Here is a 57671-nt window from a genome sequence, read left to right as displayed (position 1 = left end):
AGCTTAGATATTGATGTTGTCGGTAACACGGATCTTAAAGGTGCCACCATTGCAGCTCTAGACGATGAGGGCAAAGACAGTGGTCAGCTTAACCTATCCACAGGCTCCTTCACTTATGCAGACCTTTCGAACACCAGTTACAACCAAAATAGAAGCATGGGGTTAAACACGAGTGTCGGAGTAAATGACGGTGAACTGGATTCAACCAATAATTCAACGTCTGTTCAATACAAGAATACGTCGGGTTACAGCAAATCCAAGACACTGGCGACAATTGGTCAAGGTAATTTGACTATTGTGGACTCAGAAAACTCCGACGACACCTCACGCCTAAATCGCGACATTGAACATACAGATAAAGACTTGTTTAGTGTTGACCGTCAGCAGGGGGATATCGATGTTACGGTTGATCATCGGTTGTTGACCGAAGATGGGCGAAAAGCGATAACGGAAGATGTCGAGAGAACAAAAAGGTTAGGTCAAGCTGTTGGAGATGTGGCAACCAAAGACTCCATCGTTCTAACTGATACCTTGGATCATATTGATGACGTGCAAAAAGATCTGGATGTCCAGAAGAACCTTGCGCTCTCTGATGGTGGTAAATCTGTTGATATTCTAGAGAATAAACAGAACTACAGCGTTGAAGAGTATGACCAAGCGTTAAATCAGTATGCTCAGGCTTATGCAAGCGTTTATGGCGTGACGATTGAAAGTGCCAAAGCGGTTGCGACTGAAAAATTCCAAGGGATGACGTACTCTAACTCGGCGCAGGGCAAAGCAACCGATTCCAGAGTTTATATAGATTATAACAATAATGATGGTGCAACAGGTGTTGCTGAAACCATGGGGCATGAAGCCGCTCACGTACGGATAGATCAAGGGCAAACCCGACTCCGTGAAGGTGAATTGGCCGAAGAGTACGCAGATACCTTTGGTGAATATTCAGCTGATGGTATAGAGTTTTCCGCTGGTAGTTATACCAATGTACAGTTGAATAATCCTAAGACTGAGAATGGTCAAATAAGTAGTCAGGATAAAATTCAACTGCTTAAAAATACCACTGATATGTATCAGGATATAAATCGTGATGCGCAGGGTGATGGAGTTGTTAATTACCGTCAGCTCTATGCTGATGAAGCCCGAGTAATTGCGGGTCATGCTGAAGATTATGCGACCGAATATGGTTTGACAGTCGAGGAAGCAAAAGCTGAGTTAATGCAGCAAGCATTGCTTCAGGTTGATAAAGGTTGGTCTGAGCAAGAGCATATCTCAGAGAATCCAAGAGCTAGAGCAGCTTTAGAATCACTGGCAGCCTCTCAAACTGATCCCGCATCGGAGTCTGTGGGGGATCGTACTTTCCTTGATGTGGTCTTTGATACTGAAACCAGTGAGTACTTTAAACCAAACGATGAAGCGACCTTCAACGATAGCACCATTAATGCAGGAGAAGTGGTTACTATTGACGCTGGCTTGGCCACGGGTGAGCAAGGGTTTTACACCAAGTACGCAACAGAAAACGGTGAAAAACCGCTTGAAGTTGGTATTGGTGATGCTGCGGAGCAAGTGGTAGATAATGGCTCTAAGATTGTTGATGCTGTTAAAGAGGATCCTATTGGTTTCGCCGAGCAATTTGCGGATGGTGTTGTTGATGCTGTAGAAAACTTCGTTGAGAACCCAGAGCAACTGATCTTTAGCGACAGCAATGGCACACCACAAGAGCAGCAACATGTTGCTGAGCTGATGGGTGATCAGGATGCAGCCATAGATGCTGCGGCAGAGCGATTGATTGAGGATGTTAGTAGTTTTGGTGGACCAATTGCGAAAGCACCAGCTAAAGCGGCTGCCAAGGAGACGTTAAAGCTTGGGAATAAGATTGCTAAAGATGTAACGGATGTTGATTTTGACTTTGATGATTTGCCGGATGTTGATGCGCCTAAGCTGTTTGATGTTGGACACGGTGATCCAACATATCGACCACCAGAATCACCAGAGCACCCAATTACTGCTTATCCGGCACCAGAAGGTATGCGGGTCTGGCAAGCGGTTGCTGAAGGTCAAATTAATCCTGAAACTGGTCAAGTAGACCGAATCGGTGGTTTCTTCACAAGAGATACAATTAATAGCCAGGATGAAGTAGTGTATGATTTTGCTGTAAAACCTGAGTGGGGACCACAGAAAACTCATGTACAGGAGTTTGAGATTAAGCCTAGAACGCAAGTACAAGAGAGTGTTATCGGTCCTCAAGTTGGAAGTGACGGTACGATATACCCTGGTGGGAAAAATCAAATTGAACCGCTCATTGAACCAGGACAAAGACAGGAGCAATTAATTCCCGTTGGTGTTGCAAAACCGTTACCTAAGAGTGTTAGTAAGTTGGGTGATTGTGGAGCAATACTGGATTGCAAAGGTAAACTAAATGAGTGATATAAATTATCAGTATCTCAGGCCAAAGAAAGAGGGGGTGTTATCCTTCTCTGATGGCGATAAAATTAAGGAAATCAATTTAGCGTATCGTTTTTCATACTGTATGGCTTTAACCGAGATGAAGCTCTTATGTGTTTTTGATGATCTTGGTAGTAAACATTCACTAGAGGCGGGAAAGGTTTATGATTTCGATGGTAATTTTTGCTTCGATATTCCATATCCTAGTTGCTTAAACCTCGGTAACGAAATAGAACTATTCTTTAGCTGGTGTTCATATTCATGTGAAGGGTTAAATATTGTCTTTAGTGCAAGTAAGACAACAGTTAGAGATTTCTCGGTTGTATATGATCTAGAGAATAGAGTTTATTCAGATAAAGAATAATTTAGACAATAACATACAATAACAAGGACAGGCACCATAAAGAATACCGACTAGCAACTCATTACCCTCTCCTTATTTTCAGCCTACATAACCATCAATCATGAACCTACTGATGGTTTTGTCGGCTATTATGACGATAAATGCGAAATGAAGAATTGATGAGGCGTGACAAGGCAGGCAACCGTTAGGTACGCATTTTAAATGCTGAGTTCACTCAGGCTCACTCAATTTGAAAGGCGTGCACCCTTTGCCTATTCAAACTAGATTTGAAGCGGTTCAGAGTGTGGCGAGACGCTATGTAAAACACGCGCTTAGATTCAAGCTGAGTAACGACCTTTAACCATTCTGACTGAGAAAGGGATAGCCGCTGCAAAATTGGCGGGAGCTTTTTACTTATACTCGCTTTTCCTTGCCTGAACTGCCTCGCACTCCAATCGACCAATTCGATGTAATCAACCAATCGAAAAGGAATGCCTTGAATCATGTCGTTGGAAGGGTTGCCAATAAAAGGCGCTAGGGGTTCCGGTGTTAATTGATGGCTGGCAATGGCATCCAATCTCAGTTTTATCGAAGTATGAGGAGACTGCTCTGGAGTATCGGCGATGTTTGCCCTGACAGGGTTTAAATCTGTATAGGCCATCGCAGCTAACAGAGCCTTTTCGTCGAGTAAGGCCTGACATTTGTAGCGGCTTTCCCAAAAGTGCCCTTTGCATTGGTCTTCTTGGTTGGCCTTTAGCGCAATCTCAAAATTAAGCTCTTTAAAATAACAAGGACAGGTACCATAAAGAATGCCGCTCCATAAGGTTTAAACTGACTGTATTTCTAAGGGTTTAGCATAATTAGATCACATTAGTTAACCAAGTGCGATCCCGCCTTGGCTCCTACATGTCGATACGGATTAAAGAATTGTAGTTAAATCATCCCAAATACACCGCGATAGAAAAAATACCAACGGGTAAACCACCGATAAGCATATAAGCCCCAAACCACCACCAAAGTTTTTTGTAGGCGGTATATATAGAGCCTATAAAAAAACCGGGAACCATAACTACAATGGATACGGAATCAAACCAGCTTTGAGATATATAACCTGTTGGTTTTTTTCCATCTCCACTATATTCAAATGTATCATCAAGTAAAACGCCATCAGGGATTAAATCTATTCCAAAGACCACACCAAACCACGCCAAACCTAGAAAAAGCAGAGGGATAGCAAGCAAAATATATCTAATTAATATTCTCATAGTTCAAAGTCTATTTTAGTGATGAATGGTTTATAACCGTATCCTTTAAAGTGTTGAAGCAAATACCAAGAGCGAAATCCTTCCAACTGTTCGTATTGCTTTTTAATACCATCGCTAAAATCATGATTAATGTCATTAGTATCGAGTCCAAAGTGATCTTGAACTTCATACTTAAATATCCCTCTAATTTTATTTCCTTTGTATTCAAGTCGCTCAACATAAACACGCAATGACCAAATATCGTGAATACTAAGCACTGTACCATTATAAAGGTCTCTGCTACGTGGACTTGAATCAAACTTAGGCAGCCTCTCACCTTCTGAGGACATCATGTATTGACTTGAAACGCTAACGATATCATCGGGCAATCTCCCGTTTTTAAGGCTCTCTTCTAAGCATTTTTTTAGGGCTTGATGAAAATTAGAAGTAGTTTTGTGTTCCTTTAACGCATTAGTTAGCAATGGGTTACTGTAGTAACCGCCCTCATTACGCTCAAATTTATCAACCATTTCAGAAAAAACAGAGCTTGTTTCAAACCCTAAAATGCTACCGACGGTAACGTTAGAGAAAACCTTCCCTAAAAACCTCATACGTTCGAAATGTTCACTTGCAGGTAAGGAAAATTGGTCTTCTGACACTGTATAATTAGAAGCAGGATAGCCAGCTTGAGGCGCAGCGTAACTGTCTTTAAATGGCTGCATAAATCCGTAAGACTCTATTTTAAAACGATCTTCATCTCCGAAATTCATATCCGGAGCATCAAAATCATCCATATTATTTTTTGTTTCAAAAACCAATAACGGAAAATCTCCCGCCACAGGTTGCCACTGTTCTTGAACGGATTCGCGTCCATCTTCGCTGGCTTGAATTTCAGGCAAATTGGGCTGAACGGAGGCTGTCTCTGCACTTCTATCTGACGGCTCATGAACAACTTCATTCGTAAACTGTTCGAAAATGCCCTTTGATACGTCACCCATTGGTTTTAAAGGACGCTCAAGCGGATTAGCCAAACCATCTTCCGTAGGATTTAAGCGACCACGGATCGCATCATTCATATTTTTAAATGCCTTGATGCCTCTTGCTTCAAACGCAAGCTGTTCCTGCTCTTTCTTTTGGTAAAAAGCATTCTGATCCGGTGTATATGCTCTTTGGGCATCAAAAATGTTTGGATATGTGACTCTTTTATAAACCAATGAATTCACAATAGGATTATGCCCTAAATGTTGCTGCATCGCGGTTTGGTCATAATACATATCAACCGCTTGATCATATGTGACATGACACTTTTCCCAAAAAGCACTACCGCGCTGTGCGAATGGATAGCTTCGACCTTTCGGTGGAGGATTCCTGCTCATGATTTACTCACATTATTGAATAAAGAGCATGAAATCATAACTATTTTTCTTGGTGCGTAATATGGGTGATTATGTTCAATGTAACTAATATTATTATATTTTATATATTAATAAACTCTTTTCTTGTGAGAGTGTAAATCATACAGGGCGACCGTACGTGTGTTTAATATTTGATCTAAAAATAAATAACAAAGACAGGCACCATAAAGAATATTTCCCAGCAATGTGTTGCCTTCTCTTTACTGTCCGCCTACACAGTCATCATTCATAAGGCTACTGATGGTTTTATTGGTTATTATGGCGAAAAATGCGCAGTGGAGAATTGATGAAGCGTGACAAGGTAATCCAATCGCGGGGTATGCCTTGAATCATGTCATTGGAAGGGTGGCTAATAAAAAGCGATAGAGATTCGGGTGTTAATTGATGGGTCATAACGGCATTATAATCCTCCCCAAAAAATAAAGGGCTCCAATAGGAACCCTTTATTTTCAAAGCATTTAAGTTAAATGAATAACGATGAAATGCTATTCAATATTCTGGATCTGCTCGCGCATCTGCTCAATCAGCACTTTTAGTTCAACGCCAGATGCGGTGATGTCAGTACTGATAGACTTGGATGCGAGCGTGTTCGACTCACGGTTGAACTCTTGCATCATAAAGTCGAGACGACGACCACAAGCGCCACCTTTTTTCAGGATATTGGTCGCTTCTTTAACGTGAGAGTCCAAGCGGTCCAGCTCTTCTGCTACGTCTGACTTCTGCGCCAATAAAATCAGCTCTTGTTCGACCCTTGAAGGGTCAAGTTCAACTTTAGCATCTTCAAATTTGGCAAACAGGCGCTCACGTTGCCAATCGAGAATTTCCGGCATGCGAGCACGAACTTTAACTACTTCGTCAGTAATGGCTGATAAACGCTGTTCAATTAGCGCCTTCATGTTTTCGCCTTCACGGCCACGGGCTTCGATAAATTCGCTTACTGCTTGGTCAAAAGCCGCCAACAAATCCTTGTTTACCGCATCCATGTCCTGCTCAGAAGTTTCCATCACACCCGGCCAGTTCATGATCTGGAAGGGGTTAAGACGGCTTTCGTCACCCGTCATCTTCATCACTTGGCTAGCGGCATTGATCACTTGTTGTGCCAAGCCTTCGTTAATGCTTAGCTCGCCTTTTGCTGCTGGGTTAGCTTCAAAACGCAATGCACATTCGACTTTACCGCGTGCTAGGCGCTTGCGAAAACGCTCGCGAAGAACGGGTTCTAAACCTCGGAACTGTTCCGGTAGGCGGAAGTAGGTTTCCAAGTAACGTTGATTCACACTGCGGATTTCCCACACAGCGGTACCCCAATCGCCTTTCACTTCTTTACGTGCGTAGGCGGTCATACTGTAGATCATCGAATTTTCCTATTTCATCATCTTTGAAAATAACGCGTTGCAATAGTAGCAGAATGCACGAGATTTGGAACGCAACACCGTGGGGTGCTTTCCCGATATCCTGCTTTCTGCTAGAATCCTGCTCCAACCAAATTCGTCTCCCCCTCTCGTTAGGTAGATAACTAAGGTAGATGCCCATGCGTCCAAATGACCGTCAGGCGGATCAAATTCGCCCAATCAAAATCACTCGTAATTACACGGCTTACGCTGAAGGCTCAGTTTTAGTGGAATTCGGCAACACAAAAGTATTGTGTAATGCGACCGTTGAAGAGAATGTGCCACGCTGGCTAAAAGGTCAGGGCAAGGGCTGGGTGACGGCTGAATACGGCATGTTGCCACGTTCAACGCATTCACGTATGCGTCGTGAAGCTGCAAGTGGTAAACAGGGTGGTCGTACCATGGAAATCCAGCGTCTGATTGCACGTAGTCTTCGTGCCGTGGTTGACCTAGAAGCGATGGGTGAGATTATGGTCACTGTCGACTGTGACGTAATTCAGGCTGATGGCGGTACACGTACCGCATCGATTTCAGGCGCTAGCGTGGCAATGGCCGATGCGTTCAAGCACCTAATTGAAAACGGTAAGCTGAAGAAAAACCCGATGAAAGGCCATGTTGCTGCTGTTTCAGTCGGTATCCTAGGTGAAGATGTGTTGTGTGACCTAGAGTATGTCGAAGACTCTGCCGCTGACACGGATATGAACGTGGTCATGACGGAAGATGGCCGCATGATTGAAGTTCAGGGTACCGCAGAGGGCGAACCGTTCACCCATGCTGAACTGATGAAGTTATTGGAGTCGGCGACTAAAGGGGTCACCGAGATTGTAGCGGCGCAGAAGGCGGCGTTAGAAAATTGATTTAGATAGCTCCCACAACGGGGGCTATTTTTTTATCAAAATTTGGCCAAGGCTAGGTTTTGAACTGTTTATAAACCGTCTAGACAACTAGACCTTTTATTTAGAGAGAAAGTGATGAAAGCATACCAGCGTGAATTTATTGAGTTTGCATTAGAGAAAGAAGTACTAAAGTTTGGTGAGTTTACTTTAAAGTCAGGTCGTAAGAGCCCGTATTTCTTTAACGCTGGTCTTTTCAATACGGGTCGAGATTTAGCGCGTTTGGGTCGATTCTATGCCGCTGCGCTGGCAGATTCTGGCATCGAGTTTGATGTTTTGTTTGGCCCAGCATACAAAGGGATTCCAATTGCGACGACCACAGCCGTTGCATTGGCGGATCATCACGAGATAGACACGCCATACTGCTTTAACCGCAAAGAGGCGAAAGACCACGGCGAAGGCGGCAACCTTGTTGGTAGTGCGCTAGAAGGCCGTATTATGCTGGTTGATGATGTGATTACTGCGGGTACTGCGATTCGTGAGTCGATGGAAATTATCAAAGCCAATGGAGCAGACTTGGCTGGTGTATTGGTGGCGATTGACCGTCAGGAAAAAGGCAAAGGTGAGTTGTCTGCGATTCAAGAAGTTGAGCGTGACTTTGGCTGTGCAGTGATCTCCATTGTTAGCTTAGGTGACTTAGTGACTTATCTTGAAGAGAAAGGTAATGCGACCGAGCACCTGGAAGCGGTAAAAGCTTATCGTGCTGAATACGGCATCTAATAGAGCGCTATAGAAGAGGTTTAGCCACAGTAAAACAAGTGATTGAGCCTCACGCTGCAAATATTAAAAAGGGTTGATGCCGATGCATCAACCCTTTTGGCTTCTTGCCTCTCACGAGCTTTTATTACCTAGTGAGAGTTATCGTAGATTTCGCTTCCGTCGCGCTGCGTTTTTAATAACGACAGGTTCCACATGTATTGTTCAGGATGCGGTCTGACCAAATCTTCGATCGCTTGGTTCATTGCACGAGCATCAGCTTCTTCATCGCCGGTTGGGAAGTTTTCCAAGGCTGGCAGAATGTGCACTTCGTACTTACCCGATTTGTCGTTGTAAGCAGGCAAAACCGGAATCACCTTGGCTTTCGATAGGCGCGCCATCTTGCCAAAGCCTTTTAGAGTTGCTTTCTCTGTACCAAAGAATGGGACAAATACCGAGTTGGCGGCGCCGAAGTCTTCATCTGGTAGCCAGTAGCCAAGATACCCATCTTTAATTGAGCGTACGAAAGGTTTTACCCCCGCTTCCCGAGCGAAGATACGACCACCATATTGCATACGCTGCACTTGCATTAGCCAATCGCCGATTGGGTTGCGCTGCGGCTTCATGATGGTGGTGACTTTATAGCCCTTCGCCGCCAGCATCACGGCTGGATAATCAACGGCCCAAGCGTGAGGCGCTAAGATGATCACTTTTTCCCCCGCGTCGAGCAGCGGTAAGATGTTCTCTTCGCCGATCATGACACCGCGGTCTTGGTTGTGTTTGGTTGAGCGAATCAGAAATTCAGAATAGCCAAATAGGTACTGAGCGGCCTTAACAAAGGTTTCTTCCAAAATCTCCTGACGTTCTTGGTCTGACTTTTCAGGGAAACAGTATTTGAGATTCACTCGCGCACGACGTACCACACGACCATTTTTGCGTACCACAAATACAGACAGTTTTCGCGCCAAGTTATCGCGCCAGCGGTAGGGAATAAAGGCCAACAAGGTGGCAAATAAAATGCCCAGCCATGTACCCCAGTGTTTAGGGTGTAAAAATGCCCACTCAAAGGTAGGGTTATGCAAATGTTTATCGATGCTATTTTTATCGTTGTTGCTCATTGAAAGCAGCACCTATGTTATTGATATCTTGAGTTAGTAAGAGAGTGGTCTGGCAACGATTTAAATCGCTTGTGTAGCCACATCCACTGTTCCGGAGCGCGCATGATAATCTCTTCGACGAATTTATTCATGTAGGTAGCGGCCGCCGTTTCATCTTTTTGTGGAAAATCTTGGTCGATAGACTTATCGGCCATGATTTCGTATTTGCCGCTTTGGTTGCGGAACCCTGAACCCGGCACGATGGCACTCTTACTAGTGTAAGCAAGGATGCTGGTTCCTGTTGTTGTACAAGCTTCTTCAACAGCAAAGAAAGGCACAAACACAGATTTATTGTGGCCGTAGTCCTGATCCGGCAGGTAGAACAGGCGATGGCCTTGGCGTAATACGCGCACCATTTGTTTAAGATCACGACGATAAATGAGTTGGTTGCCGTTACGTGTGCGCCCTCTGTATTGGATGAACTCGTAAGCAGGATTGGTGTGGGGGCGGTAAGCGCCGTATCCAGGTAAACCCAGAACACCAAATGCACGAGCAGTAATTTCTAAGTTCAGCGCATGCACACAACAGAGCAGCACACCCTTACCTTCATCGTTGAGCCGCTGGAGCTCTTTGATGTCTTTTGCAATCAAAATACGCTTAAAACGCCAAGTGGGCCAAAACCAAGTAATGCCAGTCTCAATTAAAGCCATACCCGTGTTTTTGAAGTTCTCTACGACCATGCGGTCGACTTCTTTGGCCTCCATCTCAGGAAAAGCCAGCTCAAGGTTACGTTTGGCGATTTTGACGCGGGATTTACCCAACTTCATGCCTAACGCACCAATACCTCGGCCGATTTTAAGTAATAGGGCGTAAGGAAGCAGATTGACGGTCAGGGCCAGCAAACCAAACCCAAACCATACGCCCCAATATTTAGGGTGAAGCAGGGCTGGGGTAAATTGAGGTTTTTCGACGCTATTTTTTTTGCTCATAGTGATTACTTAATTTGTGCACTCAAGAGTGACCAGTATTCTTCAAAGTTGGCCGTGGGTTGATATTTAAAATCTGAGCGAACGAAACGGTTTAGGCTACCTTCAACTTGACCAAGCAACTGTGCTGCCAGAATGCTTTCATCAACGGGGAAGGATTTCTCTTCTCTGATTTTTCGCTCACGCAGAATCTGACGAAGGGAAGTTTCAATACGTTCAAACAGTTGGTTGATGCGCTCTCTCAATCGTTCATTTTCAAACATCAGTGCGTGTCCGGAGAGAATACGCGTTAATCCAGGGTTGCGTTCTGCAAAGGCCAGAATCAGCTGCAGGACTAAACGGATGCGCGTCAAGGTATCTTTTTCTTCATCCAGAATGCGATTGATGCGCGACATCAAGGATTCCTCGATGAACTCGATCAGGCCTTCAAACATGCGCGCTTTACTCGGGAAATGGCGATACAACGCAGCCTCTGAGACGCCAACATGTTTTGCAAGCTTGGCAGTCGTGATACGAGATCCCCCATCGTTAGATTCGAGCATTTGTGCAAGTGCTTGTAAGATTTCTTCCCGGCGGTTGCTTTTTCTTGTTCCGGCCATGAACGTGTTCCTTTTGTTACCACTGTTGATGCCCGTAGACACGGGCATTCGCCCAACTTAGCAGGCTAAGACGGGCGGAATAGACGAATATCTGATTGTTAGAATAGCGACTTAATTGTCTAACTTTGCGGCGATAATTGTAAGTATCTGCTTCGCAATTTGTTGTTTTGATGCAAGGGTAAGTGATTGCTCACCATCTTTCCAGTATAGGTTAATTGCATTGTCGTTGCTGTTGAAACCTTGTCCTTCTACTGAGACATCGTTGGCACAAATCATATCGAGATTTTTCTTGGTCAGTTTAGTCCGCGCGTAGTGTTCAACATCCTGAGTTTCCGCGGCAAAACCCACGGTAAACGGGCGCTGTTGAGTCATACCAGCAACGGAGGCAACAATATCTGGGTTTTTGACCATAGTGATGGTCATTTGTTCGCTGTCATCCGTCTTCTTAATCTTCTGCTCTGAAATCGCTTGTGGGCGATAATCCGCGACAGCTGCACAACTGATGAAAACATCATGCTCGCCAGCCTTGTCCATTACGGCGTTATACATATCTTCTGCACTCGCCACATCAATGCGCTGCGATCCAGCTGGTGTTTTAAGATTCACTGGCCCAGCGACTAACGTGACCGTTGCACCGAGTTGAGCCGCTGCTTCAGCCAATGAGAAGCCCATTTTCCCTGAGCTGTGATTAGTGATGTAACGTACTGGGTCGATGGCTTCGCGGGTTGGCCCGGCAGAAATCAATACTGACTTACCTTTGAGAGGTTTGTCGCCCCAGAACTGTTCGCACAATCCCACGAGTTGCATTGGCTCTAACATTCGGCCAGGACCGACATCGCCACAGGCCTGTTCACCCGCTGCAGGCCCCCAGATGCACATACCGCGTTTCTTTAGCGTCGCAATGTTCTCTTGTGTTGCTTGATTGCGATACATCTGTTGGTTCATCGCCGGAGAGACTGCAATTGGAGCATCGGTCGCAAGTACCAGTGTGGTGAGTAAATCATTACCCATCCCTGCTGCCATACGTGCAATTAGATCAGCGGTGGCCGGTGCAAGTAGGACCAAATCGGCCCATTTAGCCAACTCAATATGGCCCATTGAGGCTTCTGCTGCCGGATCCAATAAGCTATCGGAGACTGGACGTCCGGAGACCGCCTGCATTGTCAGTGGCGTAATGAACTCTTTTGCTGCTTTCGTCATCACAATCTGAACTTCAGCGCCACGTTCAATCAGACGACGTGTTAGGTCGGCACATTTATAAGCGGCAATACCACCACCGATACCAAGTAGGATCTTTTTGCCCGCGAGTGTTTGCATGATGATCATCCTTAAAAAATACTGCGCGTAGATTACCACGCAGCCAATAGAGACTCTAGAAATGGAAAGTGTTGTTGCAGATTCTGTGCGTTTTTGCCCTTTTCTTTCTTGCTCTTTTATATACCTATTATTTGCATAAAATCTTTCACTGCGACGAAGATAATGGTTTTGATTGCCAGAGAGTGAGCAGGAGAGTTTAAGCTAACGTCACTCATTTTATTGTCTTAAGGATAAGCGTTTGCATGTTGCCTCGAGAGTCGATGCCTAGAGAGAAACTGCTCAGCCGAGGCCCACAGTCGCTCACCGATGCTGAACTGTTGGCGATTTTTTTGCGCACAGGTACTCAGGGTATGAATGTTCTGCAGTTGTCGGACAAACTGCTTAAGGATGTCGGGTCGCTGCGCAGCTTATTCGCAGCGAGTAAGGAAGAGTTCTGTCAGCACAAAGGATTAGGGGAGGCTAAATATGTTCAACTGCAAGCTGTGCTTGAGATGACACGGCGCTACCTGAGTGAAACTTTGCAACGCGGTGAGGCACTGACCAGCGCACAGCAAACTAAGCTGTATCTTTCCAGTGTGTTGCGCGATCGCCATCGTGAAGCTTTCTATATTCTGTTCCTCGATAGTCAGCATCGAGTAATTAAAGAGGAAATGATGTTTGAGGGCACGATTGATTCGGCGTCTGTTCATCCAAGGGAGGTTGTTAAACGGGCGTTAGAATTCAATGCAGCGGCTTTGATTCTTGCGCACAATCACCCTTCTGGTGTTGCGGAGCCGAGTCAGTCCGACCGCCGAATTACGCGGCGTATTAGTGAAGCACTGGCTTTGGTCGATATCCGAATTCTCGACCATTTTGTGGTTGGAGATGGTGATGTTTTTTCTTTCGCTGAGCATGGATGGATTTAAATCACATTATTTGTTGTGAGTTGCGCGAATTCTGCTACAATCCCCCGACATTTTTTGAACTATTATCAGCTCTGCCTAAAAAAGATCACGAAAACCTTGAAAAAGGATCTGTTCGGGTCTTGAGCAATGCTAGTCAAGTTAGTATAATGCGCGACCTTTGATAGCCTTGTATGGGTTTCCATAACGGTATAAGACCTCAAACTTCTATATTTAGAAACTGAGAGGTTCGGCCACCAAGGTTGATATCGAGCTGAAACGATTTTGGAGAAGACATTCATGTCACGAGTATGCCAAGTAACTGGTAAGCGTCCAGTAACGGGTAACAACCGTTCACACGCACGCAATGCTACTAAGCGTCGTTTTCTGCCGAACCTACAAACTCATCGTTTCTGGGTAGAGAGCGAAAAACGTTTTGTTAAACTACGTCTATCTGCTAAAGGTATGCGTATCATCGATAAGAAGGGCATTGATGCTGTTCTTGTTGACATTCGCGCAAACGGCGAAAACGTTTAAGAGGAAATAGGCAATGGCAAAGAAAGGCGTACGTGAGAAAATCCGTCTAGTATCTTCTGCAGGTACTGGTCACTTCTACACTACTGACAAGAACAAACGTAACATGCCAGGCAAATTTGAGATCAAAAAGTTTGATCCAGTTGTTCGCCAGCACGTTATGTACAAAGAAGCTAAAATCAAGTAATTGATTCTTCTTTGAAGCTTCTTAAACAGAAGTCTGTATTTGAAACCCAGCATTTTGCTGGGTTTTTTATTGTCTGATACTTTGTAACGTTGCCACGATCAAACCTACCTCTCTCCATTTCCCTCGTTGTTGTTTTCTGCTACTTTTTCTTATAGTTACCTATAAGGAATTACAAATTCATGCGTGTTTCTACCTCACGGCGTCGCCGCTGGAATAACATCATGATATTGGGCATTATCGCGTTTATCGCGATCCTCAATTTGCCGACTATCATCAAAACCTATTTGATTGATGACGAACCGGTCGCTGAAGTTAGTCCTTACCCTTATCTGCTCAATCCGTCGGCGGAGTTGAAAGCACTGCATTTTTCTGACTGGTCACTAGAGCACTTGAACGGTGAGTGGAGTTTGACGAAGCAAAGCAGCCTTGCTCCACAGGAGTTATTTGAACGCTGGTCGGGGTTAGTTGGGACTGAAGTTGATCAGAAAATGTTTGATGGATTGAAGCCTCAATTAGCCTCACCACAGACGATAGAAGTTTGGTACCGTGATCAGGAAGAACCTCAAAGGATCACCTTCTATCAAACCCCGCAATTCTGGCTATTGAAAAACTGGCAGGATCAATGGATAGCCGTTTCAGTTGCTTCTGAATATCTGATACCTTAAATACCCTGAGCTATCCATCACTATACCATTATGCCTGAATTACCCGAAGTTGAAGTCAGCCGTATGGGGATCACTCCTCATTTGGCTGGACAAACCGTTGCTAAGCTGACTTTTCGCACCCCTAAGCTGCGCTGGGACATCCCACATGAGCTAAAGAAAATGGAAGGTCAGGTGATTCGAAGTATCTCCCGCCGTGCTAAGTACCTGCTGATTGAAACCGATATGGGTAGCGCTATTGTGCATTTGGGTATGTCGGGGTCGTTGCGTGTACTGGATGCCTACATGGAGCCGGGAAAGCACGATCATGTCGACTTGATGCTAACTAATGGCAAGATATTGCGCTATAACGATCCGAGACGATTTGGGGCTTGGCTGTGGACCGAAGATGGTGAACATGATGCTTTGGGTCATATGGGGCCAGAGCCGCTAACGGAAGACTTTGATGCGCAATATATCGCGGATAAGGCAAAGAATAAGCGCGTCGCAGTGAAGCAGTTCATCATGGATAACAAAGTCGTAGTTGGGGTAGGAAATATCTATGCCAACGAGTCATTGTTTAGTGCACGTATCCATCCGACAAGATCAGCAGGCACGCTAACGGCTAAAGAGTGGCAACGTTTGGTTAAAGAGATTAAACAGGTGCTCGATACGGCCATCAAGCAGGGCGGAACAACGTTAAAGGATTTTGCTCAAGCGGATGGTAAACCGGGCTATTTTGCTCAAGAGCTGCAAATTTATGGTAAAGCGGGTGAAGCCTGCCCTAGTTGTGGTGAAGCGATTGAAGAGCAGAAAATTGGCCAGCGCAATACGTTTTTTTGTAGCTATTGTCAGAAATAGTCAAATATAGAGCTGAGGTTGTGCTCAGCTCTATATCTCGATAACAACTAGACTTTCGCTTTGCTTTTTAACGCTTCCGCGACCGCTTTAGGCACAAAGTTAGTGACATCCCCTCCATGAATGGCCACCTCACGGACTATGGTCGAAGAGATAAATGCATGTTCTTCAGCGGGTGTCAGGAAGACGCTCTCTAATCCGGGCATCAGTCTGCGATACATATTGGTTAAACCAAATTCGTATTCAAAGTCGACAGTGGTACGTAAACCACGGATAAGAACGTTCGCATTTTCTTGCTTTGCAAAGTCGACCATTAAACCGGAAAAGCCTTTAGAGCTGACATTATCCAGATGCTGAGTCACTTGTTGTGCGAAAGCGACGCGCTCTTCTAACGTAAACATGGTGTTCTTACTTGGACTGGCCGCAACAGCAATGATGACCTCATCAAACATGTCTGCTGCTCGTTCTATTAGATCTAAATGGCCATTAGTAATCGGATCAAAAGTTCCTGGATAGATCACGCGGGAAAGACGTTTTTTGCTCACAATTCATTACTCAGATGATTCTTTGGTATCGCTTAATGGTAACAAAAAGGCTCACATTTACCCAACTTAGCCGTTATCATTGGGAGCAAAGACTGAGAGTTAGGAAGTGTAATGAAAAAGATACTGGTGGTTCGTAACGACAAAATAGGCGACTTCATGCTGGCTTGGCCCAGCTTTGCGATGCTGAAAGCGTCGATGCCGGATTGCCAGATTACCGCGCTGGTGCCTAATTACACGGTAGCGCTGGCAGAGCTGTGTCCTTGGATTGATAAAGTGTTGGTTGATCCAACGCAGAAGGGCTCTAATCAGGCGCAATCGATTTTGATTGAGCAAATAAAAGCGGAGCGTTTTGATGCATCCATCAACCTTTTCTCTACGACATATAACGCTAAATTGGTCTGGAAAGCAAAAATCCCTTACCGCCTCGCTCCGGCGACAAAGTTGGCGCAGATCTTTTATAACAAACGTATCAAACAGAAGCGTTCACAATCAGCAAAACCAGAATACGAATACAACCTAGACTTAGTACGTGCGTTTTTAACGGATATTGGCCAAGCTGTGGTTGAGCCTAGCGCACCCTATCTCTCCTTCTCAGTTGACGATCTGCAGCAACAAAAGCATAAGCTCTCACAACAATTGAACTTGAATGTAGAGAAGCAATGGGTGTTCGTTCATGCTGGTAGCGGTGGTTCAGCCAATAACTTATCTCTACAACAATACACTCAGTTAATCTGCGATATGCCGGAGCCGTTTGAAATTATACTGACGGCTGGGCCGGGAGAAGAACAGAAAGCCGCTGAGTTACATAGCTTACTGAAAGAAAAGAGCAGAGCCTCGGTGGTGTATGACAAGAACGATGGTTTGGTCGATTTCTCTTGTTCTATCGCTTGTGCCGACTTGTTCGTTGCAGGCTCTACTGGGCCCCTCCATATCGCAGCGGCGATAGATGTACCGACCGTTGGCTTTTTCCCAAGCAAGCGATCAGCAACTCCTCTACGCTGGAAGCCGATTAACTCGGCAGGCAACCATGTCGCTTTTTGCCCACCTCAGGCTGAAGATAAAGCCAGTCAGGAAAATATGGCCAGAATTGATATAGATGTGGTCTCGAGAGAGTTACAACCATGGATAAGTCGTAAGCTGAATTAATAAAAAAGGGCGATAGAAATATCGCCCTTTGTTTGTATTGAAAGACTTAGAATTTATCCGGCATCTTGTCTGTTTCACTGCGAATCCACAGGTCCGCATATTTCACAAAAGTAGAGTGTGCCGAAAGCAGGGAGAGCAAGAATCCTTGCTTGCCGTCAAGAAAGCCTGCTTTGACAACGTACATTTTCAAGAAGCAGCCAAACGCGTGCAAAATGCCTTGTGAGATACTGCTCTTCTTACCTTTTTTCTCGCGCTGCTCAGCCCATGCTTTGGCATAGCCCGCCGACTTCACTAAGTAGTGATTCATGTCGTTATAGGTAAAGTGAATCAAGTCGCCATTCAAGTTTTCGACTTTCATGGTTTTTGTTACTTCAACTTTTTCATGGACCAGAGCGTCATTGTATTGTGTCAACTTGGTTGGGTATAAGCGCAATACACGATCGGGGTACCAGCCGCAATGACGAATATAGCGTCCAAACACCCAGCTTAGACGGGCCGTTTGATAAATGGTATCCACCTTGTTTGCACTCACTGAATCTAAAATGCTTTGCTTGAGCTCGGGAGTGACACGCTCATCGGCATCTAACCAAAGGACGTAGTCCGACTCAACATAGGACTGAGCTAAGCGGCGCTGAGGGCCAAAGCCAGGCCATTCAGGATTGACGAAAAACTTGTCCGTAAAACTGCGTGCAATCTCTTCGGTATTGTCTGTACTTCCAGAGTCCAGAACCACAATCTCGTCTACCCAGTCGTGAACGGTTTCTAAACAAGCTTTCAGGTGCTGCGCTTCGTTCTTAACGATAAGTGCGACGGCAATGGTTGGTTTACTCACTGTGGTACCTCTGAAGTCTATCGGAGTTTATTGTAAATGGAGTTCTGTGGTTACTTTATCAAACATGGTGATGACTTGCTGTGGTTGAATGCGCTGCATGGCGTTTTTATCTTTGACACGGGCACGCCAGCTGAGTTGCTCTGCAGATTTTCCTGTTTCAGCCTGAATGGCTTCTTTATAAGCAGACACCACATATTGGCGATATTGATAAGGCCCAGTGCGTTCAGGATTATGGTGGGCATACAAGCCAATAACCGGTGTATTGACCGCATTGGCCATATGAGCAGGACCGGTATCGGGGGCGAGCACCAAATCAGCTTTGTCTAACAGCGCCAGCATTTGTTTTAGTGAACTTTGACCGACCTGATTGTTGATTGTACACGTCAGCTTGTTCTCAACCTTCGTCGCGAGATCTAGTTCCACCTGAGCAGGGCTACCGGCTAAGGTTACTTGCCAGCCTTGGTTGACGGCGTGCTGGATAAGTTCGGCGTAGCCTTCTGCTGTCCAGTTTTTGTAGGCTTTACTTGCTGCTGGTACGACAACCAAGTTGCGCTTGCCAGTCGATAATTGCTGCTGCGCCCAATGTTCATCTGCATCTGAATATTGAAGTGTCCAGACTGGGTTCATATCTTGAATACCAAGCTTATGGCCAAAGGCGAGCAGTCCATCTAAGACATGCATGGAACTAGGTGAAGGCACTTTGATATTGGTAAACAAGGTTTGAAAATCCTGACTGCGGATGGAGTCAAAGCCAAGCTTGTATTTCGCCTTGATGCCAAGAGTCGCTACACTGGCTCTAAATGCATACTGCATGTGCAGCAATGCATCAAATTTTTGTCCTTTTAATGCAGCCCAGAGTTTTTTATAGCCCTGCCAGCCTTCCTTCTTGTCAAACACGATCACACGAATGCCAGGTAGGTCTTCAATCAGTTTGGCTTCAAGCTTGCCGGTGATCCAAACGATGTCGGTTTGTGGCCACTGACGCTGAATGGCTTGAACTGCAGCAAGGGTATTACACACATCACCAATGGCAGATAAGCGCAAAATACACAAAGAGTCAGGGGCGGAAGAAAAAAGGCTCATAAATAATTCACTTGGCTAGCAATGGTGAAGATTATGCAGAGGCGCTCAATAAATGTAAAATAGCCATTCGAATTTAATCAGAGATGCTCTCGCATGAAAACCACGCAATTGGACAACCAAACCATCTGGTATGATGATGTCTTGCTCAAGGAAGATCCTAAGCAGGTGTTCGACGCTGAGTTTTGGCAAAGTGCAGGTAAAGTCATCGGCAGCGCTCAAGGACGTGGCACGACTTGGTTTGTGCAAACGGAAACGATTGACGCGGCACTCAGGCATTATCGTCGTGGTGGCTTGTTTGGAAAACTAGTGGAAGACAGTTATCTCTTTTCAAGCTGGGAAAAAACTCGCAGCTATCAGGAATTTCAGTTACTAAACACTTTGATTGAAGCTGGTGTCAATGTACCTAGACCAATTGCTGCTCGTGCAATAAAGAATGGCGTAACCTATAAAGCGGATCTACTGAGTGAGAAAATTCCTAATGCAAAGGATTTGGTTTCCATTCTGATAGAAAAGCCACTTTCTGAAGATATGTATCGAAAGGTTGGCCTCGAAATCCGTAAAATGCATGATGCACAGGTCAATCATACGGATCTCAATATTCATAATATCCTCATCGATGAGCAAGACAAAGTTTGGATCATCGACTTTGATAAATGCTATCAGCAATCAGGAAATGCTTGGAAACAAGGTAACTTGGAGAGATTGAAAAGGTCGTTTGAGAAGGAAGTCGATAAGCGTCAAATTTCTTGGGATTGCACTGGCTACGATTTGCTCTTCAACGGCTACAATGGCCTTAGTATCCACGATTAGTACTCATCAATATGAAGTTTGAAGATATAACCTTTGTTGTCCAAGGGCCAATACACCCAACTATTACTCAACGTTCAATTTTGACATTAAGAAATAGGTTTCCCGGGAGTCAAGTGATACTTTCGACTTGGGAAGGTGAGGACGTCTCAGGGCTTAATGTTGATGTTGTGATTTTTAATAAAGATCCAGGTTCAACTACTTTTGTATATAGCAAAAAGGATGAAGCGGTTAAGGTTAATGTCAATCGCCAGATTGCTTCGACTTACACCGGCTTAAACGCAGTGAAGACTAAGTACGCTGCAAAGCTACGCTCTGATAATGTACTTCACAATACGAATGTTATCGAGTTATTTGAAAAATACCCCCAACGTGATGAACGCTATTCGTTTCTTAATAAAAGGTTGGTCTGCTCCAATTTTTATGCAAAAGAGTATGAGCGTGGGCTTCGTATTCCCTATTTCTATTCAGATTTTTTCCAGTTTGGGGAAACTGCTGATCTGCTGAAAGTATGGAACATAGAGTATTTCTCAGACTACGTTTTTCGAGAAGAACTAAGTGGAAAAAAACAACACGAGCACTATCCCAAAGATAGTGTCCATGTTGAACAGAAAATATGGAGCCACTTTGTTAATCAGTTTATTCCTGCTAAATTGGTTGATGAACATGGTTCCAAGCAAGATTTAAAGAATTCTCGAAATGTCATGCTAAATAATCTAGTTATTGTTAATGGGGACGTACTAGGTTTAGAGGTGCCAGAGCGTTTGCGTCAGCAGAATGGTTATCCCTATGACTGCTATACTTACCAACGTTGGCAATGGCTTTATGAAAGGGGCTTTGGGGTCAGTCTAGGGATACCCTTGTTGTTTAAGGCAAAGTGGATTCTAGCGACAACATGGATGTTTTTTAGAAAAGGAATGCGCCTAAAAATTAGGAAATTGGTTAAGAGAAGTTAGCCACAACACAACAGGGCTAACTTGGCTTTATTGCCCTGATTCCCTGGCCTATCAGTTCTCTGTAGCAGCGATAAAGTCTTTTTTTATCTATTGGCTTTTTCGTTTGGTTATTGAAATAAAGCCAATCCTTCAAATCATACTCTAGCGCTAAATTCCCCCGCTTATAAAAGCGTTCTGTAACATCTAGCCCGATGTTCTCAGGTAAGTCGACAATAAGATTGTTGGCGATAAAGTTCTTCCAATAACCTTTCCCAAGACCAGCGTCATCATCCGCTTTAGTATTGATATGATAGTCTTTTCCAAGCAAACGAGAAATCCAGCTTAGACAGAGAAATTGTTCTGTCGCAGGGTAACGAGATTTATAGCCTGACTTCTTACTAAAGCTGAGTTCTGGAATAAGGTGCTCACTCCAAATTTTTAGCAAATCCTGAGTTTCACCGAAGTCAAACAAATCACTCTTATGGAAATACACTGGTTTACCAGCATGCGATGAAATGAAAAATGTGCTGCTAGTGACTACCCTAGAATTCAGCATACTAAACTCAGGTTGTCTTGGGATTTGAGAGTACTGCTCAAAAAGTTCGACAAATCCGCGTCCTGTCAGTTTGTTGTCTGTTCTAATCTTGGCTGAGTATTTGGTTTTAACAGAATTAAGACCCATATAGGAGCTGTAAATCTGACGATTGTTATTGAGTTTTACCTTGGTGCCATCTTGGACGATATAGTTAGGGCCAGGGTCGTCAAGCTCGATTAATTTATCGTAATCTAACCCTGAAAGATTTTGCCCTTTCCATGTAGAAAGAATGATCGTTGCCTGTGGGAAATAATAGCGTATTGATTTTAAACACTCTTCAGTAATACCGGATAGTTGCTTTCTATCTTTGTTCTCTTGAACTGGCCCCTGAACGACAAAAGAGATATCTTTATCCGCTATTTTCATTATTACTTCGCCTTGGTTAAAAAGTCTGTATATTCATCAGGTACACCACAGAATATCACGTCATTGCGGTCGATTAGATGATAGTGAATATCCAACCCTTGTTCTATCAATAAATTGTAGAGAGGTGCAATGTAGAGCTCGCCCTTTTCCCAGTCATGAACTGGCTTGGCAAGGTATTGATAGTAAGCATCTAAGAAGTCTTTCTGGTGATTAAAATGATACAATCCCGTACTGCACAAATCAGAGATTGGGTTCTTTTCCGCTGTTTGTATAACTCGCGTTGTATGTTCACTTTCTGGTTTGGCAAATGACCAGTTAGCCCCTTCACCTTTGAATACTTCTAAGTAGCCATCACTTTTCGTACTTACATCAGGCAATAGGAAGTCTGGTCTGAAAGTATCAATATTAAAGATAGTAATAGGGCCGTTATGATCTATCCTCTTAGACTGTAGCTGCTCGATGCCCAGTGCGACGGTTTCTGCTTGGCCTCTTGTATCTTCCTCTAATATCGAGATATGGAATTCCGTAATACCCATTTCTTGTGCTTTTTGTCGCACAAATTGTGGAGTATCGAACACGTTTTTCACAATGAAAAGAAATGGTACAGTCGAGAAATAAGCCTGAAAACTCTGTACTGAATGTTCAAACAGCGTTTGTCCATGAGCTTCAAGCATATACTTAGGCTTGGTGTAACCAGCTTTAAAGAAGCGAGAGCTCATGCCCGCCATTGGAATTACAATCATTGTTTTAACCTTACTAGGACATGGTAAAGACGAAATGCGTTAGCAAATAGAGCTTGTTGGCGCGATGAATCATCGGCATGCAGTGGCAGCATAGAAAGAAATAACTGAATTTGCATTGCGTACAAGTTATGAGCTGTCAGGCCAAACTCACTTTCGATGAGCTCTATAAAAGCTTGTTGAGTTTCCTTATGCTGATTCTCTTCTGCGATTTGCAAAAAGATCTCGCCGTCTTGAATCTTGACTGAGCAGTAGCCTGCAATGATCCAGTCATACAGGCCCAAAATAGAGTGGCTCAACTTGGCTAAATCATAACGTATATCACCAAAAATGGTTTTTTCACCGTTGGGGGTCATGCCTCTAGGGTCTATAGTTTTGATTTTACCTGCTCTGAAGTCATAAAGAATATTACTAAAGCAAAAGTCTCCATGTAAGACAGAGTCCAAGCTGGGACTTTTCGGCAGATGTTTATCACTCTCTGTCAGTATCTCTCGAATCGAAACGCTGTCAGATTCGTTAAATATCCATTGTTGGTCCAAGGACACACCATGTGATTGACAATAATCGTTCAATCTCTGTTTAGTTTTTTGTGAAAATAAGGCATCTAGCGAGTTACCGGAACAGTTATTAGGGGCTTTACTTTTTTCACATAAAGATAAGAACTCAATGCAGCTAGCAAGTATCTGGTTCCATATGTGTCCGGGTAGTTTAGAAAAGACGAATAGCTCATTCAAAGCAGTGAGATGCAGATATTCTAATCGGTAGGATGTTTTACCGTCTTTGTTAGTGGTACCTAGATACTGAGGAATATTTCCCCTTAGTTCAGCTGGTAACTCTGAGAACCAGTTAGCTTCCGCCGCTATTTTACTGTCCTTTGAGCTAGACTTTTCAATCCATTTTGCATTGATAGTCAGTTCATTGAAGGCTCTCTGAGTGGTGAACTGAGCTTTTGAACGGTAGTAAGTATTCACATGACCAAAGTCAAGCCAGTTGTCAGACTCTACTGGTGTCAAACCGACGCTACTATGATAACGGTTTAATCCCTCAATGAAGTTCCATTCGCTCTGGGTGATATTCTTAATCAATTCTCTCGGATTACTAAACTTAAAATACCCATCAATAATTTTTTGAGAATCGTTGGTTGTCTGTGTGTTGCTATCCTTAAGCCAGTGTGCACTGTCATCGGTTAATACAGCCCAGTTATAGCTATCTTTTGCATGAGAAATGCTAGCTAAATCGTCTCCCACTGGTAACTTCCGATACAGAGTGTCTCCATATAGAACGTGAAGAGGTTTGGACAAGCTATGACCAGATATATTTAGCGCTGCTACCAGAGATGCGCCTAAACTCAAACCATCGGGAATTGCTAGTACATTGACATGGTGATCGTCCAACCATGCTTTATCTATTGAAGATATCTGAAATGATTCAGGAATAGATAGGAGCAGTTCAACACCCTCAGGAGCTAACGCTAGTTGATGTTGAAAGAGTCTTCGGTTACCCAGAGGCAAAAAACTAGGAGGGATCTTGCCAAACTCTGATTCAAGTTCTTGACCCACATAGGCCCCTGACATGATTAAGAACATTTCTTCTCTTTCTCAAACAGTTGGTTAATTTCATCAGTACTTAGAGTTGCAAATTCTGATGGTCGCAAGGCACGATCATCAATATAGAACCCCTCGTGCCCACACCAAGGTTTACCTACAATGATTTCATCATAAGGTACATCGTGTTTATCTAGCCATTCAGTAATGATAGGCAATGTATGAATGTTAATTTTTCCGACGTTACCTTCGTAAGTACGCATGTTCCTAGCAGTGGCTATGACAATTTCAAAACCTTGATTCTTATAATTCCGAACCTGTTCAATCACATCTAAGCGAGGTAGAACATTTCTGTAGTCAGAAGTATTGGCTTGGGTTAATGTACCATCGAGATCAACAACTAGCTTTTTCATTGCATACCTTACTTATAGATTAACGTGGTGGAGTGTGTTTTTGAGAGCACCGGCATTTAAATTAACGATCTCCAAGGCTGCTATTCCCTGTGCTTGAGCTTTCATTGGATGTTCCAATAGAAATTGTAATGCTTTAGCTAGCTCTTCAGCATTATTAATTATTTGACATGCTCCAGAGGATATCAATGACTCAGTGATATCGGCAAAGTTGTAATAACTTGGCCCTGTCAGAGTGGGTTTAGCAAGTGCAGCTGGCTCTAACAGATTGTGACCGCCAACCTTTTTACCCAGTAAGCTACCTCCCATAAAACACACATCGGATGAACCTAAAAATGTCATCATCTCACCCATAGTATTGCCGATATATACTTGCACTGACGGCTGTACGTTGTGAGTACTGGTCCGTGTAATGGTTGAAAACAAAGTGTCTGCAAGCTGTTCTACTTGTCCAAATCGTTCAGGATGCCTTGGGACAAGGATCAATAATGCGTCCGGCAAACTTCGTAATAATAGTTTGTGTGCTTCCAGTACTATCTCATCTTCACCTTTGTGTGTACTGGCAGCAATCCATATTGGCCTTTCCGAACCTATGTTTCCTTTAAGACACTGTGCGTTGTCTTTTGATTCTTGACTGATTTGGATATCAAATTTGATTGATCCCGTAACCGCCAGTTTCTCTTTCGGCACCCCGAGTTTTTCAAAGCGCTTGGCATCGCTTTCATATTGGCACAATACCTTTGTTAAAGGTGAGATGCATTGCTTGAACAAAGGTAAAATGCGCTGGTAACCTCGGAAGGACTTTTCTGATAGACGTGCATTAATGATGGTAACGGGGATGCTAGCTTTATGAGTTTGGGCCAAAGTGTTGGGCCACAGTTCAGTTTCAATAATTAGAAGCTGTGACGGTGAAAATCGCTTGATGAAAGCTCGAACTGCGAAGCTAAAATCAACGGGCATATAGCGATGTTCGACTAAATCACCAAGAGTTTCCGCTTGCTTAGCGCCTGTCGGTGTGGTGGTGGTTAGTAGAATGATGGTGTTAGGACTAGACTGCTTTATCTGTTTAATTAGGGGGGTTGCGGCGATCGTTTCCCCTACAGAAACAGCGTGTATCCACAAGGGCTTAGTCGTGTTCAACTTAGGAGAAATACCAAAATGCTCTTTCCAGCGCTTCCCTACGTGGGGCTTGCCACTCTTTTTTCTGAAGAGCCCGTAAAGTAGAAAAGGTGCTGCGAATGAAAGCAGCACCGTATAAAGCATTCTAATGATCATTTCTTTTTGACAAGTTCTTCTGGGTTAATGTGGGTCCATTTACCACGAGGTTTGTCGATGTATTGAAAATATTCGTTGGTAAAAGTTCCTTGAATACACACGAACTTACGATCCCGAACGTTTACGTCGTCTCTGTTAATGAGCAAATTATGTAAAACGGTTGGGCCTGTCGAATGGTAAACTCCCATTGAAGGCTCATAATTATTTACGTTGTATACCGCTTGCTCTATTGCTTTTTCCAAGTCAGGGTTATTTGGGGCAGTCGCAATAAAGTAGTTAGTGAATCGGGTGTTTTTGTCTATTTTTATATACAGAGAGTCGTGGTCATTACCCAGTAGCTTATCCAAAGACCAAACCACCGTAGCGTCAATATCCATATATATCCCACCTTTTTGATTTAGAACCACCAAGCGCCACAAATCTGCTTGTGCAGCACCATTGGTTAATCTTGAGTAGGCGTCATAAACCTCTGCAGATGCATTTTCTTTTAGGTACTCTCCACGAGCCTCGGTACTTACATAGTTATAATCGCAGTGCAGAGTGAGCAAACGGTTAAAAAGGTAATTCAAATAAACAGGTAGAGCTGCTTGGTCTGTAAAGTTTGTTTGCCAGATTTTTCGAGGAATTCTTCTCGAGCTTGATAGTTTTATTTTGGCTGGAGAATGTGCCGGAATAGTAAAGCGCTTGTTTGGGAACAGGTAATGAAATGGGTATGATAACACCTTGAAAATATTGCCAGTTAAGCGAATCAATCGGTTGGCGATCAGAATGGACAAATTATTCATTATTCATGTTCTCTTTCTATGATCGGATGGAGAGCAGCTAGTTTTGCAATGCTCTTTGGATAGCCTGAGTAATTTGCTCAACTGAAGGAACGTCACCATTGGACTTCATAACAATGCTGTGTTGCTCATAAAGCGGAGTGTATCTGAACGGGACAGTTGAGTAAAAGATACCTACGGTCGGAGTATGGGTTGAAATGGCTACGTTACGAACACCTGTATCAGGAGCAACCATCAAGGTAGCTTTAGCCGTCAACTCGACAAGTTGCTCCAAAGGTAAGCAAGGTTGAATCTTAAAATTTGAATACTTAAGCAATTCCTGACAAAAATCCCCTTTCTCAAAGTCATTTTTTCCTTCCAAGTACACATGAGTATGATGCGGGTTCTCTTGGATTGCCTTTTCTAACACTGCAAACATTTGCTCTTTGGATAATATTTTTCTCAGCTGCGAAGCCCCGTTAAAATAGAGTATAAAGGGAGCTTCGGTGTCCATCAGTTCGCGATGATCCGGATAGGCGAAGTCCAGTGGATGAGCGGGGTTGTGACCCAGTAGCTTTAGCATGTCTAACATGCATTCCACTTCTGGCTGAAAGTCTGAACGATGAACGGTAATATTAAACAAAGTACCACAGAAGTACCATTTGTATGGGAACCCGATCTTTAGTTTGGCTGTACTTAAGGCTGTCATCCAATGAGAGCGGTTAGTGCTTGCCAAATCGAAAATTATATCTTGCTCACCTAGTTGCTTGATATTTATAATTTTTTCTCTAGTGGATGTTGTTTTTCCTGATTCTTTTCCAGGCATCACATGAACACGGTCAACTAAGTCACTTGGTATTCCATACATGTAGTTGGATACCGGAACTAATGTAATTTCAGCGTTAGGAAAAAACTTCCTAGCTTCAACTAGAAACGGGCGAACAATAACCTGATCACCAAGGGCTGCGTGTCTAATCACCGCTATCTTCTTGATTTCTTTAGGCTTAAAATCTTCTTGGATATACTTGCGTGCTTTTTTAGAAGCGTAAGCACCACGCTCAAACCATAGGTGTTTCATGAGTTATTGCTCTAGAAATTTGTCAACAGCATTTATTACCTGAGAAGGCATTAGTTTATTGAGACAGTCTTGGTGACCAAGCGGACATTCGCGTTTGAAACACGGTCGACACTCAATGTCAGTATGCACCATTTCTAACTTGTCAGTCAGAGGCGGAGTATATTTTGGTGAACTAGAGCCATAAATCGCAACTATATTGCACCCTACTGCTGCAGAAACATGCATTAAGCCAGAATCATTAGATACAACAGTATGGCAAGCTGCGAGTAGGTCGACCGCTTCAATTAGCGAAGTCTCACCAGCTAAGTTAAAGCAGTATGGTTGTTGCTCTGGGGTAAGAGTGGATTTGATGTTTTCGGTGACAGCTCTGTCTTTTTCTGAGCCGAATAACCAAACTTGCTGGCCTTTATCTATGAGATGTTTGGCAAGCTTAGAATAGTGCTGGTCTGGCCAACGCTTGGCCGGGCCAAACTCCGCGCCAGGGCAGAGGCCTACAACCGGAAGTTGCAAATCTAGATTTAGTCTTTGCCTAGCTACGATTTGTGAAGTGGTGTCGACAGTCAAACTGGGTTTTGGGCAATGGGCTAACCTAACCTCTTCCAACATTTTTTCAGAAGTCGAAGCGAGAGCTGCGTACCTTTCAACCATATATTGAAATACACGCTTATCAGGGCGAAGGTCTGTAAGTAGCCCATATCTGAACTCGCCTTTCCAGCCAGTTCGTATTGGTATTCCAGCAAACCATGGAATTAGGGCTGACTTTGCCGAATTAGGTAATATGAATGCATGACTATAATGATTTTTACGTAACTCATGCCCAATTACTCTTCGACCAAATAGGTTGAAGTCCCCATGTCCAATCGGCATCTCAATGGCTTTGTTTACTTCTGGCATGCGTTCTAGGATAGGTTGACACCAAGCAGGAGCAAGGACATCCAGCTCACAATCTGGATACTTATCTTTTAGAATTGCATACAAGCTTTGCGACATCACCATGTCGCCAACCCAAGAGGGACCGATAATGAGAATTTTCATTTAGGAAGATAGGGGCATCTAATAAGTCAGTTCATGCTGCCATGATACTTCATTCTGTACTACTTTGGCAGGGTTACCAGCAGCAATAGCTCTAGGTGGTACTGATTTGGTCAAGGTAGAGTTGATGCCAATGATAGATCCTTCTCCGACAGTAACACCTTTTAAAATAGTTACATTGTCTGTAAGCCAAACCTTAGGGCCGATTTCGATGCTTTGAGCGCCGTTGATGCGCTTTCCACCTTTAATAATATTATGCCCGTCACTGGTCATAATCTTCACGTTTCGAGATAGCATGCTCTCTTCGCCAATTTTGAGCTTAGTTCCATTTTCTCTGACAGAAAGGTAGCAATCATGCCCTATGATAGTGTCATTATCGATTATTAAGTGACAATTGGTTCCATCAATTTCAATTGTGCTATGGCGTAAATTTACATTTTTTCCTATTTTTAAGGTATTGTTCTCTCCTTTAATAATAATCTTGCATTGTCTTATTTTTGAGGATGTGTCCACCATAATTCGATGACGACCCGATACTTTTATTTTGTTTCTTAACTTGTTGGTCAAGCTGAACATTGTATTTACCTATTAATCCATATCACTACATATGTTATAGTTCATTCGCTTAAATATAAAGCGATGACTGTGTAATCATATTGGCTATTAGTGATTGAAAAACAGTTAGCATAGCTGGGTTTATAGTTATTGATCTTAGCTATGAATGAGCTGTGCTAAACATATGAAACAGACCTTTGAGTGAAACTAGTTGCTTTTTCTTTATGGTGGTATTAGTGCCCATCGGCAAGTGTTGAACGAACAACGTTAGGTTCGCGTGAGAATTGCTGAAATTTGGTTCAATTTGCTCGTCATGTATGGTCTAATGTCGTCTATTTATCTTGGTTTGGTAGTGTTTGGTGAAAATATTTGTTATTAGTTTAAAGCGTAGCCCTGAACGTAGGGAGTACATCAAGAATCAACTAGACCAACTTAATATTGATTTTGATTTTTTTGATGCAGTAGACGGTAGAGCGGAGCCGCCTCACAAATTGTTCGATAATTATAGCTATGCTAAACGTCTATGGCTTACAAGTGGACGAATGCCCTCAAAAGGGGAGCTCGGTGTATACGGAAGTCATTACCTTCTATGGAAAAAATCGATTGAGCTTGACGAGCCAATTATAGTTTTTGAAGATGATGCTGCCATCTTACCTTCCTTTCCAAGTAGCTTGAAAGTTGTTGATGAAAAAATCGAACGTTATGGTTTTTTGCGCTTAGAGCCTAAAACAGACAAAGGGGTTTTGTGTCTTAAAGAAGAGGGTGATAACTTTAGCATCTCTTTTATGACGAATAACTATGGCGGGCTTCGGTGTTATGCTATTTCACCTAGGGCAGCAAAAAAGCTTGTCAGTAACTCTAAACGATGGTGTATGCCAGTAGATAATTATGTAGGATCCTTGTATCTACATGATATGCCATCTTATATACTTTCCCCTGCTGTTGTTGAAAACCCTCAAGAATTCGCAACAACAATTCAACTTGGTGAAGAAAGTAAAGCAGCGTGGTATCGAAAGCCGACTCGAGAGCTTTACTCACTGTATAGAAAAATTATCTTGCGTATTTACAACAGAAAGTATCGATGAAGAATATAGTTCAATATTTGGAGAAAGTATTTCTTTTCTCTCCAGTTTTTTTAGTTTTAATCTCAATATTTAACTTCACGGATACTAAGTATTTAGTTTCAAGAGTTGCTGCTATCGTTATTATTTACAGCATAATAAGATATAGACAATGTATTAAGAGTAATTTTAACCAGCATAATTACAAAAAATTCTTTTTAGCTAGCAGTCTGGCTTTTGCATACTTCTCTATTATGCATTTTTGGAGAGATGATAATTTTGGATTGCCTAGGACTTTATTAACATGTTTGATTTACTTGTCTGTTATCCCTTGGAGTAAGTTTTCTAGAGCTTGGATTTATAATACGGTTATATTATCTGCATATGTATGTGGAATTAATGCTATTTTTGAGCATTATTACCTAGATCTAGAAAGAGTCGGTATGGCCACTAACCCAATACCCTATGCTCTTTATTGCTCATTTGTTTCTTTATCTTGCTTGGCTTTGACTAAGTACTTTCAGTCTAGAGCCATTCAGGGTTTATGTATTGCTGGCTTCTTATTATCTCTATGGGCGTTAATCTTGACTGATTCTCGTGGAGTCTGGGTTGCATATCTAATAGTAATGATGTTCGTAATTTATAGGAGCTTCAACGCTTTATCACTTGTGAAGCTGGGGAGTATCACATTGATAGGTTTGAGTGCTATTTATTTTTCATTTAAGCCTATGATAAATGAACGTATTGACAAAACAGTTTCTGAGTTTAATTCTATAAGTAAAGGGGACTATGAAACATCTATTGGTGCACGATTAGCACTTTGGGCGTTGGGGGCTGACGTGTGGATTGAAATGCCTATTGTTGGGGCTGGCGACGTTGTATTAGAGAAAAGAATTAGTGAAGTTCCTCATGGGATTGCCCATCGACAATCTCATCTCCACAATCAATATATAGATATTCTCGCTAGATACGGCTTTTTTGGTTTTTTATTTATGATGGTTTGGCTTTTTTACCCAATAATGCTGTATAAGACTCAAGAAGAGGAGAGTGTCATAGCCCATGTACTGGTTGTGCTCGTCTTCATTGCGGGCTTATCTGATGTCCCTTTCCACCATGCGCATACAACTTATTTATTCACCCTTGTGGCTGGTCTATTTTCACTGAACCAAGCGGAGCTAAGATTAAGTCAGCCTTGTCGAGAGGGGTAGAACTCATGATAATGCTTTGCAAGCTTTTCAATGTGTGCATTCATCGAAAACTCTGACAGTGCTCGTTGATAAGCTAGAACTGAGTTCTTCTTCATCAACTCATTGTCAAGAAGATAAGATTCTATATTATCTGCTATTTTTTGAGGTTCTAATGGGTTCGTTAATAAAGCTGTTGATATTAGTATTTCTGGCAGTGCTCCAGTATTAGCAGCTACGATGGGCTTTTGGGCTGCCATGGCTTCTATTGCAGTTAAACCAAAAGCTTCATTGTGATTTGGTAGGCATACAATATCCATAGCAGCGAGCATACGATTGGTATCTACTCTAAATCCAGCTAGATGGACGTGCTGAGTTAAATTGAAGTGATCAATTTTATCCTTGAGCTGGTTAACGAAAGTGTTATCGGATCCTTTTGAAACATCTAAACCTCCAACTAATAATAGATGAAGCTCGGGGTATGTGCCTTTCAGTAAATTGAACGCCTCTAAAAGCTCCATTTGACCTTTACCCGAGCAGATCCTACCTAGATTACCAATAATTATACTATCCCTAGGTAACCCTAATTCAAACTTTATAGTAGAAATTTGATTTTGGTTATCAATTGGCTGCAATGGAATGTCAGTACCTAACCAGAGTCGGGTGATTTTATTTTTAGGTACAGGGAGTGCCTTTAGATTGCGTTTATAGGTTTCATCACTGATCGAAAAAATCTGGTCAATATGTGAATAGGCCCATTTATGATAAAGGTCTTTTTTAGGGCGAGTAACTCCCATGTGCTCTGTGAAAAAAGTTTTCCGTCTAGTGAATAAACTCAGTAGTGCAGAAATAAGAATATCACCAGATTTATGGCAATGAATAATTTCAACGTTTCTTTGTTTTAACCATTGGTTCAGTTTTAACAGCTGAGATGTAACTAATTGCGCTTTGCTTGATATCTCAAAGGTCTCGATACCAACGTTTCTCATTCCATTGGCAACTTGTGTGTCACTGGTACATAGGCCGTAAACTTTGTAGCCACGCTCAAGAAACTCTTTGCCAGTTCTAATCGGATACATCTCTAATCCCCCCCAACCTTGGGAAAGACAAATATGAAGAATTGCTGGTTTTGTCACAACTTACCTTTATCTAGTGAAGAGGCAATAAAAAAAGTGGTATTGAAACCACCTTTCTATAGTAAGCTTTTAAAATATCAGAGGCTACTTGTTTATCTTCTGCATATATTCAGCAACGCCTTCTGCGACTGTTTTGAAGTGGTGATCACAGCCTGCAGCGCGAAGTTTTGTCAGGTCTGCCTGAGTAAATTCTTGGTATGCGCCTTTAAGGTGCTCAGGGAATGGAATAGTTTCTACCTCACCTTTGCCATGGAACTTGATCACCGCTTTAGCGACTTCTTCGAAAGATTCTGCATTGCCTGTACCTAGGTTAAAGATCCCTGACTGGCCGCTTTCCAAAAACGATAGGTTTACTGCTGCAACGTCGATGACGTATACGAAGTCACGCTTGAAAGTCTCACTGCCTGCAAATAGCTTTGGATTTTCACCTGCGTTCATCTGGTTATTCAGGTGGAAGGCAACAGATGCCATTGAGCCTTTGTGTTGTTCACGTGGACCATAAACGTTGAAGTAACGGAAACCAGTTATTTGAGACAGTTGTTCGCCATGTTCTTCAGCATCTTTCCAAATACGGCGTACGTAGTTATCAAATTGCTGCTTTGAGTAACCATATACATTTAATGCGCCTTCGTACTCTTTCTCTTCGATGAAAGTATCAGTTTCGCCATAAGTCGCAGCCGAAGAGGCATAAAGGAATGGGATTTCACGTTCTAGGCAGTAGTGAAGTAACTCTTTAGAATATTCATAATTATTGAGCATCACATACTTACCATCCCACTCTGTGGTGGCAGAGCAAGCTCCTTCATGAAAAACAGCGTCGATTGGTCCAAAATCATCGCCTGCCATTATTTGCGTAAGAAAATCGTCACGGTCCATGTAGTCCGAGATATCAAGGTCTACAAGGTTCTGGAACTTTTTACCATTTTTTAGGTTATCTACGACCAAAATGTCGTTAATGCCCTTTTCGTTAAGAGCTTTAATGATGTTGCTGCCAATCATGCCAGCACCGCCAGTTACGATGATCATGGTGACCTCAGTTGTAATTAAAGTGTATTTCTTTAATTCTATCACCGTGCTTGTTTGTTTGTAACCTGTCTTTCAATCCGCTTTCTAGATATACTCCCACTAATTTTGCTAGCTATATCAATTAAGGAATTTCTGAGTGAGTAACACCTTGTCTTTAATCGGTCGTGACGAAGCCTTGTTTACAAAAGATATTGAAAACCATGAAGCAGAATTATCACGCATTGTTTCTGCGTCAAGTTTCCTCGTTTTGGGTGGTGCTGGCTCAATTGGCCAAGCCGTAACCAAAGAAATTTTCAAACGCAATCCTAAGAAGCTACATGTTGTTGATATTAGCGAAAACAATATGGTAGAGCTTGTTCGAGATATTCGTAGTTCATTTGGTTACATCGATGGTGACTTCCAAACATTTGCTTTGGACATTGGTTCTCTAGAGTACGACGCATTCATTAAAGCCGATGGTAAGTTCGATTATGTATTGAACCTATCTGCGCTTAAGCATGTTAGAAGTGAAAAAGATCCTTATACATTGATGCGTATGATCGATGTAAATGTTTTTAATACCGACAAAACAATTCAGCAGTCTATTGATGCCGGTACGAAAAAGTACTTCTGTGTTTCAACAGATAAAGCTGCAAACCCTGTTAACATGATGGGGGCGTCAAAGCGCATTATGGAAATGTTCCTTATGCGTAAAAGTGAGCAAATGGCAATCTCAACTGCTCGCTTTGCAAATGTGGCATTCTCTGATGGTTCGCTGCTACACGGATTTAACCAACGTATCCAAAAGCGTCAACCTATCGTAGCACCAAACGACATAAAGCGTTATTTTGTTACTCCTCAAGAGTCGGGTGAACTATGCTTAATGTCTTGTATCTTTGGTGAAAACCGTGACATTTTCTTCCCGAAACTGAGTGAAGCTCTGCATCTTATTTCGTTTGCAGATATTGCGGTGAAATACCTAGAGCAACTTGGTTTTGAACCTCACCTATGTGGGACAGAAGAAGAAGCACGTCAACTTGTACATACGCTTCCAGAGCAAGGCAAGTGGCCATGTTTGTTTACTGCAAGTGATACAACAGGTGAAAAAGATTTCGAAGAGTTTTTTACAGATAAAGAAGAGCTGGATATGTCTCGATTCGAAAATCTGGGCATCATCAAAAATGAACCTCTTTATGAGCAAGAGCTTCTTACTTTGTTTGAAAGCAGCATCTCTGAGATGAAAGGTGAGCGAGCTTGGACTAAAGAGCAGATTGTGAAACTGTTCTTTACCATGATCCCTGATTTTGGGCACAAAGAAACGGGTAAATACCTCGATAGCAAGATGTAAGTGGGGCACTCAATGAAAGCGACATCTATTGTTGAATTTGTGAGAGATACTTACAAAACAGACGAATTTATTCCCTTACATGCACCGACGTTCGATGGCAACGAAAAAGCGTACGTAATGGAAACGATTGAAAGTACATTTGTTTCTAGCGTCGGTAAATTTGTTGATGATTTTGAGAGAAAAATTGAAGCTTACACTGGTACGGCTAAAGCTGTAGCGACAGTGAATGGCACAGCAGCATTGCATGCCGCATTGTACATGGCTGATGTTCAAAGAGGCGACTTGGTCGTCACGCAAGCTTTGACTTTTGTTGCAACCTGTAATGCTCTTTATCATATGGGGGCTGAGCCTATTTTTCTGGATGTATCTCCAGTGAGTTTAGGGTTGTGCCCTAAGGCTGTGGATGCATTTTTAGAAGAGAATGCTGAAGTCACAGACGCGGGGTGTATCCATAAAAAAACAGGTAGAAGAATCAAAGCCGTTGTACCAATGCACACGTTTGGTCACCCTGTAGAGCTTGATGAACTGGTTGCCGTTTGCTTGAAATGGAACATCACGTTGGTTGAAGACGCCGCAGAAAGCCTAGGCTCGTTTTATAAGGGCAAGCACACCGGTACTATGGGTGATTTTGGTGCTGTCAGCTTCAATGGCAATAAGATCATCACCACAGGCGGTGGTGGCATGGTGTTATGTAAGACTCAAGAATTAGGTGCGCGTACTAAGCATGTCACGACGACAGCAAAGGTTCCTCATCCGTATGAGTTCTTCCATGATGAACCTGGCTTTAACTACCGCATGCCTAACCTGAATGCTGCTCTGGGATGTGCACAGATGGAAGTTATCGAGCAGTATTTGAAGCAAAAGAGATTGCTTGCAGAACGCTATAAAAACTTCTTCAAAGGTACAGATTTTAAATTTGTCACTGAGCCAGAGTATGCGAAGTCAAACTATTGGTTAAATGCAATCATTTGTCCGGATAAAGAGCGTCGCGAAGAGGTACTTAAAGGCACAAATGGTTCAGGCGTGATGACTCGACCTATTTGGCAGCTCATGCACAGATTACCTATGTTTGAGAATGCAATACGTGGTGACCTAACTTACTCAGAGTTTATTGAAGCGCACCTAATCAATCTTCCAAGTACTCCAGTGGAAATCAAAGGCTAAGTAGGTTTAATACATACATGACGCAGACACATAAAAAGGTTGCGGTCTTTACTGGTACAAGAGCAGAGTATGGTTTGCTCTTTTGGCTATTAAAGGACATACAAAGCGATCCTGACCTAACACTTCAATTGCTTGTTTCTGGCATGCACCTATCACCGGAATTCGGTGATACTTACAAACAAATTGAAAAAGATGGCTTCAATATCGATGAGAAAATAGAGATTTTGTTGTCTTCTGATTCCGCTGTAGGTACAGCGAAAAGTATGGGGCTGGGGGTCTTAGGGTTTGCCGATGCCTTGTCGCGACAAGCGCCAGATGTTCTTGTCATTCTTGGGGATCGCTTTGAAGCGCTCGCTGCAGCGCAAACAGCTATGATACTTCGTATTCCGATCATTCACCTTCATGGTGGTGAAATAACAGAAGGTGCTTATGACGATGCAATTCGTCATGCGATTACCAAGCTGAGTTACCTACATGGTACATCGACAGACGAATACCGAAACCGGGTGATTCAACTTGGTGAATCACCAGTGCGTGTAAGAAATATTGGTGCAATTGGCTTAGACCACCTAAACCGAGCGTCTTTTATGACGGTTTCTGAGTTGAGTGAATCACTAAGTTTTGAGCTCACAAAACCTTATTTTGTTGTTACTTATCACCCTGTTACTCTGGGTAACGAATCTCCAAAGGAAAGCTTTCAATCGCTTTTAGATGCTTTGGATGAATACCCTGATCATCAAGTTATATTAACTTACCCTAACGCAGATGACGGGGGTCGACGAATTATCCCAATGCTAGAAGATTATGCAGCAAGCCAACCAAAACGTGTCTTGGCAATCCCATCCCTAGGGCAAGTGCGTTATCTGAGCTCGGTAAAGCATGCGGCTGCAGTTATTGGTAATTCGTCGAGTGGTATTATTGAAGTACCAGCTTTTGATGTTCCTACAGTGAATATAGGGGCTAGACAAAAGGGACGCTTGGCCGCAAAAAGTGTTTTAAACACCACTGCTACGAAAGAATCCATCAGCAACGCGATTGGTCTCGCTGTGAGCCGAGAGTATAAAGCTGAAGATGAAAATATTGCTAACCCCTACGGCCAAGGTAATAGTAGCAAGAAAGTCATAGAGATGATTAAAGGACTGGATTTTGATCCTTGTAAGTCTTTTTATGATGTAAACATTGAACCTGACTTAAACAAGAAAGTAGAGTGAGACAATAATGACTTTGATTATTGCCGAAGCGGGTGTAAACCATAATGGCCAAGAAGAACTAGCGTTTTCTTTGGTCGATGCTGCTCACAAAGCCGGAGCGGATATAGTAAAGTTCCAAACTTTTAAAGCAAAAAACCTAGTTACTGAAGAGGCTAAGCAAGCTGAATATCAAGTAACAAATACTCAAAAGCAAGAGTCTCAGTTAGCGATGTTAAGCCGTTTAGAACTGTCGTACGAGACCCACCATGATCTCGTCAAATACTGTGAGTCTCTTGGTATTGAGTTTCTATCAACAGCTTTCGATTTAGAAAGTTTAGATTTCTTAGTCAATGATCTTGGTTTAACGCGCTTGAAGTTGCCTTCTGGTGAGTTAACGAACGCTCCTCTTGTATTGGCTCATGCTCGTACGGGTTGCGATCTTATTGTATCAACAGGTATGGCAACACTTTCCGAAATTGAGACAGCTCTTGGAGTGATTGCTTTTGGTTATACAGCAGATGAAAAAGCAGAACCTTCGATGCTAGGTTTCCAAGAAGCTTATGCATCAGAATCTGGTCAAAAAGCGCTAAAAGAGAAAGTAACAATTCTTCATTGTACAACGGAATACCCTGCTCCAATGGAAGAAATCAACCTAAGAGCAATGGATACGCTAGGGCGAGCATTTGACTTGGCGGCAGGCTATTCGGACCACAGTGAAGGAATTACGATTCCAATTGCGGCTGTTGCTCGTGGTGCTGTTCTTATAGAGAAGCATTTTACGTTAGATAAAAACATGGAAGGTCCAGACCATAAGGCTTCTCTAGAACCACAAGAGCTAGAGGCAATGGTAAAAGCCATCCGTCAGATTGAGATTGCATTAGGCTCTAGCGTAAAAACTCCTACAGTTTCTGAAGTGAAAAACAAATCCGTAGCACGAAAAAGCTTAGTAGCAGCAACGGATATTGAAAAGGGTGAAAAGTTAACAGAATCTAACCTCACAATTAAGCGTCCAGGCATTGGTATGTCCCCTTATCGCTATTGGGAACTTCTTGGCACTAAAGCAACCAAAGGATACAAAACAGGAGAGCTGATCATTGAGTGATGAGTTGAATCTTCCTATTGTAATGATTGGTGGAGGCGGTCATGCCTCTGTTCTAGCTGAAATATTGCTTACTCAGGGAAGAGAAATCCTTGCCGTGATCAGCCCTGACGATGTCAGTCAACGCACTGTTTTCAAAGGAATCTCTATCCTTGAAAAGGATGAAGATATTCTAAAGTTTGACAAAGACAAAGTTCTTTTGGTCAACGGTGTTGGGATGATGCCCAAATCCGGTTTTAAGCAAAAAATTAATGAGCACTTTCTTTCATTAGGTTACCAGTTTGAGACGATCATCGCCGATAGTGCACTCGTTTCACCGTTTTCTAAAATCGAAGCTGGTGCTCAGATTTTACCCATGGCGATAATTCAGACTGGGGCAACAGTGGGTAGCCATAGTATAATCAACACAGGTGCTTTGGTTGAGCATGATTGTAAAATAGGTGCTTATAATCATATCGCTCCAAAAGCAACGTTGTGTGGTCAAGTAGAGACAAATGAAAATGTTTATGTTGGGGCTGGTTCAATAGTTATCCAAGGGATTTCTATCGGCAGTGGTGCTATTGTAGGTGCAGGGGCTTGTCTCACAAAACCATTAGAATGTGATGCCGTTTTATATCCGCCTAAAGCAACTACTAGTTTAATGTCTTCAAACTAAAACTTATTAATAACAGGTAGAATATGAGTTTCTCTTGGGAAAATGTACTAATTCACCCTACAGATACGTTACGTGATGCTCTAGAGATTATTAACACAGAGTCTCTAAGAATTGCTTTGGTGACAGACAATTTAGATAGGTTATGCGGGGTTGTGACTGATGGGGATTTGAGGCGTGGTTTATTAAACAATCTTTCACTGAATGATGAAGTGAGTTTGGTTATGAATTCTAACCCTGTAACAGCAGATGTAAGCACCCCAAAAGATCAGCTTTATTTAGAGATGGAAAAAAAAGGCATTTTGTCTATCCCTTTAATAGATGCTGGTAAGTTAGTTGGTTTAGAAACGTTACGCGGGACCATTGGGCGTGCTTTGTATCGAAATCCAGTATTTATTATGGCCGGTGGTTTTGGGACTCGCTTAAAACCTCTTACTGACACTTGCCCTAAACCAATGCTTCACATCGGTAATAAACCTATTTTAGAAACGGTTATCCGAAATTTCATTAAAGCGGGCTTTGTCAATTTTTATATTTCTACTCACTATATGCCAGAACAAATCCAAGCTCACTTTGGTGATGGTAGTGAATTGGGTGTCAATATTAGTTATGTGCATGAAGAACAACCTCTTGGTACAGGCGGCGCATTAGGTTTGCTTCCGAAAGACCTACCTGAAGGTTTACCACTTATCATGATGAATGGCGATGTACTCACTAAAGTCGACTTTCAACGTTTACTTGATTTTCATGTGGAAAACGACGCTGATGCTACGATGTGTGTCCGCGAGTATGATTACCAAATCCCTTATGGTGTTATTAATGGTGAAGGAAACAAGATCAGCAGTATGGTTGAGAAACCAATACAACGCTTCTTTGTGAACGCTGGGATTTATGTAGTGTCTCCACGTGTTATTGCCTCAGTACCTAAGAATCACCATATCGACATGCCGACACTCTTAGAACAGCACATGCACGAACGAAATAATGTGCTGATGTTCCCGATTCATGAGTATTGGCTTGATATTGGTCGTATGGATGACTTCAATCGAGCTCAAGCTGATATTCACTCATTAGGGTTAGACTAGTAATGGAAAAAGTAGCTGTTATTGGTTTGGGTAATATAGCAATTAGACATCGAAGCAATTTGAAACGGCTGTTTCCCGACGCCACTCTTTTTGCGATGTCAGCTAGTGGTAGGGTTCCTCAGGAAATTATTAGCGATTGCGATATTTTAGTTTCTAATGTTCAAGATCTAGTTCTGCATGAAGTAGAGTTAGTGATTGTCGCTTCTCCTGCTCCGTTTCATGCGAGTCATGCTTTACCTTTGATTGAAGCTGGTATTCCTGTGTTAATTGAAAAGCCAGTAACTGTGACGAAACAGGATGCTAGTGAACTTCAACAGGCGATGGAAGAACACCAAACACCTGTAGCCGTAGGATATTGTTTACGCTATTTATCCTCAGCCATTCAGGTAAAAAAGTTGTTAGTTGAGCATGCCATTGGGGTTTTATACAATGCGCATATTGAAATTGGTCAGTATCTACCTAATTGGCGCCCTAACAAAAACTACTACGATAGTGTTTCTTCGAGTAGAGAATTGGGTGGAGGAGCATTGTTAGAGCTGAGTCATGAACTAGATTATGCTCAGTGGCTTCTTGGACCATTAACACTACAGCATTCTATTTTACGTTCATCAGTCGAGCTTGGTTTGGATGTTGAGGATATGGTTGATATCGTAGCTCTCAATCAGAGTAAAACAGTCGTAACATTTCATTTGGATTTTATCCAACGAGAAGCATACCGACGATGCAGCTTTATAGGTAGTAAAGGGCGGTTAGAATGGGATCTAATCAAAAACAGTGTAACTCTTGCAACTTCAGAAGGCGTCAGGGTTGTTTACAATGGGTTTGATTGGGATAAGAATAAAATGTATCTAGAAATGATTGAAGATTTTGTACAACTAATAAAAGGCAACAAAAATAGTTGTACCACCTTAGATGAAGCAAAGAAAACAGTCTGTTTTATTTCTGATGTCAAGAAGAATGCTGAATATATAGAGAGCTGATATGAGAAATTTTGCATTTATATTTGCTCGGGGAGGGTCAAAAGGGCTCCCTGGTAAAAACATTAAGCCTTTGGCAGGAAAACCATTATTACTATATGCAATAGATACAGCTCAATCAGTGTCTAATATTAGCCAAGTATTTGTTTCGACAGATGACGATACTATTGCAGATATCGCGGAAGATTCTGGAGCAGTCGTTATTCGCAGGCCACATGAGCTAGCTACTGACACTAGTCCTGAGTGGCTATCTTGGCGACATGCGATAAATTGGGTGAAAGAGCGTTATGGTGACTTTTCAGGGTTTGTTAGCTTGCCAACCACTAGTCCTTTGCGAAACCACTTAGATGTCGAGAGTGCAATTATCAAGCGCGAATTGGTGAATGCTGATATTTGTATTTCTGTTACGCCTTCCCAACGTAGTCCCTTTTTTAACATGGTGATAAATAATGATGAAGGATTTGTCGAGCTTGTAAGCCCTCCAACGTTTGATGTTACACGAAGGCAAGATTCGCCAGAAGTCTATGATATTACGACAGTCGTGTATGCCACGACCCCTGAATTTGTGCTAAACAACTATGGTATTTTCTCTGGTAAAGTAACATGTATAGAAGTACCAAAAGAGCGGGCTGTTGATATCGATGATATTTATGACTTTAAGCTTGCAGAGTTGATTTTGAGAGGTGGGCTAGTTTAAGAATTTTGTTAAATTACGTCATTCTCAAACTAAATCATCTAAAGAAACGTGTTACCTCAGATGCTAAGTGTAGTTTTTCTACATTAAAAGTTTAAACCGGATGGGATGCTTTATGAGCGGCGTTCTTAAAGGCGTATTACACGCAAGCTCGACATTAAAGAAGTTGTTGGTGCTGTTGTGTTTTTGCTTTATGGAAGTACGAAGACATTTCAGGACATACAGTAGTCATAGATGATAGCTTTTTCTTAAGGTAAGAGTAATTAACTTTTTGAGATCATTTCTGATTTGCATAAGCTCGGATTAATTGAATGAATGAAAATAAACAGAAAACCCTTTATGTAGTACACTGTATTGATACTGAAGGGCCATTGACTGAAGATTTAGTGGATACCTTTAAGCGGCTTAAGAATGTCTATGGTAATGTGGTTAAAGATATTGAGCCGTCACGAGAAAATTTAAGAAAGTTGCAAAACGCTGAACTTAACTTAGATGGCTTTGAAAAAGAAGTTAGTAAAATGCTTGCCCCGCATTTGCTTCAATATAACAATAATTGGTCACAAATAGATAGGATGCTGGATGATGCTTTGTCTGAGGCATTTCGTAAGAAAACTATTGATGATGCTAATGAAGGTTGGGTGTACAGCTGGCATTGTATGGATCATGTAGGGTACTCGGATAACCCTAGAAGAAAAGATTTAGGGTTTGGGAATGTTTTCCGTTTTTACAGGCAAAAGTTGAAGGAAACGAATAGTGAGTGCGATGAGATAAATTGGCATTATCATCCATTATCTTTCAGTAGAAACCCTCTGCAGTGTGCAACAAATTACGTCAATTCATACGATGTTTTGTTAGAGTCTTTATGTAGGAGAGTTATCGACGAAGGGTGGTTCCCAACTGTAAATAGGCCTGGTTTCCACACTGAGCGTCAAGATATCCATATGTTTTTAGAACAATGGATCCCATTTGATTATGCTAACCAATTCTACGAGGTTGATGATGGCCAATTGGATCTAGTGTCTGGCCGCTTTGGAGATTGGAGAAGAGCGAGCTCCTCATGGAGAGGTTACAACCCCAGTCATGATGACTATCAATCTCTAGGGAACTGCAGACGCCATATTTTCCGTTGCTTGAATGTAGGTACGCGTTTTAATGAACTCAAAAAACATCATGTGGCTTCTGCATTTGCAGAGGCAGATAATATGGGGTCCGCTATTTTAGCATTTGCGGATCATGATTATAGAGATATTAGGCCGAATGTTAATTACGTAAGAGGATTAGTGGAGTCCCTGAGGTCTGAGTATCCTAGTGTAAAAGTGAAGTTTTCAGGAGCAGAGCAAGCTGCTGTCGCCGTTACTGAGAATACCAACAGGACACCATTGAAACTGGCGGCTTCTGTAGAGCAAAATGTTCTAAAGGTCAGAGTTCTTAGTGGTGAGTTGTTTGGACCTCAGCCATTTTTAGCAATAAAAACACTACAAGGTAACTATTATCATGACAACTTCGACATTCAGACACCAGGAATAGAGTATACGTATACTTTTGACTTTAATACGTTACCATTAAGGTCTGTAAGCTCGATAGGTGTAGCTTCTGCCGGCCGGTATGGTGCATTTGATGTTCAGCAGATAAGGTTATCATAAGCAGGATATCTATTTGTAGGTAAAAAGATTATATATGAATCAAACGCTTAAAGATAAGAAGATTGTTGTTGCCGGCGCGGGTGGGTTACTAGGCGCTAATGTTGTTAAATCAGTTCTATTGGCTGGAGGTGAGGTTGTTGCAACGGATATATCCATTGAGCATCTAAAGACGCGTTTGTCTTCTGTTGATGTTGATGTTGATGTTAATAGTGCTCACCTTACGATCTGTGAGCTAGACATTACTGATAGCGAAGGTCTAACTCGATTTTGGCAACAAGTTGAGGGGATAACAGGAGCAGTCAATTGTACTTACCCAAGAACTAATAGCTATGGCGCTAAGTTTTTTGATGTAACGCTAGATAGTTTTAATGAAAATGTAAGTATTCACTTGGGTAGCGCTTTTTTGTTTGCTCAGCAGTGTGCTGCATACTTTGTTGATAAAGAACTCCCTTTCTCATTAGTAAATATATCCTCTATTTATGGAGTCATTGCTCCAAAGTTTTCGGTGTACGAGAATACTGTAATGACCATGCCGGTTGAATATGCTGCGATTAAGTCGGCTATTATTCATCTCAATAAATATGTAGCAAGCTACATAAATGATAGTCGCTTTAGAGTTAACAGTGTAAGTCCTGGTGGTATTCTAGATAGGCAACCAGCAGGTTTCCTTGAGGCATATCGTAAAAATACACATGGAACGGGAATGTTAAATGTGGAGGAAATGACTGGTACAATTGTTTATCTGTTATCTGATCTTTCCCGATTTGTGACTGGTCAAAATATCATCGTGGACGATGGGTTCTCGATTTGAAGGTATTATGAGAACTATGAACACAAAAAGATTTCTGTTTTGCGTAGAAAAAACATATACCGAGCGAGATAAAAAACGATGGGGTATTCAAGAGCTTGAAAGTAATGGACATCAAGTCGATGTAATTAATCTAAACTCTCTTGTTCATCCAAAGAGAGTCGAAGAAGAACCTAACAAGGAAATATTCAAGCCTGAATCATGCCGTGAACTTGACAATTATATGTCAAAGATAGAAGAAAAAACTGTAGTAGTTTTAACATCAATAAACTCCATCAGATTCTTACCTATAATTAAGATTTGCAATAAATATAACCTTGAAACAATTGCCTTACAGCTAGCACCTATACCTATACATTATGATGAACAAAAAAAAATTAGTAAAATAAGCATTGTAAGAAGAGTGAAATATTATTTCATGTGCTTAATTAAAAAATGCTTCAGGCCATATATTGACTATCTTGTAAAAGGTGGAAATAAAACTGATATTTTACCTATGTACAGCGTGGGAAAAGAAATAATGGCACACTCTATGGATTTTCAGAAATGTCAGGATGTAGCTATTGAATTATCAGGTTGCTCTAAAAAGCATATATTGTTTTTGGATCAAAACTTAATGGGGCACCCAGATGATGAAATTTGCGGATTCGACTTTAGTTATCTATCAGATGAGTATTTTCGTAAAATAAATGATTTCTTCGATTATGTTGAATCTAAATTCGAAACGAAAGTTATAATTGCAGCACACCCAACTTCAGACTTGGAAAAGTTGAAACGTAACTTTAATAATCGAGCAACCTATGCTGGCGCTCTTGAAAGCCTTGCAAAAGAGTCTGCAATGATCTTGAGTCATGCTAGCACATCAATGGGGGTTGCTGTAATTTATGATAAGCCTTTGTTACTTCTGGACTCTAAAGAACTAAGGGATATAGAAAATGCTTACGAAAGGTATGTTCAAAGTGGTTTTGCTACCAAATTAGGTGCTAAAGTGGTAGCTATAGATAACAGATCTGATTATGAGGATCTAACAAGTTTCCCAACTGTAAATTTTGAAAAATATAAAAAATACTCATTTGACTATTTAAATTGTAGCCCATCTGAAAATGGTACTATTTGGAATAAAATACAAGTGGGTATAATAAGTTAATTGAGAGAGTGTTTTCATCGAGGTGTAAGTTGCTATTAGATAAGGGTTTTTGTATCAAATACCTTGTTTTTATGTGACTTTAATGCGTGAAACCATCATTTTTGCTTTTTTAATACATTTTGGTTTAAATACTAGGTAGAGTTTGCGTTAAATGAGAAGAAAAATTAAACGGTTGTGGAGCATTCTGTCTTTTGAGCAAAGGAAAAAGTTGGCATTGTTGCAAATCATGGTTGTAGCAATATCAATTTTTGAACTTGTCACTATTGGTATGATTGCCGGATTTATGGGAGTAGTTTCAGACAATAGTAAGCTAGATACGTACTTAAGTTATGTTAATATTTCTTTTCTAAACAATATGTCATTTAGTAGTACTTTGTTGTTTATTTCTTGTGTGATTTTATTACTTTTAACTATAAGCTCTTTATTGTCAGTCTTTATGACGAAAAAGATTAATCAAATATCCTTGAATTTCGGCCATGAACTCACCTGTAGGCTATTTTTTTTCTATCAAAATCAAGATTGGGAATATTATTTAAGGAATAATTCAAGTATTTTGACAAATAAGGTTCTTATAGAAAGCAGTCGCTTAGTTGGTTCTGTTCTAGTTCCTATTGTGAATATGTTTTCTCGGTTAGTTTTTATTTTACTAATCAGTGTGGCTATCTTCTCTTATGATATTGAGACGAGCTTATTTATCATAACCTTCTTCATTTTTAGTTATGTCATGATTTCTAAGGTGCTTAAGAAGCGACTGCAACGAAATGGGCGTATTGTTGGAGAGGCAAATCAGTTAAAAAGTAAGATAGTTAAAGAAGCATTCACAAATACAAAGCCAGCTATTCTTTTAGGGAAAAGGAAATATTTTATAAACGCCTTTGATGAGCAAAGCTTACAACAATCCCAAGCTCAGGCAAGTACGATGACTATTGCAGGAGCTCCACGGTACATGATGGAATGGCTTGCCTATGTAAGCATGATAATGATTATTATACTCAATCTTATCATTAAAGGTGATGATTTTTCTGCCATACTTCCACTGCTTACTATCTATGGTTTAGCCGCTTTTAAGTTACTGCCCTCCCTTCAGCAGGTTTACAATAGCATTGCAACCATCAAAGGCAATATTTCAGTGTTGGATATTTTGGAAGCTGATTTAGTTTCTAGTAGGGCTAAGATGAATTCTAATGACCATATAGAATTGATACCTTTTAATGAGCATCTTGAAGTTTCTCAAGGGTCTTTCTCGTATGCAGGTAATAAAAAGCTAGCTCTAAACTCAATAAGTATCAGGGTAAATAAGTTCGAGAAAATTGGAATTGTAGGCCACTCAGGCTCAGGAAAATCAACATTGATTGATGTGATTTGTGGTCTGTTGCCATTAAGTAGTGGCAAGTTAAATATAGATGGGCAGCCAATCAAAGATTTGTCTGCTTGGCATCATAATATTTCCTATGTCCCTCAATCTGTTAACTTAATGGATGCCACAATCGCGGAAAACATTGCTTTTGGAGTTGAATATTCAGAAATAGATTGGGAAAAAGTACATAAAGCTGTTGAGCTTTCATGTTTAACAGAATTAATTGCTAGTTTTTCAAATGGACTTGATAGTCACATTGGTGAAAATGGAATCCAGATTTCTGGCGGACAAAGGCAAAGAATTAGTATAGCAAGAGCTTTATATTCGGAGTCTGAAATTTTGATCTTCGATGAGGCAACGAGTGCTCTAGATGGCATTACTGAAAATCAAATTATGGAGTCAATAGAGAAATTGTCAGGTAAGAAAACTATTATTATGATTGCCCATCGACTAAAAACTATAAAAAACTGTGATCGTATCTATGTATTAGAACAAGGCCAAATAGTCGATGAAGGTAGATATGATTACTTGATTCAAAGTAACGCATCCTTTAGAGAAATGAACAAATTTGCGTAGTTTGATAATGAGGTTAATATGGATTTTACTTAGATAGGTTCCAAATGAGTTATTTAAGTATTTATATCTCTATCTTGTTTACAAATTTTAATTTAAGGAATTAACTTGTTAAATAATAAAAATGTTCTTATCACTGGCGGTACAGGGTCGTTTGGTAAGAAGTTCATCAGTACAATCTTAGAGCGCTATGCGGACGTGAAAAAAATTATTATTTTTTCTCGTGATGAATTGAAACAATTTGAGTTGAGGCAGCAGTATCCTCAAAAAGACTTTCCTCAACTTCGCTTTTTTATTGGAGATGTTCGTGATAGAAACCGCATGGTTCAGGCTTGTGAAGGCGTAGATGTTATCATTCATGCAGCTGCAATTAAGCAGGTAGATACTGCTGAATATAATCCAACGGAGTGTATTCGTACTAATGTAGATGGCGCTGAAAATGTAATTAACGCGGCACTAACTTGTAATGTGAAAGATGTAGTAGCGCTATCGACAGACAAAGCTTGTGCGCCAATCAACCTTTATGGTGCGACTAAGCTGGCTTCAGATAAGCTATTTACAGCAGCAAATAATATCAAAGGTTCAAAAGATATCCGTTTTAGTGTTGTGCGCTATGGTAACGTAATGGGCTCTCGTGGCTCAGTTATCCCATTCTTTTTGAGTAGACGTGAAGAAGGTGTATTGCCGATCACTCATGAAGAGATGACACGCTTTAATATCTCATTGCAAGATGGCGTGAACATGGTGATGTACGCGCTTGAAAACCATTTAGGTGGTGAGATTTTTGTACCAAAAATCCCATCTTACAAGATTTTGGATATCGCAGAAGCGATTGCTCCAGAATGTGAGACTAAAGTTGTAGGTATTCGCCCAGGTGAAAAACTTCATGAAGAGATGATCACCGATACTGATTCGCTGAATACGATTGATCTTGGTAAATACTACGCAATTTTGCCTTCTGTTTCGTTCACCTATACAGAGCAAGAATACCTCGATCACCATAAAGCTGAGAAAGTACCGTTTGGTTTCAAATACAATTCAGGTACGAATACAGAGTGGGAAAGTATTGAAGGCCTACGTGAGCTAATCAAAGAGCACGTTGATCCAAACTTTACAGTGTGAGAATAGTAGTGATTCCTTACGGTAAGCAAGATATTAACCAGCAAGACATTGACAGTGTTATTGATGTGTTGAAGTCGGATTTTCTGACGCAGGGCCCCCAAGTCCCAGCATTTGAGCAAGCACTTATCGATCATACCGGTGCAAGCTATGCCCTCGCTGTAAATAGCGCTACATCAGCATTACACATTGCTTGTCTTGCGCTGGGACTCGGTGAGGGGGATTGGCTTTGGACGTCCCCTATTACCTTCGTCGCGTCAGCAAACTGCGGTTTATACTGTGGTGCACAAGTCGACTTCGTAGATATTGACCCTGATACTTACAATATGTGTCCAAAACACCTTGAGGAAAAGTTAATCAAAGCGAAAGCTGAAGGTAAGCTTCCAAAAGTTGTTGTCCCGGTGCACTTATGTGGCCAACCATGCGATATGGTGGCGATCGCCAAACTGGCGAAAGAGTACAACTTCAAAGTCATTGAAGATGCTTCACATGCAATTGGCGGTAAATATCAAGGCTTGCCTATAGGGAATTGCGAATACTCGGATATCACAGTCTTTAGCTTTCACCCCGTTAAAATTGTAACGACGGCGGAAGGTGGAGCAGCAATGACCAACCAAAAGGCTTTGTCTGACAAGATGACTTTGCTTCGAAGTCATGGTATTACTCGTGACCCTGAGCAAATGGAGAGTGGTAACCATGGTAGCTGGTATTATCAACAGGTTGATTTAGGTTTTAACTATCGTATGACCGAGCTTCAGGCGGCACTGGGTGTATCTCAGATGCATCGTTTAGACGCTTTTATTACCTCTCGCCATCACCTTGCAGATCGTTACAATCAGCTATTGAAGTCTTTACCCGTGGTATTGCCATATCAATTGGAGAATACCTACTCGGGCCTTCACCTTTATGTAATTCGTTTGCAGTTGGACAAGACCTCTTTGACACACAAAGAGGTGTTTGATGCACTAAGAGACAAAGGTATTGGCGTCAATCTGCACTACATTCCAGTCCATACTCAGCCTTACTATGAAAAAATGGGTTTCAGTGAAGGTGATTTCCCTGAATCTGAGCGCTATTACCGCGAAGCTATTTCTCTTCCTATGTTCCATGCGATGAGTGAAGAGCAGCAGGATGCAGTCGTTCAAGTTCTCACTGAAATATTGCAGGAGCGCTAATGAAAGTCGCGATTATTCCAGCTCGTGGTGGTAGTAAGCGCATACCAAGAAAAAATATCAAAGCATTTCATGGTAAGCCCATGATTGCTTACTCTATTGAAGCAGCCATTGCCTCTGGCTGCTTTGATAAAGTTATCGTTTCTACCGACGATGCGGAAATTGCAGCCGTTGCCGAGGATCATGGTGCTTATGTTCCATTTTTCCGTCCAGCAGATATTTCTGATGACTATGCTACAACAATGGATGTCATGGCTCATGCTATCCATTGGTGTCAAAATGAAGGTTGGGAAATTGACGCTGTATGTTGTTTGTATGCAACGGCTCCATTTGTATTGCCGAAGGATTTACAACAAGGCTATGCACTTTTGCAAGGCGAAGATGTGCAATTTGCTTTTAGTGCTACCTCATTTCCATTCCCAATTCAACGCGCGATTAAACTTGATTCAGACGGCTCCGTTTCGATGTTTACTCCTGAAAATGAACAGGTAAGATCTCAAGACCTCGAAGAAGCTTACCACGATGCGGGACAGTTTTATTGGGGTAAAACCAGAGCATTTTTAGAAAAATACTCTATTTTTTCTCCTCATTCGAAAGCGGTACTTTTACCTCGCAATCGGGTTCAAGATATTGATACCCATGAAGATTGGGAGCTTGCTGAGTCCTTGTTTTCTGTGCTAAAGCTCACCAATTAACAATTAGGATGAAGTATGAAAGTTGTCTTTCGAGTCGATGCATCTCTGTTGGTTGGTAGTGGGCATGTTATGCGTTGCCTCGTCTTGGCTGAAGAATTTGCGAACAAAGGATATGACATCGAGTTTGCTTGTTCTCCATTAGAAGGAGACATGCGTGCGTTTATTCGTGAGCTTGGGTTTCAGGTGACGACACTTGCCAAGCCAAGACAAACTATTGAGCCACTTCACGATGCTGATTATGCAGCCTGGCTTCAAAAGAGCGTATCTGAAGATGCACAAGATTTCCTAACAGAAATCACTTATGCAGACCTTGTTGTTACTGATCACTATGCAATCGGTGTTGGATGGCAAGAACAAGTTATCGCTTCGTTAGATTGCCGAATGCTTGCTATTGATGATCTCGGGCGACGCCATAAAGCTGACTTGATCTTGGATCAAACGTTAGGGCGTGATGAAGCTGATTACTCTGAATCTCAATCTAGAGTCCTAGCGGGTAGTGAGTTCGCTTTATTGAGAGCAGACTTCGCGAGTAAGCGAGAATCAGCACTCTCTAGAGAGATTTCTAACAATCCTCTGAAAGTGCTGGTATCCATGGGGGGGGTCGATGCACCTAACACCACTTTCAAAGTGTTAGAATCTTTATGCGGAAAAGTAGAGGCCAAGTTCACTGTATTGTTGTCGCCAAAAGCGCCTCACTTTAACCAAGTTAAAGAGTGGTGTTCATCTAGATCTGACGTTTCGCATCTCGAGTTTGTCTCTGATATGGCAAGTTTAATGTTAGAGCATGACATCGCTATAGGGGCTCCAGGTACCACAAGTTGGGAAAGAGCTTGTCTTGGGCTACCCAACGTAATCATTCCTTTAGCAGAGAACCAGCAACTAATCTGTAAACAGTTAGTAAAGCACTCTGCGTCATTAAAAGTTGATATCGAGGATATCCCTAGTAGATTGCAAAGTGAGTTCTTGACAGTTCTGAAGCAGTGGTCCCAATTCAAAGATGCTAATCTTTCTCTTTGCGATGGGCGAGGCGCACGCCGAGTCTCTTATGAGGTTGAGTTGTTACTTAATGAGACAGCTGATGGATTATCTCTCAAGCCTACTTCGCAAGAAGATATCGCGTTGATTTATGACTGGCAGTGTCACCCAGAGACTAGAAAGTACGCATTGACTCCTGAGGTCCCTACATGGGGTGATCACCAAGCTTGGATGTGTAAAAAACTGAAATCAGCCTCTGACTACTTTTACATGATCGTTAGTAGGGATGATGGCAACAACGTTGGAGTGGTGCGCTTAGATAGAATAGAAGCTGGACATTATTTGGTCTCAATATTTGTAGACCCTAAAAGCTATGGAAAAGGGATCGCGTTTAAAGCTTTAAATATTGTTGATGCAATTCATCCTGATGTAACCCTACATGCTACGGTATTGAAAGCAAATAGCGCATCTCAACGACTCTTCCAAAAATGTTGCTACCGACAAGTCGATGAAGAAACTTACGTTCGACGACCAATTGATTGAGGCAAAAATGAAACCATTTATTACTATTGACGGCCGTCAAGTTGGGCCAGACTTCCCTCCTTATATCATCGCAGAATTATCCGCTAACCATAATGGGGATATCAATCGCGCTTTCCAAATCATGGAAGAAGCGAAGAAGGCGGGCGCAGATGCGATAAAATTACAAACCTATACTCATGAAACTATTACCATGGATTGTGACTCTGAAGAGTTTCAAATTCATGGTGGTTTATGGGATGGGCAGACTTTGTATGAACTATACAAAGGTGCTCATATGCCGTGGGAATGGCATAAGCCGTTATTCGAAAAAGCTCGAGAGTTGGGTATTACTATCTTTAGTTCTCCTTTCGATTTTAGCGCGGTAGAGCTTTTAGAAGAACTCGACGCTCCTGCCTATAAGATTGCTTCGTTTGAAGTGATTGATTTACCTCTTGTTAAACGTGTTGCTCAAACAGGCAAGCCAATGATCATTTCAACGGGAATGGCGAATCAAGAAGAGATTGCTGAAGCTATCAAAACAGCAAAAGATAATGGTTGCCAGGAGTTAGTTGTGCTTCATTGTGTCAGTGGTTACCCAGCGCCTGCAGACCAATACAATCTAAGAACGATTGCAGATATTGCTGAGCGTTTTGATGTTCTTTCAGGCTTATCTGATCACACTATTGATAACGCGACAGCAGTTACATCTATCGCTCTTGGCGCTTGCTTAATTGAGAAGCATGTAACGATGGATCGCAATGGTGGTGGCGCTGATGATAGCTTCTCACTGGAGCCTCAAGAGTTACAGGCATTGTGTAAAGATACCAAAACAGCGTGGCAAGCTCTTGGCAAGGTCAACTATGAAAGAACTGAAGCGGAAAAAGGTAATGTGAAATTTCGTCGCTCTTTGTACGTAGTCAAAGATGTAAAAGCGGGTGAAATGCTCACGGCAGAGAATGTCCGAAGTATTCGCCCTGGTTTTGGGTTGGCCCCAAAGTATTATGATGAGATTATGGGGCAAGTAGTGAAAAGAAATATTAGTCGAGGAACTCCTCTTACTTTTGATGTGATTGAGACTGTGAAGTAATGAAATATTGTCAAAAATGCCTGACGACAGATTTACGACCTAATGCGTCTTTTTCAGGTGGGATCTGTATTGCTTGTCGATATTCAGCTTCAGAGCATCACGAGAACGTGAGGTTGAAGCTTAAGTTACTAAAAGACAAGATCCAAAAAAGCCGCCAAAAGCAAAGAAATAAAGGGGCTTACGATTGTATCGTTGGTGTTAGTGGAGGCAAAGATAGCACACGTCAGGCTCACTGGGTTAGGGACCGGTTAGGGTTGAGACCGTTATTGGTTTGTTGTGCCTATCCACCAAAACAGATGTCTGAAATTGGCGCTAAAAATCTCACCAACTTGATTGAAATGGGATTTGATGTGATAGCTGCGACCCCTGCACCTCAAACGGCAGCTAAACTTGCTCTAGAGTCATTTAAACAATTTGGTAATGTATGTAAGTCGACGGAAATGTCTCTGTTTTCGACAGTTCCTCGTTTGGCTATTGAGTTGGGGGTTAACACCATCTTTTGGGGGGAGAACCCAGCTTTACAAGTTGGCGATGCTGCTGTCGAGGGGTTTGATGAGTTTGATGGCAACAACTTACGCCGTCTAAATACTCTTACCGCTGGCGGAACTGATTGGCTAAAAGAAGCTGTTAGGCACCCTTATCATGCCGAGCATTACTTATACCCAGATGAAATTGAGTTTGAACGCAAGAAAATTAATATTTTCTACTTAGGCCCTGCGTGGGATGACTGGAGTAATGATGATAACTCTATATATGCTTCATTACAGGGGCTTACTTTACGCCCGGGAGAAGAATTAGAAACGGGAGATCTTTCCAATGCTTCTATGCTTGATGAAGAATTTACTAATATCAATATGATGCTCAAGTACTACAAGTTTGGGTTTGGTAGAGCAACGGACGCAGTGAATGAAAAAATACGAACCGGTAAACTCACGCGTGAACAAGGTATAGAAATTGCTGAAAAGTATGACGGTCTATGTTCTGACCGTATTGTTAAGAGCTATTCGGACTATGTCGGAATAACGGTTGATGAGTTTTGGAACATTGCCAATAAATGGGTGAACGCTTCTATTTTTGATATTCGCTCTGGTCAACGCCCAATCAGAAAGTTTACTGTCGGAGTCGATTATGAAAGTTGATATCTTAGATATTGGTAGTGGTAATATTCGTTCGGTTAAAAACTGGATTGAGAAGTCTAACGTTTCCACACGGATTGTCACTCAGCCTGATGATATACAGTCTGAAATGTTAATATTGCCAGGTGTTGGCTCAGCAGGTTCTTATATGCAACGTATGAAGGCTGGCAATTTTGATGAAGCCATCAAGGCTCATGTTGATAAAGGGTGTCGTTTGATGGGGATCTGCTTAGGTTTTCAGATAATGATGGAATACTCAGAAGAAGATGGGCATGTTGAAGGCTTTGGATTTCTTGATGGGCATGTAGAACGTTTGATTGGGCAAGAGTCCCACAACGCATGGGAACCACTTTCGTTCCGCCGTCAAGGGATGGCTGGGCAGTCATTTAGTAGTAGGCATCACCTTACACAAAAGCGTATTTTCAATGGACGCGTTTTTTACAACCATGAATATGGGGTGATTAATAAAAGTCAAGACGCTTTTTCTCTTCCAGTGAGTAGCGCATTTTCTCAATACAGTGGTTTGTTGGTTAAGGACAATATCATTGGTCTTCAGTTTCACCCGGAGAAAAGTCAAATCTCGGGTATAGACTTAATCAACATGATCTTATAGGGAGCGAATATGCGTGTTGGTTCTACCGTATTGTTGCAAGCCCAGCGTTGCGTGCAGTCGTACCATTGGAGTTTTTTGCGTCCGCTGGGCGATTTACAAAGTGTGTTGGATTCACTGGAGGAATATCAATGTGATGAAGTCGCAATAATTCGTCCTGTGAGAGACCAAGATACGTTTGCTCAGTTTGAAGCAGACATTCAAGTATTACATCGGTTGAAGACGATGACGCCAATTAGTTTTGGTGGAGGAATTCGTTCGTTTAAGCATCTGGCTTTATTGAATGATTTACCCATTGAACGGTTGGTTTTCTCTTCAGCATTCTTAGCTAAAGATCATATGTTATTGGATGAAGCTAAGAACCTTTTTGGTCATCAGGCGATTCAATGCTTGCTCCCAATAAGAACACTCAATGGAAGCCTTGAAGTATTCTGTTCCGAAAAATCGACCTTTGTTACCATTAATGATATAGATTTTTCTTTCATTCAATCTTACGCGAATGAGATTATATTGTTCGATGTTGCCTCTGAAGGTGAACATAACCAATTTGATTTTGAGTTATTGTCAGCGCTACCAATTGAAAATAGCAAACTCATCGTGAGTGGTGGTATTGGTCACGAGTCGGTGAGAGCAGCAAGCGAGAAAGGTCTTGCTTCTGTATTGATTGATAACAAAGTCTTACATAAAGAATATTCGATTACGAGCTACAAACATGCTTTCAAATTGTCCTAAATGTCACTATCCACTTAATCACCCATTTGGGCTCACAATCAATGAACGAGAATGTTCAGGGTGTTTGACTCATAAAGAAAAAGATCAGATCAATTGGGATGACAAAGCTAATGAACTTGACCTTATATTAGGTAGATTTAAAAAACAACGTAGTCGTTATGACTGCATTGTTCCTGTTGTTGGCGATGCTGAAGATTATTATACCGTAAGTAAAGTGTTGGGCGCAGGTTTGTCCCCTTTAGTCGTTTGTGTAAATGATTACTTCAAAAATGACATAGGTTGGCATAACCTTCACAACTTGATAACTCATTTTGATGTCGACTCTTTCGTATTTAACCCAGATATGCGGGTATACAAAGACCTTGTTCGTACATCACTTCGTAAGTTTGACCATATAATGCTGCCCTTCTTGCAGTTACACACAGCTTTTCCTGTGCATGTCGCCTATGAACGGAAAATCCCGCTCATCATCTGGGGACAAAATCAAGCCGTCGAGCAAGTAGGAAAGTTCTCGCATCATGATGCAGCAGAAATGAGCCGCTGGAATCGCCGAGAGCACGACTTGTTTAATGTAGAAGCTGGGCATCTAATTGGCAACGGAGCGCAGGTTGATGAGCGCGATTTGAACTATTATCGTTACCCAGAAATAAGCTCCATTGCTCGTCGAGGAGTCAGAGGGCTCTACTTGAGTAACTATATGCGCTGGGATCCAATTGCACAAAACCAAGCGATGACTGAGTTTGGTTTTATTCCAGAAACAAATACTGCAACTTTCGATATCTATGAGCGTGCTGGGAGTTCGGTATATTATCAATTTCATGATTTACTGAAAATGAAGCGCATTGGCTATCGTAAGGTTAATGATCACGTGGCAAGGGAGATTCGTCACGGGCGTTTAACCAATGAAGATGGTCTGTCATTGCTGTCCCACTATAAAGGAAGTAGAGTTTTCATTAAGCCATTTTTTGAATGGTTAGGGGTTACAAAGAGCGGTTATGAGTGGTTTAAATTACATAGACTTAGCAATCAATTGGAGCTTATCAGTGAAGTTAAGACTTTTGATGCTCCCCCTCCCTTTGTAATAGCTGATGAACTAAAAAGGTATTTATCCGAATCAAAAGTAGCAGAAGAGCAATTTGTAACCTTCGGCAAAGGGCTATATATATAGATTTGTAATTAATTTTTCTTAAGTTTTAATAATTATGATAGTAGCCTAATATGAGAGGTATTTGATTTAACCTTGTAAGGCGATGGTGGATTTTTTTGGCCTAGAAACTAAAAATTCAAAGTTTAAGGTTATGATATTAAGGTGCCCACGTCCTAGGACGTATAAGACAGGAAATATTTGATTGAGTAACGGTTTTATATTTTTATATGAGATATTAATAATATTTCTAGGTCTAGAGAGTAATGCTGCTAGTACATAATTAAATTATTAAGATGACGATGGTCTATGTTGGATTGTTATAGTATTGCACTGGATGTGGTTTAAGCGCTGCTTCATGTAGGTATTGATAGTTCTTGTAGTAAGTGAATTACGTTAATATTGCGAATTTTTGTGTGACGTAAGACGTAGAATAATAAAATTAGTTATTCTACAGTTAAACATAACGATGATGTAGAGTGCATTTGATTTTTTGTATCGAAACGATGCTTAGAATTTATCACTGATACAAGTGAGTTGTAAAGTATGAATAGTAAAAATGATAGTTTAGACATAGATGACCTTTCAAATAGTGAGTATTGGGAGGGAACAAAAAAAACATATCGTAAGAATAAATGTTATTTTGACTCTTTATCTGAACACTTAGCAAAGATATATGGGTTGGATTCTAAGTTGTCACAGGACTCTGTTCTATATGAGATAATGAGTGTTCAGTATAAAAATAATAGGCAGTTGTTTGATGCTAACCTTATTCTTTGGGTTTTTCTATACTTAGTTGTTTTTTTATTTATACTTGTTTCTGGTTTTTTTTCTGTATTTTTTTCCTTTTTTAAGAGAAAAAAAAGTACAGATGTGATTTATGAGGAAATGTGGCCACAAAAAAGCCTATATAACCGTTTTTATGATTATATTGATGTAGAACTTAGTTCAAGGCATATTAAAAGAGAAATACTATTGATTTCGCCAGGAGTTAGTTTTTTTAAAGAAAAAGTTCAAGCTTGGAAAGGTTCTATAATAAATAGAAGATATTCAGGAGCATTATTTGAATATAGGCTGTCATTTCAGGTTTTTTTCTGCGATTTGTTTTATCTTACTGAATTGCTAAAAATC

Annotated in this window: 58 protein-coding genes (1 of these 58 running past the window's edge); 36 read left to right on the top strand and 22 right to left on the bottom strand. The window is 41.7% G+C overall.

All coding sequences use genetic code 11. The features are described from left to right. Both OH455_RS19170 and OH455_RS19165 read left to right on the top strand, forming a co-directional pair. Positions 1-2424 carry the final stretch of a hemagglutinin repeat-containing protein gene (locus tag OH455_RS19170; RefSeq protein ID WP_269982467.1) on the top strand. 5427 nt of this gene lie to the left of the window's left edge, so 2424 of the gene's 7851 nt are visible here — the last part of the coding sequence; its start codon lies off the left edge, out of view; its stop codon occupies positions 2422-2424. Then, positions 2417-2806: a hypothetical protein gene (locus OH455_RS19165; protein ID WP_269982466.1), complete on the top strand. Its 390-nt coding sequence runs from the start codon at positions 2417-2419 to the stop codon at positions 2804-2806. Before OH455_RS19170 ends, OH455_RS19165 begins: the two co-directional genes overlap by 8 nt. A 220-nt stretch (positions 2807-3026) precedes the next feature. Here the strand turns inward: OH455_RS19165 and OH455_RS19160 are convergent, their stop codons facing one another. The 4 genes from OH455_RS19160 to OH455_RS19145 all read right to left on the bottom strand — a co-directional run bounded on the left by OH455_RS19160 (position 3027) and on the right by OH455_RS19145 (position 6796). Continuing rightward, a complete protein-coding gene (locus tag OH455_RS19160) occupies positions 3027-3446 on the bottom strand; it encodes a hypothetical protein (RefSeq protein ID WP_269982465.1) in 420 nt (139 codons plus the stop codon). Between the two features lie 277 nt (positions 3447-3723). Beyond that, positions 3724-4050, bottom strand: coding sequence for a hypothetical protein (locus OH455_RS19155; protein ID WP_269982464.1), 327 nt, complete (start codon positions 4048-4050; stop codon positions 3724-3726). After that, positions 4047-5405: a DUF3289 family protein gene (locus OH455_RS19150; protein ID WP_269982463.1), complete on the bottom strand. Its 1359-nt coding sequence runs from the start codon at positions 5403-5405 to the stop codon at positions 4047-4049. The genes OH455_RS19155 and OH455_RS19150 overlap by 4 nt, the downstream gene beginning before the upstream one ends. Positions 5406-5929: 524 nt before the next feature. Beyond that, entirely contained in the window at positions 5930-6796 is an 867-nt protein-coding gene (locus OH455_RS19145; RefSeq protein ID WP_045976643.1) for a YicC/YloC family endoribonuclease, read from the bottom strand. A gap of 176 nt (positions 6797-6972) precedes the next feature. Here OH455_RS19145 and rph point away from each other — a divergent pair, with 176 nt between their 5' ends. Both rph and pyrE read left to right on the top strand, forming a co-directional pair. After that, a complete protein-coding gene (gene rph, locus OH455_RS19140) occupies positions 6973-7689 on the top strand; it encodes a ribonuclease PH (protein WP_269982462.1) in 717 nt (238 codons plus the stop codon). Between the two features lie 114 nt (positions 7690-7803). Then, complete coding sequence (gene pyrE / locus OH455_RS19135) at positions 7804-8445, top strand: orotate phosphoribosyltransferase (protein ID WP_006963407.1); 642 nt, start codon at positions 7804-7806, stop codon at positions 8443-8445. A 128-nt stretch (positions 8446-8573) separates the two neighbouring features. On the opposite strand, the gene lpxM is transcribed toward pyrE, so the two are convergent. The 4 genes from lpxM to coaBC form a co-directional block, all read right to left on the bottom strand. Beyond that, positions 8574-9539: a lauroyl-Kdo(2)-lipid IV(A) myristoyltransferase gene (gene lpxM, locus OH455_RS19130; protein ID WP_269982461.1), complete on the bottom strand. Its 966-nt coding sequence runs from the start codon at positions 9537-9539 to the stop codon at positions 8574-8576. A 17-nt stretch (positions 9540-9556) separates the two neighbouring features. Beyond that, positions 9557-10507, bottom strand: a complete 951-nt coding sequence (locus OH455_RS19125; protein WP_269982460.1) for a Kdo(2)-lipid IV(A) acyltransferase — start codon at positions 10505-10507, stop codon at positions 9557-9559. Between the two features lie 5 nt (positions 10508-10512). Further along, positions 10513-11103 (bottom strand): nucleoid occlusion factor SlmA, encoded by a 591-nt coding sequence (gene slmA, locus OH455_RS19120; RefSeq protein ID WP_045976638.1) that lies wholly within the window; start codon positions 11101-11103, stop codon positions 10513-10515. Between the two features lie 111 nt (positions 11104-11214). Then, a complete protein-coding gene (coaBC, locus tag OH455_RS19115; protein ID WP_269982459.1) occupies positions 11215-12420 on the bottom strand; it encodes a bifunctional phosphopantothenoylcysteine decarboxylase/phosphopantothenate--cysteine ligase CoaBC in 1206 nt (401 codons plus the stop codon). A gap of 230 nt (positions 12421-12650) precedes the next feature. Between coaBC and radC the strand changes: the two genes are divergently transcribed. The 5 genes from radC to mutM all read left to right on the top strand — a co-directional run bounded on the left by radC (position 12651) and on the right by mutM (position 15524). Next, entirely contained in the window at positions 12651-13325 is a 675-nt protein-coding gene (radC, locus tag OH455_RS19110; RefSeq protein WP_045976636.1) for a RadC family protein, read from the top strand. Between the two features lie 276 nt (positions 13326-13601). Continuing rightward, positions 13602-13838 (top strand): 50S ribosomal protein L28, encoded by a 237-nt coding sequence (gene rpmB, locus OH455_RS19105; RefSeq protein ID WP_004410867.1) that lies wholly within the window; start codon positions 13602-13604, stop codon positions 13836-13838. A 13-nt stretch (positions 13839-13851) separates the two neighbouring features. After that, positions 13852-14022 carry a 50S ribosomal protein L33 gene (rpmG, locus tag OH455_RS19100; protein WP_004410866.1) on the top strand — a complete coding sequence of 57 codons (171 nt, stop codon included), beginning with the start codon at positions 13852-13854 and terminating at the stop codon, positions 14020-14022. A gap of 179 nt (positions 14023-14201) precedes the next feature. Next, positions 14202-14687: a hypothetical protein gene (locus OH455_RS19095; RefSeq protein WP_269982458.1), complete on the top strand. Its 486-nt coding sequence runs from the start codon at positions 14202-14204 to the stop codon at positions 14685-14687. 30 nt (positions 14688-14717) lie between these two features. After that, complete coding sequence (mutM, locus tag OH455_RS19090; protein WP_269982457.1) at positions 14718-15524, top strand: bifunctional DNA-formamidopyrimidine glycosylase/DNA-(apurinic or apyrimidinic site) lyase; 807 nt, start codon at positions 14718-14720, stop codon at positions 15522-15524. A 47-nt stretch (positions 15525-15571) separates the two neighbouring features. Here the strand turns inward: mutM and coaD are convergent, their stop codons facing one another. Beyond that, positions 15572-16066 carry a pantetheine-phosphate adenylyltransferase gene (gene coaD, locus OH455_RS19085; protein WP_038514047.1) on the bottom strand — a complete coding sequence of 165 codons (495 nt, stop codon included), beginning with the start codon at positions 16064-16066 and terminating at the stop codon, positions 15572-15574. 111 nt (positions 16067-16177) lie between these two features. Between coaD and OH455_RS19080 the strand changes: the two genes are divergently transcribed. After that, positions 16178-17212, top strand: coding sequence for a glycosyltransferase family 9 protein (locus OH455_RS19080; RefSeq protein ID WP_269982456.1), 1035 nt, complete (start codon positions 16178-16180; stop codon positions 17210-17212). 46 nt (positions 17213-17258) lie between these two features. Here OH455_RS19080 and OH455_RS19075 read toward each other — a convergent pair whose 3' ends face one another. Further along, on the bottom strand, positions 17259-18044 hold the full coding sequence (locus OH455_RS19075) for a glycosyltransferase family 2 protein (RefSeq protein WP_045976631.1): 786 nt from the start codon (positions 18042-18044) through the stop codon (positions 17259-17261). A gap of 27 nt (positions 18045-18071) precedes the next feature. Then, on the bottom strand, positions 18072-19127 hold the full coding sequence (locus OH455_RS19070) for a glycosyltransferase family 9 protein (RefSeq protein ID WP_269982455.1): 1056 nt from the start codon (positions 19125-19127) through the stop codon (positions 18072-18074). A gap of 93 nt (positions 19128-19220) precedes the next feature. Between OH455_RS19070 and OH455_RS19065 the strand changes: the two genes are divergently transcribed. Then, positions 19221-19937, top strand: a complete 717-nt coding sequence (locus OH455_RS19065) for a 3-deoxy-D-manno-octulosonic acid kinase (RefSeq protein ID WP_269982454.1) — start codon at positions 19221-19223, stop codon at positions 19935-19937. A gap of 11 nt (positions 19938-19948) precedes the next feature. After that, a complete protein-coding gene (locus tag OH455_RS19060; RefSeq protein WP_269982453.1) occupies positions 19949-20890 on the top strand; it encodes a WavE lipopolysaccharide synthesis family protein in 942 nt (313 codons plus the stop codon). A 16-nt stretch (positions 20891-20906) separates the two neighbouring features. On the opposite strand, the gene OH455_RS19055 is transcribed toward OH455_RS19060, so the two are convergent. The 9 genes from OH455_RS19055 to OH455_RS19015 are packed head-to-tail and all read right to left on the bottom strand — an operon-like array spanning position 20907 to position 29246. Further along, positions 20907-21833: a WavE lipopolysaccharide synthesis family protein gene (locus OH455_RS19055; RefSeq protein WP_269982468.1), complete on the bottom strand. Its 927-nt coding sequence runs from the start codon at positions 21831-21833 to the stop codon at positions 20907-20909. Beyond that, on the bottom strand, positions 21833-22573 hold the full coding sequence (locus tag OH455_RS19050) for a glycosyltransferase family 2 protein (protein WP_269982452.1): 741 nt from the start codon (positions 22571-22573) through the stop codon (positions 21833-21835). The genes OH455_RS19055 and OH455_RS19050 overlap by 1 nt, the downstream gene beginning before the upstream one ends. Further along, positions 22570-24156 carry a capsular biosynthesis protein gene (locus tag OH455_RS19045; protein ID WP_269982451.1) on the bottom strand — a complete coding sequence of 529 codons (1587 nt, stop codon included), beginning with the start codon at positions 24154-24156 and terminating at the stop codon, positions 22570-22572. The genes OH455_RS19050 and OH455_RS19045 overlap by 4 nt, the downstream gene beginning before the upstream one ends. Further along, entirely contained in the window at positions 24147-24527 is a 381-nt protein-coding gene (locus OH455_RS19040) for an HAD hydrolase family protein (RefSeq protein WP_269982450.1), read from the bottom strand. The genes OH455_RS19045 and OH455_RS19040 overlap by 10 nt, the downstream gene beginning before the upstream one ends. A gap of 12 nt (positions 24528-24539) precedes the next feature. Then, complete coding sequence (gene waaA / locus OH455_RS19035) at positions 24540-25799, bottom strand: lipid IV(A) 3-deoxy-D-manno-octulosonic acid transferase (RefSeq protein WP_269982449.1); 1260 nt, start codon at positions 25797-25799, stop codon at positions 24540-24542. Beyond that, complete coding sequence (locus tag OH455_RS19030) at positions 25796-26584, bottom strand: glycosyltransferase family 32 protein (protein WP_269982448.1); 789 nt, start codon at positions 26582-26584, stop codon at positions 25796-25798. The genes waaA and OH455_RS19030 overlap by 4 nt, the downstream gene beginning before the upstream one ends. Positions 26585-26621: 37 nt before the next feature. Beyond that, positions 26622-27638, bottom strand: coding sequence for a glycosyltransferase family 9 protein (locus OH455_RS19025; protein WP_269982447.1), 1017 nt, complete (start codon positions 27636-27638; stop codon positions 26622-26624). A gap of 3 nt (positions 27639-27641) precedes the next feature. After that, positions 27642-28673 (bottom strand): lipopolysaccharide heptosyltransferase II, encoded by a 1032-nt coding sequence (gene waaF, locus OH455_RS19020; protein WP_269982446.1) that lies wholly within the window; start codon positions 28671-28673, stop codon positions 27642-27644. A gap of 18 nt (positions 28674-28691) precedes the next feature. After that, positions 28692-29246 carry an acyltransferase gene (locus OH455_RS19015; RefSeq protein WP_269982445.1) on the bottom strand — a complete coding sequence of 185 codons (555 nt, stop codon included), beginning with the start codon at positions 29244-29246 and terminating at the stop codon, positions 28692-28694. A 338-nt stretch (positions 29247-29584) separates the two neighbouring features. Here OH455_RS19015 and OH455_RS19010 point away from each other — a divergent pair, with 338 nt between their 5' ends. After that, positions 29585-30310 (top strand): glycosyltransferase family 25 protein, encoded by a 726-nt coding sequence (locus OH455_RS19010; RefSeq protein ID WP_269982444.1) that lies wholly within the window; start codon positions 29585-29587, stop codon positions 30308-30310. After that, positions 30307-31494, top strand: a complete 1188-nt coding sequence (locus tag OH455_RS19005; RefSeq protein WP_269982443.1) for an O-antigen ligase family protein — start codon at positions 30307-30309, stop codon at positions 31492-31494. Before OH455_RS19010 ends, OH455_RS19005 begins: the two co-directional genes overlap by 4 nt. On the opposite strand, the gene OH455_RS19000 is transcribed toward OH455_RS19005, so the two are convergent. Together OH455_RS19000 and rfaD are read right to left on the bottom strand one after the other, a co-directional pair. Next, complete coding sequence (locus tag OH455_RS19000; protein ID WP_269982442.1) at positions 31473-32606, bottom strand: glycosyltransferase; 1134 nt, start codon at positions 32604-32606, stop codon at positions 31473-31475. The genes OH455_RS19005 and OH455_RS19000 overlap by 22 nt on opposite strands. 84 nt (positions 32607-32690) lie before the next feature. After that, a complete protein-coding gene (gene rfaD, locus OH455_RS18995) occupies positions 32691-33632 on the bottom strand; it encodes an ADP-glyceromanno-heptose 6-epimerase (protein WP_269982441.1) in 942 nt (313 codons plus the stop codon). A gap of 136 nt (positions 33633-33768) precedes the next feature. Between rfaD and OH455_RS18990 the strand changes: the two genes are divergently transcribed. From OH455_RS18990 to OH455_RS18885, 22 genes are all read left to right on the top strand, one after another. Further along, positions 33769-34959 carry a UDP-N-acetylglucosamine 4,6-dehydratase gene (locus OH455_RS18990; protein ID WP_269982440.1) on the top strand — a complete coding sequence of 397 codons (1191 nt, stop codon included), beginning with the start codon at positions 33769-33771 and terminating at the stop codon, positions 34957-34959. A 12-nt stretch (positions 34960-34971) separates the two neighbouring features. Then, on the top strand, positions 34972-36123 hold the full coding sequence (locus OH455_RS18985) for a LegC family aminotransferase (protein WP_269982439.1): 1152 nt from the start codon (positions 34972-34974) through the stop codon (positions 36121-36123). Between the two features lie 17 nt (positions 36124-36140). Beyond that, the gene (neuC, locus tag OH455_RS18980) at positions 36141-37334 is read left to right on the top strand and encodes a UDP-N-acetylglucosamine 2-epimerase (protein WP_269982438.1); all 1194 of its coding nucleotides are present in this window, start codon (positions 36141-36143) and stop codon (positions 37332-37334) included. Positions 37335-37341: 7 nt separating this feature from the next. Further along, positions 37342-38415 (top strand): N-acetylneuraminate synthase, encoded by a 1074-nt coding sequence (neuB, locus tag OH455_RS18975; protein ID WP_269982437.1) that lies wholly within the window; start codon positions 37342-37344, stop codon positions 38413-38415. Continuing rightward, complete coding sequence (locus OH455_RS18970) at positions 38408-39067, top strand: acetyltransferase (RefSeq protein ID WP_269982436.1); 660 nt, start codon at positions 38408-38410, stop codon at positions 39065-39067. Before neuB ends, OH455_RS18970 begins: the two co-directional genes overlap by 8 nt. 23 nt (positions 39068-39090) lie before the next feature. Continuing rightward, the gene (locus tag OH455_RS18965; RefSeq protein ID WP_269982435.1) at positions 39091-40149 is read left to right on the top strand and encodes a nucleotidyltransferase family protein; all 1059 of its coding nucleotides are present in this window, start codon (positions 39091-39093) and stop codon (positions 40147-40149) included. A 2-nt stretch (positions 40150-40151) separates the two neighbouring features. Next, positions 40152-41129 carry a Gfo/Idh/MocA family protein gene (locus OH455_RS18960; RefSeq protein WP_269982434.1) on the top strand — a complete coding sequence of 326 codons (978 nt, stop codon included), beginning with the start codon at positions 40152-40154 and terminating at the stop codon, positions 41127-41129. A gap of 1 nt (position 41130) precedes the next feature. Further along, positions 41131-41823, top strand: a complete 693-nt coding sequence (locus OH455_RS18955; protein ID WP_269982433.1) for an acylneuraminate cytidylyltransferase family protein — start codon at positions 41131-41133, stop codon at positions 41821-41823. A 308-nt stretch (positions 41824-42131) separates the two neighbouring features. Continuing rightward, positions 42132-43463 carry a hypothetical protein gene (locus OH455_RS18950; protein ID WP_269982432.1) on the top strand — a complete coding sequence of 444 codons (1332 nt, stop codon included), beginning with the start codon at positions 42132-42134 and terminating at the stop codon, positions 43461-43463. Between the two features lie 34 nt (positions 43464-43497). Beyond that, the gene (locus OH455_RS18945) at positions 43498-44274 is read left to right on the top strand and encodes an oxidoreductase (protein ID WP_269982431.1); all 777 of its coding nucleotides are present in this window, start codon (positions 43498-43500) and stop codon (positions 44272-44274) included. A gap of 16 nt (positions 44275-44290) precedes the next feature. Beyond that, entirely contained in the window at positions 44291-45418 is a 1128-nt protein-coding gene (locus OH455_RS18940) for a hypothetical protein (RefSeq protein ID WP_269982430.1), read from the top strand. Between the two features lie 151 nt (positions 45419-45569). Then, complete coding sequence (locus OH455_RS18935; protein WP_269982429.1) at positions 45570-47351, top strand: ABC transporter ATP-binding protein; 1782 nt, start codon at positions 45570-45572, stop codon at positions 47349-47351. Between the two features lie 105 nt (positions 47352-47456). Beyond that, positions 47457-48470: a UDP-N-acetylglucosamine 4,6-dehydratase (inverting) gene (gene pseB / locus OH455_RS18930; protein WP_269982428.1), complete on the top strand. Its 1014-nt coding sequence runs from the start codon at positions 47457-47459 to the stop codon at positions 48468-48470. Between the two features lie 8 nt (positions 48471-48478). Beyond that, the gene (pseC, locus tag OH455_RS18925) at positions 48479-49642 is read left to right on the top strand and encodes a UDP-4-amino-4,6-dideoxy-N-acetyl-beta-L-altrosamine transaminase (RefSeq protein ID WP_443088610.1); all 1164 of its coding nucleotides are present in this window, start codon (positions 48479-48481) and stop codon (positions 49640-49642) included. Beyond that, complete coding sequence (pseF, locus tag OH455_RS18920; RefSeq protein ID WP_269982426.1) at positions 49642-50334, top strand: pseudaminic acid cytidylyltransferase; 693 nt, start codon at positions 49642-49644, stop codon at positions 50332-50334. Before pseC ends, pseF begins: the two co-directional genes overlap by 1 nt. A 15-nt stretch (positions 50335-50349) precedes the next feature. Beyond that, positions 50350-51852 carry a UDP-2,4-diacetamido-2,4,6-trideoxy-beta-L-altropyranose hydrolase gene (gene pseG, locus OH455_RS18915; protein ID WP_269982425.1) on the top strand — a complete coding sequence of 501 codons (1503 nt, stop codon included), beginning with the start codon at positions 50350-50352 and terminating at the stop codon, positions 51850-51852. Positions 51853-51859: 7 nt separating this feature from the next. Continuing rightward, on the top strand, positions 51860-52918 hold the full coding sequence (gene pseI, locus OH455_RS18910) for a pseudaminic acid synthase (protein WP_269982424.1): 1059 nt from the start codon (positions 51860-51862) through the stop codon (positions 52916-52918). Continuing rightward, entirely contained in the window at positions 52918-54057 is a 1140-nt protein-coding gene (locus OH455_RS18905; RefSeq protein ID WP_269982423.1) for an N-acetyl sugar amidotransferase, read from the top strand. The genes pseI and OH455_RS18905 overlap by 1 nt, the downstream gene beginning before the upstream one ends. Further along, positions 54047-54667 carry an imidazole glycerol phosphate synthase subunit HisH gene (gene hisH, locus OH455_RS18900; RefSeq protein ID WP_269982422.1) on the top strand — a complete coding sequence of 207 codons (621 nt, stop codon included), beginning with the start codon at positions 54047-54049 and terminating at the stop codon, positions 54665-54667. The genes OH455_RS18905 and hisH overlap by 11 nt, the downstream gene beginning before the upstream one ends. 9 nt (positions 54668-54676) lie before the next feature. After that, entirely contained in the window at positions 54677-55396 is a 720-nt protein-coding gene (locus tag OH455_RS18895) for a HisA/HisF-related TIM barrel protein (RefSeq protein ID WP_269982421.1), read from the top strand. Continuing rightward, the gene (locus tag OH455_RS18890; RefSeq protein ID WP_269982420.1) at positions 55377-56564 is read left to right on the top strand and encodes an N-acetyl sugar amidotransferase; all 1188 of its coding nucleotides are present in this window, start codon (positions 55377-55379) and stop codon (positions 56562-56564) included. Before OH455_RS18895 ends, OH455_RS18890 begins: the two co-directional genes overlap by 20 nt. 522 nt (positions 56565-57086) lie before the next feature. After that, on the top strand, positions 57087-57671 hold a 585-nt coding region (locus OH455_RS18885; RefSeq protein WP_269982419.1), incomplete at its 3' end, for a hypothetical protein.

The sequence above is a fragment of the Vibrio sp. T11.5 genome, from assembly GCF_027587155.1.
Classification (GTDB): Bacteria; Pseudomonadota; Gammaproteobacteria; order Enterobacterales; family Vibrionaceae; genus Vibrio; species Vibrio neptunius.
The sequence above is the reverse complement of the archived record's forward strand: the minus strand, read 5'-3'. Positions and strand labels throughout refer to the sequence as shown.

Coding starts and splice junctions, on each gene's coding strand:
- OH455_RS19165 (WP_269982466.1), top strand. CDS start 2,417: ATGAGTGATATAAATTATCAGTATCTCAGGCCAAAGAAAGAGGGGGTG.
- OH455_RS19160 (WP_269982465.1), bottom strand. CDS start 3,446: ATGGCCTATACAGATTTAAACCCTGTCAGGGCAAACATCGCCGATACT.
- OH455_RS19155 (WP_269982464.1), bottom strand. CDS start 4,050: ATGAGAATATTAATTAGATATATTTTGCTTGCTATCCCTCTGCTTTTT.
- OH455_RS19150 (WP_269982463.1), bottom strand. CDS start 5,405: ATGAGCAGGAATCCTCCACCGAAAGGTCGAAGCTATCCATTCGCACAG.
- OH455_RS19145 (WP_045976643.1), bottom strand. CDS start 6,796: ATGATCTACAGTATGACCGCCTACGCACGTAAAGAAGTGAAAGGCGAT.
- rph (WP_269982462.1), top strand. CDS start 6,973: ATGCGTCCAAATGACCGTCAGGCGGATCAAATTCGCCCAATCAAAATC.
- pyrE (WP_006963407.1), top strand. CDS start 7,804: ATGAAAGCATACCAGCGTGAATTTATTGAGTTTGCATTAGAGAAAGAA.
- lpxM (WP_269982461.1), bottom strand. CDS start 9,539: ATGAGCAACAACGATAAAAATAGCATCGATAAACATTTGCATAACCCT.
- OH455_RS19125 (WP_269982460.1), bottom strand. CDS start 10,507: ATGAGCAAAAAAAATAGCGTCGAAAAACCTCAATTTACCCCAGCCCTG.
- slmA (WP_045976638.1), bottom strand. CDS start 11,103: ATGGCCGGAACAAGAAAAAGCAACCGCCGGGAAGAAATCTTACAAGCA.
- coaBC (WP_269982459.1), bottom strand. CDS start 12,420: ATGCAAACACTCGCGGGCAAAAAGATCCTACTTGGTATCGGTGGTGGT.
- rpmB (WP_004410867.1), top strand. CDS start 13,602: ATGTCACGAGTATGCCAAGTAACTGGTAAGCGTCCAGTAACGGGTAAC.
- rpmG (WP_004410866.1), top strand. CDS start 13,852: ATGGCAAAGAAAGGCGTACGTGAGAAAATCCGTCTAGTATCTTCTGCA.
- OH455_RS19095 (WP_269982458.1), top strand. CDS start 14,202: ATGCGTGTTTCTACCTCACGGCGTCGCCGCTGGAATAACATCATGATA.
- mutM (WP_269982457.1), top strand. CDS start 14,718: ATGCCTGAATTACCCGAAGTTGAAGTCAGCCGTATGGGGATCACTCCT.
- OH455_RS19080 (WP_269982456.1), top strand. CDS start 16,178: ATGAAAAAGATACTGGTGGTTCGTAACGACAAAATAGGCGACTTCATG.
- OH455_RS19070 (WP_269982455.1), bottom strand. CDS start 19,127: ATGAGCCTTTTTTCTTCCGCCCCTGACTCTTTGTGTATTTTGCGCTTA.
- OH455_RS19065 (WP_269982454.1), top strand. CDS start 19,221: ATGAAAACCACGCAATTGGACAACCAAACCATCTGGTATGATGATGTC.
- OH455_RS19060 (WP_269982453.1), top strand. CDS start 19,949: ATGAAGTTTGAAGATATAACCTTTGTTGTCCAAGGGCCAATACACCCA.
- OH455_RS19050 (WP_269982452.1), bottom strand. CDS start 22,573: ATGATTGTAATTCCAATGGCGGGCATGAGCTCTCGCTTCTTTAAAGCT.
- OH455_RS19045 (WP_269982451.1), bottom strand. CDS start 24,156: ATGTTCTTAATCATGTCAGGGGCCTATGTGGGTCAAGAACTTGAATCA.
- OH455_RS19040 (WP_269982450.1), bottom strand. CDS start 24,527: ATGAAAAAGCTAGTTGTTGATCTCGATGGTACATTAACCCAAGCCAAT.
- waaA (WP_269982449.1), bottom strand. CDS start 25,799: ATGATCATTAGAATGCTTTATACGGTGCTGCTTTCATTCGCAGCACCT.
- OH455_RS19030 (WP_269982448.1), bottom strand. CDS start 26,584: ATGAATAATTTGTCCATTCTGATCGCCAACCGATTGATTCGCTTAACT.
- OH455_RS19025 (WP_269982447.1), bottom strand. CDS start 27,638: ATGAAACACCTATGGTTTGAGCGTGGTGCTTACGCTTCTAAAAAAGCA.
- waaF (WP_269982446.1), bottom strand. CDS start 28,673: ATGAAAATTCTCATTATCGGTCCCTCTTGGGTTGGCGACATGGTGATG.
- OH455_RS19015 (WP_269982445.1), bottom strand. CDS start 29,246: ATGTTCAGCTTGACCAACAAGTTAAGAAACAAAATAAAAGTATCGGGT.
- OH455_RS19005 (WP_269982443.1), top strand. CDS start 30,307: ATGAAGAATATAGTTCAATATTTGGAGAAAGTATTTCTTTTCTCTCCA.
- rfaD (WP_269982441.1), bottom strand. CDS start 33,632: ATGATCATCGTAACTGGCGGTGCTGGCATGATTGGCAGCAACATCATT.
- OH455_RS18985 (WP_269982439.1), top strand. CDS start 34,972: ATGAAAGCGACATCTATTGTTGAATTTGTGAGAGATACTTACAAAACA.
- neuC (WP_269982438.1), top strand. CDS start 36,141: ATGACGCAGACACATAAAAAGGTTGCGGTCTTTACTGGTACAAGAGCA.
- neuB (WP_269982437.1), top strand. CDS start 37,342: ATGACTTTGATTATTGCCGAAGCGGGTGTAAACCATAATGGCCAAGAA.
- OH455_RS18965 (WP_269982435.1), top strand. CDS start 39,091: ATGAGTTTCTCTTGGGAAAATGTACTAATTCACCCTACAGATACGTTA.
- OH455_RS18960 (WP_269982434.1), top strand. CDS start 40,152: ATGGAAAAAGTAGCTGTTATTGGTTTGGGTAATATAGCAATTAGACAT.
- OH455_RS18955 (WP_269982433.1), top strand. CDS start 41,131: ATGAGAAATTTTGCATTTATATTTGCTCGGGGAGGGTCAAAAGGGCTC.
- OH455_RS18950 (WP_269982432.1), top strand. CDS start 42,132: ATGAATGAAAATAAACAGAAAACCCTTTATGTAGTACACTGTATTGAT.
- OH455_RS18945 (WP_269982431.1), top strand. CDS start 43,498: ATGAATCAAACGCTTAAAGATAAGAAGATTGTTGTTGCCGGCGCGGGT.
- OH455_RS18940 (WP_269982430.1), top strand. CDS start 44,291: ATGAACACAAAAAGATTTCTGTTTTGCGTAGAAAAAACATATACCGAG.
- OH455_RS18935 (WP_269982429.1), top strand. CDS start 45,570: ATGAGAAGAAAAATTAAACGGTTGTGGAGCATTCTGTCTTTTGAGCAA.
- pseF (WP_269982426.1), top strand. CDS start 49,642: ATGAAAGTCGCGATTATTCCAGCTCGTGGTGGTAGTAAGCGCATACCA.
- pseG (WP_269982425.1), top strand. CDS start 50,350: ATGAAAGTTGTCTTTCGAGTCGATGCATCTCTGTTGGTTGGTAGTGGG.
- pseI (WP_269982424.1), top strand. CDS start 51,860: ATGAAACCATTTATTACTATTGACGGCCGTCAAGTTGGGCCAGACTTC.
- OH455_RS18905 (WP_269982423.1), top strand. CDS start 52,918: ATGAAATATTGTCAAAAATGCCTGACGACAGATTTACGACCTAATGCG.
- hisH (WP_269982422.1), top strand. CDS start 54,047: ATGAAAGTTGATATCTTAGATATTGGTAGTGGTAATATTCGTTCGGTT.
- OH455_RS18895 (WP_269982421.1), top strand. CDS start 54,677: ATGCGTGTTGGTTCTACCGTATTGTTGCAAGCCCAGCGTTGCGTGCAG.
- OH455_RS18890 (WP_269982420.1), top strand. CDS start 55,377: ATGCTTTCAAATTGTCCTAAATGTCACTATCCACTTAATCACCCATTT.